The 55,397-nt window shown below is 65.6% G+C and carries 57 protein-coding genes, 1 tRNA gene and 1 rRNA gene (1 of these 59 running past the window's edge); 35 read left to right on the top strand and 24 right to left on the bottom strand.

Annotation, left to right across the window (positions count from 1 at the left end; all coding sequences use genetic code 11):
* The 4 genes in view from QUV18_RS14995 to QUV18_RS14980 are tightly spaced (each overlapping or abutting the next) and all read left to right on the top strand, a layout consistent with a single transcriptional unit that may run on beyond the window.
* On the top strand, positions 1–45 hold the 3' portion of the coding sequence (locus tag QUV18_RS14995; RefSeq protein WP_300894817.1) for an ATP-binding cassette domain-containing protein. The gene continues 633 nt to the left of window position 1, outside the view; the window shows 45 of its 678 coding nt (coding positions 634–678); its start codon lies off the left edge, out of view; it ends in the stop codon at positions 43–45.
* On the top strand, positions 42–947 hold the full coding sequence (locus tag QUV18_RS14990) for an FtsX-like permease family protein (protein WP_300894816.1): 906 nt from the start codon (positions 42–44) through the stop codon (positions 945–947). The genes QUV18_RS14995 and QUV18_RS14990 overlap by 4 nt, the downstream gene beginning before the upstream one ends.
* The gene (locus QUV18_RS14985) at positions 944–1,687 is read left to right on the top strand and encodes a lysophospholipid acyltransferase family protein (protein ID WP_300894815.1); all 744 of its coding nucleotides are present in this window, start codon (positions 944–946) and stop codon (positions 1,685–1,687) included. The genes QUV18_RS14990 and QUV18_RS14985 overlap by 4 nt, the downstream gene beginning before the upstream one ends.
* Positions 1,665–2,267, top strand: a complete 603-nt coding sequence (locus QUV18_RS14980; RefSeq protein ID WP_300894814.1) for a pyridoxamine 5'-phosphate oxidase family protein — start codon at positions 1,665–1,667, stop codon at positions 2,265–2,267. The genes QUV18_RS14985 and QUV18_RS14980 overlap by 23 nt, the downstream gene beginning before the upstream one ends.
* A gap of 184 nt (positions 2,268–2,451) precedes the next feature.
* Here QUV18_RS14980 and lpdA read toward each other — a convergent pair whose 3' ends face one another.
* The 10 genes from lpdA to sucC form a co-directional block, all read right to left on the bottom strand.
* Positions 2,452–3,846, bottom strand: a complete 1,395-nt coding sequence (lpdA, locus tag QUV18_RS14975; RefSeq protein ID WP_300894813.1) for a dihydrolipoyl dehydrogenase — start codon at positions 3,844–3,846, stop codon at positions 2,452–2,454.
* 141 nt (positions 3,847–3,987) lie between these two features.
* Positions 3,988–4,407 (bottom strand): hypothetical protein, encoded by a 420-nt coding sequence (locus QUV18_RS14970; protein WP_300894812.1) that lies wholly within the window; start codon positions 4,405–4,407, stop codon positions 3,988–3,990.
* Complete coding sequence (locus tag QUV18_RS14965; protein ID WP_300894811.1) at positions 4,404–4,814, bottom strand: MAPEG family protein; 411 nt, start codon at positions 4,812–4,814, stop codon at positions 4,404–4,406. The genes QUV18_RS14970 and QUV18_RS14965 overlap by 4 nt, the downstream gene beginning before the upstream one ends.
* 142 nt (positions 4,815–4,956) lie before the next feature.
* A complete protein-coding gene (locus QUV18_RS14960) occupies positions 4,957–5,190 on the bottom strand; it encodes a hypothetical protein (protein WP_300894810.1) in 234 nt (77 codons plus the stop codon).
* A 117-nt stretch (positions 5,191–5,307) separates the two neighbouring features.
* Positions 5,308–6,927 carry a 2-oxoglutarate dehydrogenase complex dihydrolipoyllysine-residue succinyltransferase gene (gene odhB / locus QUV18_RS14955; protein ID WP_300894809.1) on the bottom strand — a complete coding sequence of 540 codons (1,620 nt, stop codon included), beginning with the start codon at positions 6,925–6,927 and terminating at the stop codon, positions 5,308–5,310.
* 4 nt (positions 6,928–6,931) lie between these two features.
* The gene (locus QUV18_RS14950; RefSeq protein WP_300894808.1) at positions 6,932–9,892 is read right to left on the bottom strand and encodes a 2-oxoglutarate dehydrogenase E1 component; all 2,961 of its coding nucleotides are present in this window, start codon (positions 9,890–9,892) and stop codon (positions 6,932–6,934) included.
* A gap of 187 nt (positions 9,893–10,079) precedes the next feature.
* Entirely contained in the window at positions 10,080–10,520 is a 441-nt protein-coding gene (locus tag QUV18_RS14945) for a DUF805 domain-containing protein (protein WP_300894807.1), read from the bottom strand.
* 63 nt (positions 10,521–10,583) lie between these two features.
* Positions 10,584–11,468 carry a succinate--CoA ligase subunit alpha gene (gene sucD, locus QUV18_RS14940; protein ID WP_300894806.1) on the bottom strand — a complete coding sequence of 295 codons (885 nt, stop codon included), beginning with the start codon at positions 11,466–11,468 and terminating at the stop codon, positions 10,584–10,586.
* 166 nt (positions 11,469–11,634) lie between these two features.
* On the bottom strand, positions 11,635–12,018 hold the full coding sequence (locus tag QUV18_RS14935; protein WP_300894805.1) for a hypothetical protein: 384 nt from the start codon (positions 12,016–12,018) through the stop codon (positions 11,635–11,637).
* A 48-nt stretch (positions 12,019–12,066) separates the two neighbouring features.
* Positions 12,067–13,260 carry an ADP-forming succinate--CoA ligase subunit beta gene (gene sucC / locus QUV18_RS14930; RefSeq protein ID WP_300894804.1) on the bottom strand — a complete coding sequence of 398 codons (1,194 nt, stop codon included), beginning with the start codon at positions 13,258–13,260 and terminating at the stop codon, positions 12,067–12,069.
* A 289-nt stretch (positions 13,261–13,549) separates the two neighbouring features.
* On the opposite strand from sucC, the gene QUV18_RS14925 reads away from it, so the two are divergent.
* Positions 13,550–14,905: a hypothetical protein gene (locus tag QUV18_RS14925; RefSeq protein WP_300894803.1), complete on the top strand. Its 1,356-nt coding sequence runs from the start codon at positions 13,550–13,552 to the stop codon at positions 14,903–14,905.
* 80 nt (positions 14,906–14,985) lie between these two features.
* Here the strand turns inward: QUV18_RS14925 and mdh are convergent, their stop codons facing one another.
* Positions 14,986–15,948: a malate dehydrogenase gene (mdh, locus tag QUV18_RS14920; RefSeq protein WP_300894802.1), complete on the bottom strand. Its 963-nt coding sequence runs from the start codon at positions 15,946–15,948 to the stop codon at positions 14,986–14,988.
* 158 nt (positions 15,949–16,106) lie between these two features.
* On the opposite strand from mdh, the gene QUV18_RS14915 reads away from it, so the two are divergent.
* Complete coding sequence (locus tag QUV18_RS14915) at positions 16,107–16,862, top strand: sulfite exporter TauE/SafE family protein (protein WP_300894801.1); 756 nt, start codon at positions 16,107–16,109, stop codon at positions 16,860–16,862.
* A 6-nt stretch (positions 16,863–16,868) separates the two neighbouring features.
* On the opposite strand, the gene QUV18_RS14910 is transcribed toward QUV18_RS14915, so the two are convergent.
* Positions 16,869–17,153, bottom strand: coding sequence for a hypothetical protein (locus QUV18_RS14910; protein ID WP_300894999.1), 285 nt, complete (start codon positions 17,151–17,153; stop codon positions 16,869–16,871).
* A 214-nt stretch (positions 17,154–17,367) separates the two neighbouring features.
* On the opposite strand from QUV18_RS14910, the gene QUV18_RS14905 reads away from it, so the two are divergent.
* From QUV18_RS14905 to QUV18_RS14835, 15 genes are all read left to right on the top strand, one after another.
* The gene (locus QUV18_RS14905; protein ID WP_300894800.1) at positions 17,368–18,231 is read left to right on the top strand and encodes a CoA ester lyase; all 864 of its coding nucleotides are present in this window, start codon (positions 17,368–17,370) and stop codon (positions 18,229–18,231) included.
* 5 nt (positions 18,232–18,236) lie between these two features.
* A complete protein-coding gene (locus QUV18_RS14900; RefSeq protein WP_300894799.1) occupies positions 18,237–18,782 on the top strand; it encodes an NnrU family protein in 546 nt (181 codons plus the stop codon).
* 5 nt (positions 18,783–18,787) lie between these two features.
* Positions 18,788–18,991, top strand: a complete 204-nt coding sequence (locus QUV18_RS14895; RefSeq protein ID WP_300894798.1) for a DUF1737 domain-containing protein — start codon at positions 18,788–18,790, stop codon at positions 18,989–18,991.
* 2 nt (positions 18,992–18,993) lie between these two features.
* On the top strand, positions 18,994–20,025 hold the full coding sequence (locus QUV18_RS14890) for a MaoC family dehydratase (RefSeq protein ID WP_300894797.1): 1,032 nt from the start codon (positions 18,994–18,996) through the stop codon (positions 20,023–20,025).
* A 115-nt stretch (positions 20,026–20,140) separates the two neighbouring features.
* Entirely contained in the window at positions 20,141–20,830 is a 690-nt protein-coding gene (locus QUV18_RS14885; protein WP_300894796.1) for a DUF1194 domain-containing protein, read from the top strand.
* Between the two features lie 184 nt (positions 20,831–21,014).
* Positions 21,015–21,398 (top strand): succinate dehydrogenase, cytochrome b556 subunit, encoded by a 384-nt coding sequence (gene sdhC / locus QUV18_RS14880; RefSeq protein ID WP_300894795.1) that lies wholly within the window; start codon positions 21,015–21,017, stop codon positions 21,396–21,398.
* Positions 21,399–21,408: 10 nt separating this feature from the next.
* Positions 21,409–21,780, top strand: coding sequence for a succinate dehydrogenase, hydrophobic membrane anchor protein (gene sdhD, locus QUV18_RS14875; RefSeq protein WP_300894794.1), 372 nt, complete (start codon positions 21,409–21,411; stop codon positions 21,778–21,780).
* Positions 21,781–21,799: 19 nt separating this feature from the next.
* Positions 21,800–23,605, top strand: a complete 1,806-nt coding sequence (gene sdhA / locus QUV18_RS14870; RefSeq protein WP_300894793.1) for a succinate dehydrogenase flavoprotein subunit — start codon at positions 21,800–21,802, stop codon at positions 23,603–23,605.
* Positions 23,606–23,647: 42 nt separating this feature from the next.
* Entirely contained in the window at positions 23,648–24,568 is a 921-nt protein-coding gene (locus QUV18_RS14865; protein ID WP_300894792.1) for a hypothetical protein, read from the top strand.
* Position 24,569: 1 nt separating this feature from the next.
* A complete protein-coding gene (locus QUV18_RS14860) occupies positions 24,570–25,349 on the top strand; it encodes a succinate dehydrogenase iron-sulfur subunit (protein WP_300894791.1) in 780 nt (259 codons plus the stop codon).
* Positions 25,346–25,639 (top strand): hypothetical protein, encoded by a 294-nt coding sequence (locus QUV18_RS14855; RefSeq protein ID WP_300894790.1) that lies wholly within the window; start codon positions 25,346–25,348, stop codon positions 25,637–25,639. Before QUV18_RS14860 ends, QUV18_RS14855 begins: the two co-directional genes overlap by 4 nt.
* A gap of 46 nt (positions 25,640–25,685) precedes the next feature.
* The gene (locus QUV18_RS14850; RefSeq protein WP_300894789.1) at positions 25,686–26,828 is read left to right on the top strand and encodes a sialidase family protein; all 1,143 of its coding nucleotides are present in this window, start codon (positions 25,686–25,688) and stop codon (positions 26,826–26,828) included.
* Between the two features lie 63 nt (positions 26,829–26,891).
* On the top strand, positions 26,892–28,535 hold the full coding sequence (locus QUV18_RS14845; RefSeq protein WP_300894788.1) for an FAD-binding dehydrogenase: 1,644 nt from the start codon (positions 26,892–26,894) through the stop codon (positions 28,533–28,535).
* A gap of 69 nt (positions 28,536–28,604) precedes the next feature.
* Positions 28,605–28,817: a hypothetical protein gene (locus tag QUV18_RS14840; protein ID WP_300894787.1), complete on the top strand. Its 213-nt coding sequence runs from the start codon at positions 28,605–28,607 to the stop codon at positions 28,815–28,817.
* Positions 28,818–28,821: 4 nt separating this feature from the next.
* Positions 28,822–29,676, top strand: coding sequence for a DUF1989 domain-containing protein (locus tag QUV18_RS14835; RefSeq protein WP_300894786.1), 855 nt, complete (start codon positions 28,822–28,824; stop codon positions 29,674–29,676).
* Positions 29,677–29,746: 70 nt separating this feature from the next.
* Here the strand turns inward: QUV18_RS14835 and ykgO are convergent, their stop codons facing one another.
* A complete protein-coding gene (gene ykgO, locus QUV18_RS14830; RefSeq protein WP_008562923.1) occupies positions 29,747–29,872 on the bottom strand; it encodes a type B 50S ribosomal protein L36 in 126 nt (41 codons plus the stop codon).
* Positions 29,873–29,953: 81 nt separating this feature from the next.
* Positions 29,954–30,028: transfer RNA gene (locus QUV18_RS14825), tRNA-Val, on the bottom strand.
* Positions 30,029–30,175: 147 nt separating this feature from the next.
* Here QUV18_RS14825 and QUV18_RS14820 point away from each other — a divergent pair.
* Entirely contained in the window at positions 30,176–31,039 is an 864-nt protein-coding gene (locus QUV18_RS14820; RefSeq protein WP_300894785.1) for an N-formylglutamate amidohydrolase, read from the top strand.
* A 3-nt stretch (positions 31,040–31,042) separates the two neighbouring features.
* Here the strand turns inward: QUV18_RS14820 and QUV18_RS14815 are convergent, their stop codons facing one another.
* Positions 31,043–32,296: a DNA polymerase IV gene (locus QUV18_RS14815; protein ID WP_300894784.1), complete on the bottom strand. Its 1,254-nt coding sequence runs from the start codon at positions 32,294–32,296 to the stop codon at positions 31,043–31,045.
* 107 nt (positions 32,297–32,403) lie between these two features.
* On the opposite strand from QUV18_RS14815, the gene QUV18_RS14810 reads away from it, so the two are divergent.
* Complete coding sequence (locus tag QUV18_RS14810; RefSeq protein WP_300894783.1) at positions 32,404–32,826, top strand: NUDIX hydrolase; 423 nt, start codon at positions 32,404–32,406, stop codon at positions 32,824–32,826.
* 90 nt (positions 32,827–32,916) lie between these two features.
* Here the strand turns inward: QUV18_RS14810 and pyrF are convergent, their stop codons facing one another.
* Together pyrF and QUV18_RS14800 are read right to left on the bottom strand one after the other, a co-directional pair.
* Positions 32,917–33,606: an orotidine-5'-phosphate decarboxylase gene (gene pyrF, locus QUV18_RS14805; protein ID WP_300894782.1), complete on the bottom strand. Its 690-nt coding sequence runs from the start codon at positions 33,604–33,606 to the stop codon at positions 32,917–32,919.
* A 149-nt stretch (positions 33,607–33,755) separates the two neighbouring features.
* Complete coding sequence (locus tag QUV18_RS14800) at positions 33,756–34,070, bottom strand: hypothetical protein (protein WP_300894781.1); 315 nt, start codon at positions 34,068–34,070, stop codon at positions 33,756–33,758.
* 280 nt (positions 34,071–34,350) lie between these two features.
* On the opposite strand from QUV18_RS14800, the gene clpB reads away from it, so the two are divergent.
* The 5 genes from clpB (at position 34,351) to QUV18_RS14775 (ending at position 41,746) form a co-directional block, all read left to right on the top strand.
* Positions 34,351–36,969, top strand: a complete 2,619-nt coding sequence (gene clpB / locus QUV18_RS14795; protein WP_300894780.1) for an ATP-dependent chaperone ClpB — start codon at positions 34,351–34,353, stop codon at positions 36,967–36,969.
* Positions 36,970–37,281: 312 nt separating this feature from the next.
* Positions 37,282–38,034, top strand: coding sequence for a class I SAM-dependent methyltransferase (locus QUV18_RS14790; RefSeq protein ID WP_300894779.1), 753 nt, complete (start codon positions 37,282–37,284; stop codon positions 38,032–38,034).
* 14 nt (positions 38,035–38,048) lie between these two features.
* Positions 38,049–38,996 (top strand): hypothetical protein, encoded by a 948-nt coding sequence (locus QUV18_RS14785; protein WP_300894778.1) that lies wholly within the window; start codon positions 38,049–38,051, stop codon positions 38,994–38,996.
* Positions 38,996–41,020, top strand: coding sequence for a glycosyltransferase family 2 protein (locus tag QUV18_RS14780; protein ID WP_300894777.1), 2,025 nt, complete (start codon positions 38,996–38,998; stop codon positions 41,018–41,020). Before QUV18_RS14785 ends, QUV18_RS14780 begins: the two co-directional genes overlap by 1 nt.
* A 177-nt stretch (positions 41,021–41,197) precedes the next feature.
* Positions 41,198–41,746 carry a hypothetical protein gene (locus QUV18_RS14775; protein WP_300894776.1) on the top strand — a complete coding sequence of 183 codons (549 nt, stop codon included), beginning with the start codon at positions 41,198–41,200 and terminating at the stop codon, positions 41,744–41,746.
* A gap of 6 nt (positions 41,747–41,752) precedes the next feature.
* Here QUV18_RS14775 and QUV18_RS14770 read toward each other — a convergent pair whose 3' ends face one another.
* The 4 genes from QUV18_RS14770 to QUV18_RS14755 form a co-directional block, all read right to left on the bottom strand.
* Positions 41,753–42,715, bottom strand: a complete 963-nt coding sequence (locus QUV18_RS14770; protein ID WP_300894775.1) for a hypothetical protein — start codon at positions 42,713–42,715, stop codon at positions 41,753–41,755.
* 5 nt (positions 42,716–42,720) lie between these two features.
* The gene (locus tag QUV18_RS14765) at positions 42,721–43,500 is read right to left on the bottom strand and encodes a sulfotransferase family 2 domain-containing protein (protein ID WP_300894774.1); all 780 of its coding nucleotides are present in this window, start codon (positions 43,498–43,500) and stop codon (positions 42,721–42,723) included.
* Between the two features lie 4 nt (positions 43,501–43,504).
* The gene (locus tag QUV18_RS14760; protein WP_300894773.1) at positions 43,505–44,587 is read right to left on the bottom strand and encodes a glycosyltransferase family 2 protein; all 1,083 of its coding nucleotides are present in this window, start codon (positions 44,585–44,587) and stop codon (positions 43,505–43,507) included.
* A gap of 121 nt (positions 44,588–44,708) precedes the next feature.
* On the bottom strand, positions 44,709–45,728 hold the full coding sequence (locus QUV18_RS14755) for a glycosyltransferase family 2 protein (RefSeq protein ID WP_300894772.1): 1,020 nt from the start codon (positions 45,726–45,728) through the stop codon (positions 44,709–44,711).
* A 203-nt stretch (positions 45,729–45,931) separates the two neighbouring features.
* Here QUV18_RS14755 and QUV18_RS14750 point away from each other — a divergent pair, with 203 nt between their 5' ends.
* The 3 genes from QUV18_RS14750 to QUV18_RS14740 all read left to right on the top strand — a co-directional run bounded on the left by QUV18_RS14750 (position 45,932) and on the right by QUV18_RS14740 (position 48,180).
* Positions 45,932–46,795 (top strand): hypothetical protein, encoded by an 864-nt coding sequence (locus QUV18_RS14750; protein ID WP_300894771.1) that lies wholly within the window; start codon positions 45,932–45,934, stop codon positions 46,793–46,795.
* Entirely contained in the window at positions 46,796–47,533 is a 738-nt protein-coding gene (locus tag QUV18_RS14745; protein WP_300894770.1) for a hypothetical protein, read from the top strand.
* Between the two features lie 134 nt (positions 47,534–47,667).
* Positions 47,668–48,180 carry an MAPEG family protein gene (locus tag QUV18_RS14740; protein ID WP_300894769.1) on the top strand — a complete coding sequence of 171 codons (513 nt, stop codon included), beginning with the start codon at positions 47,668–47,670 and terminating at the stop codon, positions 48,178–48,180.
* Here QUV18_RS14740 and QUV18_RS14735 read toward each other — a convergent pair.
* From QUV18_RS14735 to QUV18_RS14725, 3 genes are all read right to left on the bottom strand, one after another.
* Complete coding sequence (locus QUV18_RS14735; RefSeq protein WP_300894768.1) at positions 48,177–48,893, bottom strand: hypothetical protein; 717 nt, start codon at positions 48,891–48,893, stop codon at positions 48,177–48,179. The two genes, QUV18_RS14740 and QUV18_RS14735, sit on opposite strands and share 4 nt — an antisense overlap.
* Entirely contained in the window at positions 48,890–49,918 is a 1,029-nt protein-coding gene (locus tag QUV18_RS14730; RefSeq protein WP_300894767.1) for a GSCFA domain-containing protein, read from the bottom strand. Before QUV18_RS14730 ends, QUV18_RS14735 begins: the two co-directional genes overlap by 4 nt.
* Before the next feature lie 369 nt (positions 49,919–50,287).
* Entirely contained in the window at positions 50,288–50,779 is a 492-nt protein-coding gene (locus tag QUV18_RS14725; protein ID WP_300894766.1) for a fasciclin domain-containing protein, read from the bottom strand.
* Between the two features lie 329 nt (positions 50,780–51,108).
* On the opposite strand from QUV18_RS14725, the gene QUV18_RS14720 reads away from it, so the two are divergent.
* The 4 genes from QUV18_RS14720 to QUV18_RS14705 form a co-directional block, all read left to right on the top strand.
* Positions 51,109–52,605 carry an FMN-binding glutamate synthase family protein gene (locus QUV18_RS14720; protein WP_300894998.1) on the top strand — a complete coding sequence of 499 codons (1,497 nt, stop codon included), beginning with the start codon at positions 51,109–51,111 and terminating at the stop codon, positions 52,603–52,605.
* A gap of 153 nt (positions 52,606–52,758) precedes the next feature.
* Complete coding sequence (msrP, locus tag QUV18_RS14715) at positions 52,759–53,661, top strand: protein-methionine-sulfoxide reductase catalytic subunit MsrP (RefSeq protein ID WP_300894765.1); 903 nt, start codon at positions 52,759–52,761, stop codon at positions 53,659–53,661.
* Entirely contained in the window at positions 53,661–54,296 is a 636-nt protein-coding gene (msrQ, locus tag QUV18_RS14710; protein ID WP_300894764.1) for a protein-methionine-sulfoxide reductase heme-binding subunit MsrQ, read from the top strand. Before msrP ends, msrQ begins: the two co-directional genes overlap by 1 nt.
* A gap of 782 nt (positions 54,297–55,078) precedes the next feature.
* A 16S ribosomal RNA gene (locus tag QUV18_RS14705) occupies positions 55,079–55,397 on the top strand; the annotation flags it as partial.

Here is a 55,397-nt window from a genome sequence, read left to right as displayed (position 1 = left end):
CGGATTTCCAACCGGCGCCTGCAGCTGGCGGGGGCGGACCTTTGAAGGCGGTGCTGAGCCAGGTGAGCGAGTTTCTCGTCGGGGACACGCAGGCCGACCGGGTGGTGCCGCCCACCGGGTTCACCGCGACGCTGACACTGTTCAGCGCGGCGGCGATGGCGTTCCTTGCGGTCTTCGCGCTGGCGCTTTCACTGGCCACAGGGCGGCTGGCCGAGCAGTGGGGATCGGAGCTGGCGCGGAGTTCGACCATCCGCATATCGGCCCCCGACGGCCAGCTTGCGGCCCAGACCGAGGCGGCGCTGAAGGTGCTGGAAACCACGAAGGGCGTCGACACGGCCCGCGCGCTGAGCTCGGAGGAGCAGCAGGCGCTGCTGGAGCCGTGGTTCGGGCCCGACCTGCCGGTCGACACGCTGCCCATTCCGCAGCTCATCGAGGTGATCGAAACCGAGGAGGGCTATGATGCCGAGGGGCTGCGCCTGCGGCTGGCGGCGGAGGCGCCGGGCGCGGTGCTGGACGACCACACCCGCTGGCGGCGGCCGCTGGTGAAGGCGGCGAGCCGGCTGCGGATGCTGGGCTGGGCCTCGATCCTGCTGATCGGGGCGGCGACGGCGGCGATGATCACGCTGGCCGCCAACGCGGCGCTGGCGGCCAACACGCAGGTGATCAGCGTGCTGCGGCTGGTGGGCGCGCGGGATTCCTACATTGCGCAGGCCTTCGAGCGGCGGTTCACCCTGCGGGCGCTGACCGGGGCGGGGATCGGCATGGTGCTGGGCATGGTCGCGATCGCGCTGCTTCCTTCGGCGCAGCCCGAGGGCGGGTTCCTGACCGGGCTGGGCTTCCAGGGGTGGCACTGGATCTGGCCGCTGACCATCCCGATCCTGGCCGGGCTGGTGGCTTTTGGCGCGACCCGCGCCGCCGCGCGGAAGACCTTGCGGGACATGCCATGAGAGAGGCGCTGCAATGGGTCCGGTCGCTGATCTTCGTCGTGAATATCTACGCGATGATGGGGATCATGGGGATCGTGTTCTTCCCCTGGGCGCTGGTCAGCCGGAAGGGCGCGCTGACCGCCTGTCATACATGGTGTCGCTGGGTGCGGTGGACGGCGCGCTGGATGGTGGGCATCCGCACCGAGGTGCGCGGCACGCCACCCACCGACGAGGTGCTGATCGCCGCGAAGCACCAGTCTTTCCTCGATATCATCCTGATTTTCGGCAGCGTGCCCGCCGGCAAGTTCATCATGAAGCGCGAACTGATGTGGGCGCCGGTGATCGGGCAGTACGCGCTCAAGATCGGCTGCGTGCCGGTCGACCGGGGCAAGCGCAGCCTTGCGATCAAGAAGATGGTGCGGGACGTGGCGAAGGGCCGCCAGCAGCCCGGTCAGCTTATCATCTATCCGCAGGGCACCCGGATCGCGCCGGGGGTGCAGGCGCCGTTCAAGATCGGCTCTGGCGTGCTCTACGAGGAACTGGGGCAGGATTGCGTACCGGCGGCTACCAACGTGGGGCTGTTCTGGCCGCGCATGGGCATCCTGCGCAAGCCGGGGCTGGCGGTGGTGGAGTTCCTGCCGCGGATCGAGGCGGGGCTCGACAAGGGCACGTTCATGGCGCGGCTGGCGGACGAGGTCGAGGAGGCCTCGAACCGGTTGATGACGGAGGCGGGGTTCGATGCGGACAATAGAGACGGTTGAGGCGCTGTCAGTGCTCTACGACGAGGCGGTGCCGGCGGCGATCGTGAAGGTGGCGACGCGTCTGACGCCGCTCTACCGGGAATGGATCGAGGGGGCGCGGTTCTGCATCCTGTCGACGGTCGGCCGGGAGGGCGTGCATGGCAGCCCGCGCGGCGATGACGGCCCGGTGGTGCGGGTCGAGGACGAACGCACGCTGATGATGCCCGACTGGCGCGGGAACAACCGTCTGGATTGCCTGAAGGATATCGTCGAGGACGGGCGGGTGGCGCTGCTGTTCCTGGTGCCTGGGTCGAACACGACGGTCCGGGTAAACGGACGGGCGGTGCTGACCGACGACGAGGGGTTGAGGCAGGGATTTGCGCACAAGTCGATCCTGCCTGCGACGGTGATCGTGATCGAGGTGGCCGAGGTCTACACCCAGTGCGCCAAGGCTCTGCTGCGCTCGGGCCTGTGGACGCGAGACGATCGCGACACGGTGCCGACGGTGGGGCAGATCCTGGCGGACATGTCCGATGGCGAGATGGGCGGCGCGGCCTATGACCGGGATTACGAGAAGAACGCCAAGCCGCGCATGTGGTAGGCCGCTCGTCGGGCCCTCGCAGGCCCGCCTCGCAATTTTCCGCGACGGAAGTGTCGGGCCGTCGCGTAACAGTCTTGCAGTGTCCGCATCCGTCCCCCTGGTGTAAAGGAGACTGCCATTCACATCGTAGAGTGCCTGTGGCGGATGCACGGCCGGTGAGAGCAGCTTCTCACCGGCCGTTCCGTTACGAGTGGATCGGCCCCAGGCCGCAGGCCAGCGCCGCCTCGCGCACCGCTTCCGAGAAGGTCGGGTGGGCGTGGCAGGTCAGCGCCACGTCCTCGGCCGAGGCGCCGAATTCCATCGCCACGCAGATCTCGTGGATCAGGTCGCCGGCCGAGGGGCCGATGATGTGGGCGCCGAGGATGCGGTCGGTTTCCTTGTCGGCGATCAGCTTGACGAAGCCCTCGCCGGCGAAGACGGCCTTGGCGCGGGCGTTGCCCATGAAGGTGAACTTGCCGACCTTGTAGGCACGGCCCTCGTCCTTGAGTTGTTCCTCGGTCTTGCCGACGGCGGCGACCTCGGGGTGGGTGTAGATGACGCTGGGGATGACGTTGTAATTGACGTGGCCATGCTTGCCGGCGATCACGTCGGCGGCGGCCATCCCCTCGTCCTCGGCCTTGTGGGCGAGCATCGGGCCGGTGATGGCGTCACCGATGGCGTAGATGCCCTTGACGTTGGTCTGCCAGTGCTCGTCGGTCTTGATCTGACCGGTCTTGGTGAGCTCGATGCCGAGCGCGTCGAGGCCGAGGCCGTCGGTATAGGGTTTGCGGCCGGTGGCGACGAGGACGACGTCGGCGTCGAGCTGGTGCTCGCTGTCGTCCTTGCGCAGCTTGTAGTTCACCTTGGCCTTGGTCTTGAGCGTCTCGACCGAGGTGACGGCGCTGCCCATGACGAATTCAAGCCCCTGTTTCTTCAGCATTTTCTGGAAGTTCTTCTGAACCTCGCCATCCATGCCGGGGGTGATGTTGTCGAGGTATTCGACGACCGTCACCTGCGTGCCCAGCCGGGCATAGACGCTGCCCATCTCGAGGCCGATGACGCCGGCGCCGATGACGACCATCTTCTTGGGGATCTTGGGCAGTTCAAGGGCGCCGGTGGAGGTGACGACGATCTTCTCGTCGATGGTCACCTCGGCGCCGGGGACGTTGGCCGCCTCGGAGCCCGAGGCGATGATGATGTTCTTGGCCTCGTGTGTGTCGTCGCCCACCTTGACCTTGCCCGCCTCGGGGATCGAGCCCCAGCCCTTGAGCCAGTCTATCTTGTTCTTCTTGAACAGGAATTCGATGCCCTTGGTGTTCTGGCCGATGGTGTCTTCCTTGTAGGAGAGCATCTCTTTCCAGTCGACGGAGGGCGCCTTGCCCTTCAGCCCCATCTTGGCGAAATTGTGCTCGGCCTCGTGCAGCATGTGGGAGGCGTGGAGCAGCGCCTTGGAGGGGATGCAGCCCACGTTGAGGCAGGTGCCGCCGAGGGTCTCGCGGCCTTCGACACAGGCCGTTTTCAGGCCCAGCTGGGCGCAGCGGATGGCGGCGACATAGCCGCCGGGGCCTGAGCCGATTACGATGACGTCATAGCTTGCCATGAGCGGGTTCTCCTTGGATTTGGGACGTCGGTATCACGTCGGTATCTTGTCGGTATTGCGTCGGTGTTTGCGTCGGGGAGGGGCGCTGCCCCTCTTGGCCTTCGGCCAATTCACCCCGGGATATTTGTAGCCAGAAGAAGCTCATGTCAGGACGCCTTTTCGGGCCGAGTGAACGAGGTAGAGGAAGGCGGCCAGCCAGAGCACGGACCAGAGCAGGACATATTGCAAGCGTATGACCGCATAGTAGGTGTCGGCATACGGATCGGAGCCGGATTGAGCCTGGGTCTGGAGGAAGAGAAACAGTGCGAACGGAAAGACCATCGCGGCGAGGAGGGCCAGCATGGCCCAGATGGTGTGCCGGCTTCTGCGAATACTGAGCCAGGTGACGATGGTGGCGGCGATCAGCAGCGGGATGGAGGCCCAGACCTGAAAGGTGCCGGGGAGACCTGCGAATTGCTCCGGGGGGCCCTCGCGGAAGGTCGGGATCAGGTTGAACGCGGTGTTCAGCGCGATAGCCGCGCAGGCCGCCGCAACAAGGGTTATGCCGAGAGGTCGCTTCACAGGAGCGCCGCCAGCAGCATGAGGGTGGTGGCGAGAAAGCCCACGGCCCAGATGAGGGAGCGCCACGGGACCCAGCCGAAATAGTAGGCGGGGATGTAGAGGACGCGGGCGGCGAGGTAGGTGAAGGCGCAGGCGGCGGTGAGGGGGGTGGACTGGTCGGCCAGCGTGACGATGACGCAGGCGATGGTGAAGAGGATCAGCCCCTCGAAATGGTTGTTGAGCGCGCGGAAGAGGCGGCCGGTGCCGGGGCTGACCTGGTCGATCAACGGCTGGCCGAGGCGGCCGGGGTCGCGCGGGGAGAGCGTCTTGCCCGGGCCGAGCTCGAGATTCGCCGGGACCGCCATCAGGACGTATTGCACGACCTGAAGCAGGGCGGCGAGAGTGAGGGCGGTGAGCTCGGGGGTCATTGGGCGGTCACGTCCCGGGCTTGACCCGGGACCTCTTGGAGAGGGGCGCTCGGTGATGGCGCGAGGCCCCGGGTCGAGCCCGGGGCAGGGGGTGTTTGTGGCGCGAGGCCCCGGGTCGGGCCCGGGGCGGGGGATGGCGGGGTCATGCGGTCTCCAGCAGGTGGTGGGCGGAGGGGCCGTGGCCGAGGGCGGATTCCTTTTCCACCCAGGCCTTGGCGCGGTCGGCGTCGTTGACATCGAAGAGGGCCCAGTGGGCGCCGGTGCCCTCGCGCCAGAGCTGGAGCTGGGTGAGGCCGGCATTGGCGCGGTCCTCGGCATGGGCGTCGTGGGTGTCGTGGTCGAAGCTGTCGTAGCGGAGGAGGAGTTGGGTGGTCATGGGGGTGTCCGGTTGATGGGGGCGGGCAGGTGGGTTGGCACCCACCCTACGGGGTGCCGGACGGATTGTCGCCCGCCCGGCGAATCTTCGTAGGGTGGGTGAAACCCACCATGGCGATCACAAGTCCATCAACAGGCGGCGCGGATCTTCCAGAGCGTCCTTCACCCGGACGAGGAAGGTGACCGCGCCCTTGCCGTCGACGATGCGGTGGTCGTAGCTCAAGGCGAGGTACATCATCGGGCGGGCGACGATTTCGCCGTTCACGACCATCGGCCGTTCCTGGATCTTGTGCATGCCGAGGATGCCCGATTGCGGGGGGTTGAGGATCGGCGAAGACATCAGCGAGCCGTAGACGCCGCCGTTGGAGATGGTGAAGGTGCCGCCCTGCATTTCCGCCATCGAGAGCTTGCCGTCGCGGGCGCGGGTGCCTTTCTCGGCGATGGCCTTCTCGATCTCGGCGAAGGAGAGCGCGTCGGCGTCGCGGATCACCGGGACGACGAGGCCGGTGGGCGTGCCCGTGGCGATGCCCATGTGGACAAAGTTCTTGTAGACGATGTCGGTGCCGTCGATCTCGGCGTTGACTTCCGGCACCTCCTTCAGCGCGTGGCAGCAGGCCTTGGTGAAGAAGGACATGAAGCCGAGCTTGACGCCGTGCTTCTTCTGGAACTCGTCCTTGTAGGCGTTGCGCAGCTCCATCACGCCGGTCATGTCCACCTCGTTGTAGGTGGTGAGCATGGCGGCGGTGTTCTGGCTGTCCTTCAGGCGCTTTGCGATGGTCTGGCGCAGGCGGGTCATCTTGACCCGTTCCTCGCGCTCGGCATCCTCGGCGGAGACCGGGGCGCGGGGGGCCTGGGCGGGGGCCTTGGCCTCGGGGGCGCTTTCGGACTTGGCGGCGCCGGAGCCGGCCTTGGCCACGTCTTCCTTCATCACGCGGCCGTCGCGGCCGGAGCCTTCGACCTGGTCGCGGGAGAGGCCCTTTTCGGCCATCGCCTTCTTGGCCGAGGGGGCATCCTCGATATCGCGGCCGGCGGGCGGGGCGGTGTATTGCGTGCCGCCCGCGTCGGCCTTGGAGCCGGCGAGGTCGTCCTGACCGGCGGCGGGGCGCTCGGCGGGTTCGACCGTGCCGTCGGCGGCGCCGGAGAGCACGGCCAGTTTGGCGTTGGCCTGCACCGTCTCGCCTTCCTGGGCGAGGATCTCGGTGATGGTGCCGGCGGCGGGAGAGGGGACCTCGACCGAGACCTTGTCGGTTTCGAGCTCGCAGAGCATCTCGTCCTGGCTGACATTGTCGCCCACCTTCTTGAACCAGGTGGAGACGGTGGCCTCGGACACGGATTCGCCCAGCGTGGGGACCATCACGTCGACGTTGCCGCCGCCATTGCCGCCGCTGCCGCCGGTGGAGCCGCCGCTGCCGCGGCCGGATTCGGGCTTCTTCTCTTCCGTCTTCCCGGATGTCTCGTCGGAGGCGGATTTCTTCGGCGCGTCGTCGTCGCCCGCGCCTTCCCCTTCGGAGATGGTGGCGAGGAGGGCGTCGACGCCGACGGTCTCGCCCTCCTTGGCGACGATCTCGGCCATCTTGCCGGCGGCGGGGGCCGGTACCTCTACGGTGACCTTGTCGGTTTCCAGTTCGCAGAGCATCTCGTCGGCCGCGACCGCGTCGCCGGGCTGCTTGAACCAGGTGGCGACGGTGGCCTCGGTGACGGATTCGCCCAGCGTGGGCACTCGTACTTCGATGGTCATCGGATCACTTTCCTTCGATGCTGAGCGCGGCGTCGACCAGCGCTTCCTGTTGGGCTTTGTGTTGCGAGGCGAGGCCCGTGGCGGGCGAGGCGGCGGCCGGGCGGCCGGCGTAGACGGGGCGGGAGTGCTTGGACTTGATGCGGGTGAGGACCCATTCGATGTTGGGTTCGATGAAGCTCCAGGCGCCCTGGTTCTTGGGCTCTTCCTGGCACCAGACGACCTCGGCCTTCTTGAAGCGCTCCATCTCCTTCACGAGCGAGATGGCGGGGAACGGGTAGAACTGTTCGATCCGCATCAGGTAGACGTCGTCGATGCCGCGCTTGTCGCGTTCTTCCAGCAGGTCGAAATAGACCTTGCCCGAGCAGAGCACGACGCGCTTGATCTTGTCGTCGGAGACCAGCTTGGTGTCGGAGTTGCCGTATTGCGCGTCGTCCCACAACACGCGGTGGAAGGACGAGCCGGTGGTGAATTCCTCGGCCTTGGAGATCGCCAGCTTGTGCCGCAGGAGAGACTTGGGCGTCATCAGGATGAGCGGCTTGCGGAAGGTGCGGTGGAGCTGCCGACGCAGGATGTGGAAGTAGTTGGCCGGGGTCGTGCAGTTGGCGACGATCCAGTTGTCCTGGCCGCACATGGTGAGGAAGCGTTCGAGCCGGGCGGAGGAGTGTTCCGGGCCCTGCCCCTCGTAGCCGTGGGGCAGGAGGCAGACGAGGCCGGACATGCGGAGCCACTTGGATTCGCCCGAGGAGATGAACTGGTCGAACATGATCTGGGCGCCGTTGGCGAAATCGCCGAACTGGGCTTCCCAGAGGACGAGCGCGTTGGGCTCGGCGAGCGAGAAGCCGTATTCGAAGCCGAGCACCGCGTATTCCGACAGCATCGAGTCGATGACCTCGTACTGGGCCTGGCCGGAGCGGATGTTGTTGAGCGGGTAGTAACGCTCCTCGGTCTCCTGGTTGATGAAGCCGGAGTGGCGCTGGGAGAAGGTGCCGCGGGTGCTGTCCTGGCCCGCGAGGCGGACCGGGTAGCCTTCGGTCAGGAGCGAGCCGAAGGCGATCGACTCGGCGGTGGCCCAGTCGAAGCCTTCGCCGGTTTCGAACATCTTCGACTTGGCGTCGAGCAGGCGGGAGACGGTCTTGTGAAGGGGGAAACCGTCGGGCGCGGTGGTGAGCGCCTTGCCGATCTCTTCCAGCGTCTCGGGTTTGATCGAGGTTTCGCCGCGCTGGTAATCCTCGTCCTGGCGGTCGAGGTGGGACCATTTGCCGTCGAGCCAGTCGGCCTTGTTCGGGCGGTATTCCTTGCCCGCCTCGAACTCGTCGGCGAGGTAGGACTGGAAGGCGGCCTTCATGTCCTCGATCTCGCCCTCGGGGATCAGCCCGTCGGCGACGAGCCGGTCGGTGTAGAGCGCCAGCGTGGTCTTCTGCTTCTTGATCTTGTTGTACATGATGGGGTTGGTGAACATCGGTTCATCCCCCTCGTTATGGCCGAAGCGGCGATAACAGAAGATGTCGATCACCACGTCCTTGTGGAACTTCTGGCGGAATTCCGTGGCGACCTTGGCGGCGTGCACGACCGCCTCGGGGTCGTCGCCGTTGACGTGGAAGATGGGCGCCTCGACCATCAGGGCGATGTCGGTCGGGTAGGGGGAGGAGCGCGAGAAGTGGGGCGCGGTGGTGAAGCCGATCTGGTTGTTCACGACGATATGCATGGTGCCGCCGGTCTTGTGGCCGCGCAGCCCGGAGAGGCCGAAGCATTCGGCCACGACGCCCTGGCCCGCGAAGGCCGCGTCGCCGTGCAGCAGGATCGGCAGGATCGAGGTGCGGTCGGTGTCGTGGTACTGGTCCTGCTTGGCGCGGACCTTGCCGAGCACCACCGGGTTCACGGCCTCGAGGTGCGAGGGGTTGGCGGTGAGCGAGAGGTGGACGGAATTGCCGTCGAATTCCCGGTCGGAGGAGGCGCCGAGGTGGTACTTCACGTCACCGGAGCCGTCGACATCCTCGGGTTTGAAGGAGCCGCCCTGGAACTCGTTGAAGATGGCACGGTAGGGCTTGCCCATCACGTTGGCGAGCACCGAGAGGCGGCCGCGGTGGGGCATGCCGATGACGATCTCCTTGATGCCGAGATTGCCGCCGCGCTTGATGATCTGCTCCATCGCCGGGATCAGGCTTTCGCCGCCGTCGAGGCCGAAGCGCTTGGTGCCCATGTACTTGACGTGGAGGTATTTCTCGAAGCCCTCGGCCTCGACCAGCTTGTTCAGGATCGCCTTGCGCCCTTCGCGGGTGAAGCGGATTTCCTTGTCGTAGCCCTCGATCCGTTCCTTGAGCCAGGCGGATTGCTCGGGGTCGGAGATGTGCATGTATTGCAGGGCGAAGGTGCCGCAATAGGTGCGCTTCACGATATCGACGATCTCGCGGATCGAGGCGACCTGGAGGCCGAGCACGTTGTCGATGAAGATCGGCCGGTCCATGTCGGATTCGGTGAAGCCGTATGAGCGGGGGTCGAGCTCGGGGCGGAAGCCGTGGTCGCGCAGGCCGAGCGGGTCGAGCGTGGCGGCGAGGTGGCCGCGGATGCGGTAGGCGCGGATCAGCATCAGGGCGCGGACCGAGTCGAGCACGGCGCGCTTGACCGCGTCGTCGGAGACCTCGACGCCTTTCTCGTCGGCCTTGGCCTTGATCTTGTCGCCGGCCTTCTTGGCCTCGATCTCGGGCGGCCATTCGCCGGTGAGCGCGCCGGTCAGGTCGTCATTGGGGTGCGGCGGCCAGTCGGCACGGGCCCAGGACGGGCCGGCGGCCTCTTTCTTGACGTCGGTCTCTACATCGCCGAGCTGCGAGAAGAAGTTCGCCCAGGCCTCGTCGACCGCGGACGGGTCATTGGCGTAGCGGGCGTAGAGCTGTTCGAGATACTCGGCATTGTGCCCCTGCATGAAGGAGGAGGCGTGAAACTGGTCGTTGGGGGATTGGTCGGTCATTGTCGGTCTCCCGTATGTGCCTTGCGCCCGGCCCGGGCGACGGGCGGGCGGGCCAAGGCATGGACTGCCGTGAAGGTGGGGGCGGGTCGCGGCGATGCTGCCCGGAGGCCGGCGAGGCGGCCTTTCGGGCGGTTCGGCTTGTGCTCTGTCTGGCTCTTGGCCATTGGAACGCCTTGTGAGTTGCGGGTCAGGCCTGCGGCGGGGGGCCGTAGGTGTTGGTTTCCGGCTCGGACGGGCGGGTGAGCCAGTAGATGTAGAGAATGGCGAGGATCAGCTGGACGACGCCGAGGATGGCGAGCAGCCCCATGCTGCCCATGCCGCCGGGGGCCATCGGGTCGGCCATGGGGGCGGGGGAGAGCAGCATGGAGAGAAGGCTGAACCCGACGGGGATGAGAATGTACCATCCCGGCCGCCCGGTATCCTGCAGGCGCCGCCAGCCCGCCGACGTGGCCGGGACGATCAGCGCCAGGATGTAGAGCGTGTAGATGATCCAGCCGAGAAGGGAAGCTATCAGCGCACCGATGATGTAGGCCAGCATGAACCACCAGTATTCCGAGCGCGAGGCGCGGCCGGCAAAGGTGGCGTATTTCTGTGTCAGGCATGTCTTGACCGATGTCTGAAAGTCCATTGTGTTTACCTTCCCGTGTTGTTGGCGGGCCCGTTGGGCCGGGCCCTTTCTGATGATATTTCCTTATTTTCCGATGGCTTCGAGCACCGCTTCGCCGAGGCCCGCGGGGCTTTCGGAGACGGTGATGCCGGCCGAGCGCATGGCCTCGATCTTGTCGTCGGCGCCGCCCTTGCCGCCCGCCACGATGGCGCCGGCGTGGCCCATGCGGCGGCCCGGAGGCGCGGTGCGGCCGGCGATGAAGCCCGCGACCGGTTTCTTGCGGCCCTTCTTGGCCTCGTCTTTCAGGAACTGGGCCGCGTCTTCCTCGGCCGAGCCGCCGATCTCGCCGATCATGATAATCGACTCGGTCTCGTCGTCGGCGAGGAACCATTCGAGCACGTCGATATGCTCGGTGCCCTTGATCGGGTCGCCGCCGATGCCGACGCAGGTGGACTGGCCGAGGCCCACATCGGTGGTCTGCTTGACCGCTTCGTAGGTGAGCGTGCCGGAGCGGGAGACGACGCCACAGGAGCCGCGCTTGTGGATGTGGCCGGGCATGATGCCGATCTTGCAGGCGTCGGGGGTGATGATGCCGGGGCAGTTGGGGCCGATGAGGGTGGATTTCGAGGTTTCCAAGGCCCGCTTGACGCGCATCATGTCGAGCACCGGGATGCCCTCGGTGATGCAGACGATGAGGGGCATTTCGGCGTCGATCGCCTCGAGGATCGAGTCGGCGGCGAAGGGCGGGGGCACGTAGATCACCGAGGCGTTGGCGCCGGTTTCGTGGATCGCTTCGTGAACCGAGTTGTAGACCGGCAGGTCGAGATGGGTCTGGCCCCCTTTGCCGGGGGTGACGCCGCCGACCATTTTCGTGCCGTAGGCGATGGCCTGTTCGGTGTGGAAGGTGCCCTGCGAGCCGGTGAGGCCCTGACAGATCACTTTGGTGTTTTCGTCTACGAGGACTGCCATCTTGGCGTTCTCCCTTGATCATGCCGCGCCGAGCGCGGATTTCTGGTTCCTGTTTTGACTGTCGGGCCGGTATGCGGCGACCGGACAAGAGGCTGGAATCCCTTCCGGGCCTTCGTGCCCGCCCCGGGTTCGAGCCCTGAACGATATGTCGACCGGGCAAACATCATCACGGCTGCGACGCACCTTTGCCGACGGTGATCGTCCCGTTGGGGTAAACCCGCCAGTAGGTTCCGGACACGGCGATCGTGCATCCGGCCAGTTCGGTCCGCGAGACGGATACGACGCCCGTGTACCGGGGGTCATTCTTTCCCTTGTAGGTGATGAGCCGTGAAAACGAAGTCCTCAGCGCGCTCGTCCGGACGTAGCGGCCCGACGTGTCGAAGGCTGCCTCTGCCGCGTTGGGGTCGTTGTAGTGGGGAAGGCAGATCCGCTTGAAATCCGCAGGCATCTCGTTGCGCGAGACGACCCTGTCGGTGCCCTCCACGCGGAACCGGGCGGCATCGGCAGGATACCCCGTCGGGGAGTAGGCAGAATCTACGCATCCGGCCATGATGCCCAAGCCGGCAAGCAAGATGGAGCCCTTCAAAACTCTCATCCCTTACCCCTTCACCGCCTTCACGATCTTCTCGGCGCCGTCCTTGAGGTCGTCGGCGGCGATGACGTTGAGGCCGGAGGATTCGATGATCTCCTTGCCCTTCTCGACATTGGTGCCTTCGAGGCGGACGACCAGCGGCACCTTGAGGCCCACGTCCTTGACCGCGGCGACCACGCCCTCGGCGATGACGTCGCAGCGCATGATGCCGCCGAAGATGTTGACGAGGATGCCCTTCACGTTCGGGTCGGAGGTGATGATCTTGAACGCCTCGGTCACCTTGTCCTTGGTGGCGCCGCCGCCCACGTCGAGGAAGTTGGCGGGTTCGGAGCCATAGAGCTTGATGATGTCCATGGTGGCCATCGCGAGGCCCGCGCCGTTGACCATGCAGCCGATCTCGCCGTCGAGGGCGATGTAGTTGAGGTCGTACTTGGAGGCTTCGAGTTCCTTGGGGTCTTCCTCGGTCGTGTCGCGCAGCTCGGCGATGTCGGAATGGCGGTAGATGGCGTTCGAGTCGAAGCCCATCTTGGCGTCGAGGCACTTGAGGTCACCGCCGTCGGTGACGATCAGCGGGTTGATCTCGAGCATCTCCATGTCCTTCTCGAGGAACATCTGGTAGAGCGTGCCCATCAGCGCGACGCATTGCTTGATCTGCTTGCCCTCGAGTTCGAGCATGAAGGCGATGCGGCGGCCGTGGAACGGCTGATAGCCGGTGGCCGGATCGACCGAGAAGCTGAGGATCTTGTCGGGGGTCTTCTCGGCGACTTCCTCGATATCCATGCCGCCCTCGGTGGAGCAGACGAAGCTGACACGGGAGGTGACGCGGTCGACGAGGAGGGCGAGGTACATCTCCTTCTCGATGCCCGAGCCATCCTCGATGTAGATGCGGTTCACCTGTTTGCCGGCGGGACCGGTCTGCTTGGTCACGAGTGTCCGGCCGAGCATCCGCTTGGCTTCGTCGACTGCTTCCTCGACCGACTTGGCCAGGCGCACGCCGCCCGCTTCGCCGGCGCCGGCCTCCTTGAAGGTGCCCTTGCCGCGGCCGCCCGCGTGGATCTGGGCCTTGACGACCCAGAGCGGCCCGTCAAGCGCGCCGGCGGCTGTCTTGGCTTCCTCGGCCCGCAGGACGATGCGGCCATCCGACACGGGGGCGCCGTAGGAGCGAAGCAGAGCCTTCGCCTGATACTCATGGATATTCATGAAACTGTCCCGTTTTGCTACGTTCAGGGACAGTTATTCACACAAGTGTGGCAACAAGATAAACGGGTTTCTGCCCCGGCCCCCCGAATAGCGGCGGTTTTTCGCCCTTTGTGATCACAGGGGTAAATCGTGTGATCACAAGGGGGCCGATTCAGGTCGATTCGTCACGGTCGAGGTTTTTATGGTACGGCAGGGAACATTACACGGCGCAACGCGGTTGACCCACGAGGGCGTCTTGTGCGCCACGCGGGACAGATCATCACGATCAGCACAGGAGAGGATTTGATTTATGGCAGACAATGGCAATGGATGGTTGAGCGGCAAGGTACTGGCCGTGGCGTGTGTCGCGCTGGTGGGCTGGGGGATCGGGATCTACTCCCTGACCGCGAAATCGCAGTTGCAGAACGAGTACAACGCGCAGGAGGAAGTGGTGGGGTCGCTTCAGCAGGCGCGGACGGAGTTGAGCGAGCTTGAGCCACGGGTGGGCGAACTGCGCGAGTCGGAGACGACGCTGAGCGAGCAGGTCGGCACGCTGGAAGAGGAAGTGGCGCAGAGGACCGAGCGCAGTGAAGCGCTGGCGGGCGAGATTTCCTCGCAGGAGGAGCAGCTTGCGGAGCTCAAGAGCGAGGCGGAGCCGCTGCAGAAAGTGCTGGAGGATTACGAGGCCCGCAGCACCGAGCTCAGCCAGAAGATCAGCGAACAGAGCGACCAACTGGCCGAGGTCGGCGAGCGGCTGGAATCGGCACGCAGCGAAGAGGCCGAGCTGCGGGAGACGCAGGCGGGGCTGACCGAAGAGGTGGCCAAGCTGTCGGAAGAGGCCGCCACGGCGGAAGAGGATCTTCAGGCGACGGTCGAGCAGGAAGCGACCTTGCGCAAGGAAATGCAGAGCCTGCAGGCCGAGGTGTCGGGGCTTCAGGACGAGCGGATCAAGCTGGACGACGCGGTTGACCGGCTGACCGCACAGCAGACCGGGCTGCAGGAGGACGTGGCCGCCGCCGAGGCGCAGCGGGCCGAGTTGCAGGAGGTGGTGACGACGCTGACCGAGCAGGTCGAGGAGCGGTCGAACCGGCTTCTGGAGATCGAGAAGCGGATGAGCGAGTTGAACAGCCAGTCGGAAAGCCGGATGATGGAGATCGGGCCGGCGAGCGAAGAGACCGCTTCGGCCGAGAGCGGTTCGGGCCAGCCCGAGAGCGCGTCGGACGAGAGCGGGGCCGCGGCGCAGGACGAGCCGGAAGACGGCGCGGCCTCGGGTGAGGAAAGCGGCACGGCGACCGGGTCGGAGAGCGGTTCGGAAAGCGGCAATGCACAGGGCGCTCAGGCCGAAGAGGGCTCCGACGGCGAGTCCGCGACAGAGGACGGCAGCGCGCCGACTTCGGACAGCGAAGAGGATGCCGCCGAGGGCGATGCTGGGAGTGACTCCTCAGGTGACGGGCAGACCGCGGAAAGCGACAGCGTGACAGAGATCGGCAGTGCCGACAGCGAAGGGGCCGAAGAGGGCGCCGACGCGGGGTCGGAGAGCGACGCCCAGGGTGAAAGCGCCGAGGAGGGCGACAGTGCCGATGGCGAGGCGGCCGAGGAGAGCCAGCCCGCCGAGGAAGAGCCCGCCGAAGAAGAGGTCGAGGAAGAGGAAAGCGGGTCGAACTGATCCGAGCCACCTTCCGGACATGAAAAAACGCGCCCGGGGTGATCCGGGCGCGTTTTCTTCTGGTCAGGTCAGTCGAAAGCTCAGGCCAGCGAGCTGTCGATTTCCTTGCAGGCATCGACGAGGCCCTTCACGGCCTTCACGGAGGTGTCGAACATCTTCTGCTCTTCCGAGTTCAGCTTGATGTTCATGATCCGCTCGATCCCGCCGGCGCCGATGACGGTGGGCACGCCCACGTACATCTGCTTGACGCCAAGGTCGCCGTCGCAATAGGCGGCGCAGGGCAGGACGCGCTTCTGGTCTTTCAGGTAGGCTTCGGCCATCTCGATGGCCGAGGTGGCGGGCGCGTAGAAGGCGGAGCCGGTTTTCAGGAGGCCCACGATCTCGGCGCCGCCGTCACGGGTGCGCTGGACGATCGAGTCGAGCTTGTCCTGCGTCGTCCAGCCCATTTCCACGAGGTCCGGCAGGGGAACGCCGGCGACGGTAGAGTAGCGGACGCAAGGGACCATGGTGTCGCCGTGGCCGCCGAGGACGAAGGCGGTGACGTCTTTCATGGAGACGCCGAATTCGAGGCTGAGGAAGTGGCGGAAGCGGGCGCTGTCGAGGACGCCGGCCATGCCGCAGACCTTCTCGGCCGGGAGGCCCGAGAATTTCTGCAGGGCCCAGACCATCGCGTCGAGCGGGTTGGTGATGCAGATGACGAAGGCGTCGGGGGCGTTGGCCTTGATGCCTTCGCCGACGGATTTCATGACCTTGAGGTTGATGCCGAGGAGATCGTCGCGGCTCATCCCCGGCTTGCGCGGGACACCGGCGGTGACGATGCAGACGTCGGCGCCGGCGATGTCGGCGTAATCCTGCGTGCCCTTGAGCGCCGCGTCGAAGCCTTCGGACGGGCCGGATTCGGCGATGTCGAGCGCCTTGCCCTCGGGGGTCCCTTCGGCGATGTCGAAGAGGACGACATCGCCCAGTTCCTTGAGGGCTGCGAGATGGGCGAGCGTGCCGCCGATCTGTCCGGCGCCGATGAGGGCGATCTTGGGTCTGGCCATTGGAAAACTCTCCGGTGGTTTGAATTTTGCAATGGCCTAGTCCCAAAGCGACAGCCACGCAAGGGCGCTGCGATGCGGCGGGGGGCGGTGGCGGGGCTGTTGCTTTCCGTCGCGGTGGGATATTCCCTTGGAAATCTGGTGATTTAGGGGCGGAGCGCATGGGCGGGTTCGGCTGGGAAGTTTACGCGATCGGGGCGTTTGCGGCCTGTTTCGCGGGCATATCGAAGGGCGGGTTCGGGTCGGGTGCGGCCTTTGCCGGCGCCACGATTCTGGCGCTGGTGATGCCGCCGGGGCTGGCGCTTGGGATCATGCTGCCGCTGCTGATGCTGATCGATGCCTCGACGCTCAGGCCCTACTGGCGGCAGTGGAGCTGGCCCGATGCGCGGCTTCTGGTGCTGGGCGGCCTGCCGGGGGTGGCGCTGGGTGCGGCGCTTTACACGGTGGCGGAGCCGGATGTCTTCCGGCTGCTGATCGGGGTGGTGGCGCTGGTGTTCGTGGGGTGGCAATTGTGCGGGCGGCTGGGGCTGTTGCAGATCGGCAAGCGGGAGTTGCCGCCCTGGGGCGGGGCGCTGGCGGGCGTGGTGGCCGGGTTCACCAGTTTCGTCAGCCACGCGGGCGGGCCGCCGGTGGCGGTCTACCTCCTGTCGAGGAAGGTGGGAAAGACGACGTTCCAGGCGACGACGGTGCTGGTGTTCGGGCTGCTCAACCTGGCGAAGGTGGTGCCTTACGCGTTCCTGGGGATCTTCACGCGGGAGACGCTTGCCTTCGACCTCGGCATGGCGCCTTTCGCGTTGCTGGGCGCCTATATCGGGGTGAAGGCGCACCGGCTGGTGCCGGAGGGCCTGTTCTTTTCGATCACTTACGTGCTGTTGACGGTGACCGGCAGCAAGCTGATCTGGGACGCGCTGACCTGATTGCGATCAGGCGTCGGTGCCGGGGGCGGGCGGGGCTTCGGCCAATGTCTCGAACGCCTGGCCGCTGGCGATCATGCAGGTGAGCCCCTGCGCGGTGGTGACGATGATCGTCCAGGTGCCGGTTTCGGGCGAGGCGAACACCTCGACCATGGCATTGTTGGCGCCGAGGCCGATCGACTGGCGGGATTCGCCGTAGCGGGCGGCCAGCCGGTCGACCACGACATCCCGCGGGGCGCAGTTGGAGGCGGCCGCGCTGGTGCCCGGCGTGGCGGTGGCGAGGGCGACGCCCATGACAAGCGACTTCATCATCTTCCATATCCTTTCCGGAACGGGCCCCGAGAGGGCGTGTGCCGAAAGCGTGTCGCCACGTTTGCGAAAAGAAGGTTAATGGACCGTGCGTGCCCGGCTTGCTGCGGCGCGGCGGGAAATCGCTTGAACTTTTCGGGCGAAAAGTGGCAGGACTGCGCAAGAAAATTTCCGTCACCTGCCAGACGAGGACCAGCAGATGGACCTGACGACGCATCCCTATCGTTCCGTGCTCTATATCCCCGGCTCGAAGGAGCGGGCGTTGGAGAAGGCGATGACCCTGCCGACCGATGCCATCATCTTCGACCTCGAGGACGCGGTGGCCCCGGATGCCAAGGCCGAGGCGCGGGAGACGCTGGCAAAGGCGCTGAAGGAGAACGATTTCGGCAAGCGGGCCAAGATCGTGCGGATCAACGCGCTGACCACGGAATGGGGCAACGAGGATGTGCGGGTGCTGAAGGATGCGGGCGCCGATATCTTCCTGCTGCCCAAGGTGAACACGCCGACGGACGTGGATGCGCTGGCCGACATGCTGGCGCCGGACATGCCGATCTGGGTGATGATGGAGACGCCGGTGAGCGTGTTCAACGCGCGCGAGATCGCGGCGCATCACCGGGTGACGGGGCTGGTGACGGGGACGAACGACCTGACCAAGGACCTGGGCTGCCGGACGCGGACCGACCGGTTGCCGCTGATGACGGCGCTGCAGATGATCGTGATGGCGGCACGGGCGGCGCGGGGCGTCGTTGCCATTGACGGGGTGTATAACCGGTTCCGCGATGGCGACGGGCTGAAGGCGGAGTGCGAACAGGGGCGCGACCTTGGTTTCGACGGCAAGACGCTGATCCACCCGGCGCAGATCGAGGTGACGAACACGGCCTTCGCGCCGACGCAATCGGAGATCGACCTGGCCGAGCGGCAGATCGCGGCCTATGAAGAGAGCATGAAATCGGGGCAGGGCGTGGCCGTTGTCGACGGGCAGATCGTCGAGAACCTGCACGTGGTGGCGGCGCAGCGCATCCTTGCGAAAGCCCGGGCGATTTCGGAACTGGCAGCGGAGTAGGGCGCATGATCTGGCTTATCCTCGGGGTTCTGCTGTGGAGCCTGTCGCATCTGTTCAAACGGCTTGCGCCGGGGCCGCGGGCCTCGATGGGCGATGGCGGCAAGGGCGCGGTGGCGGTGAGCCTGCTTGTCGCGATCGTGCTGATGGTGATCGGCTACCGGATGGCAGAGGGCGCGTTCTTCTGGGGGCGGACGCCGATGACGGCGGGGATCAACAACCTGCTGATGCTGGTGGCCGTTTACCTGTTCGCCGCGTCGGGCATGAAGACGGCGGTGGCGCGGAAGATGCGGCACCCGATGCTGGCGGGCGTGAAGACCTGGGCGCTGGCGCACCTGCTGGTGAATGGTGACGTGCCGTCCTTCGTGCTGTTCGGCGGGCTGCTGGCCTGGGCGGTGATCGAGGTGATCGTGATCAACCGGTCGGAGCCGGAGTGGGTGCCGCCCGCGCCGGTGCCCGCGCGCAAGGAGATCATGGCCGTGGTGGGCACGGTGGTGGTGTTCGGGGTGATTGCCATGATCCATGGCTGGCTGGGCTATCCTGTCTTCGGGTGAGAGAGATGAAACTTTACAGATTCCTGAGCGCCGACGACACGTCGGCTTTTTGCCACAAGGTGACCGAGGCGCTGAACAAGGGCTGGGCGCTGCATGGCTCGCCCACCTATGCCTATGACGCCGCCAATGGGGTGATGCGGTGCGGGCAGGCGGTGGTGAAAGAGGCCGAGGGCGAATATTCGCCGGATATCAAGCTGGGAGAGCAGTGAGCATGGCGAAGACCAACCCGGGGCGGTTTTTCGAGGACTATTCGGTGGGCGAGACGATCCACCACGCGGTGCCGCGGACGGTGTCGGGGGGCGAGCGGGCTTTGTACCACGCGCTCTACCCGGCAAGGCATGCGCTTTATTCGTCGGATGAGTTCGCGAAGGGGTGCGGGCTGCCCGCGGCGCCGATCGACGATTGGGCGGCGTTTCACGTGGTGTTCGGGAAGACGGTGCCGGATATCTCGCTGAACGCGTTGGCGAACCTGGGCTATGCCGAGGGGCGGTGGCTTCGGCCCGTGTGGCCCGGCGATACGCTGCGCTCGACCTCGGACGTGATCGGGGTGAAGCAGAATTCGAATGGCAAGTCGGGTGTCGTCTGGGTGCGCACGAAGGGGGTGAACCAGCGGGACGAGGTGGTGCTCGAGTACGTGCGCTGGGCGATGGTGCGGAAATTCGATCTGGACGCGCCGGCGCCGGAGACGGTGATCCCGGAGCTGAAGCCGGTGCTGGAGGCGTCGGACCTTGTTGTTCCGGAAGGGCTGGACTTCACCGGGTATGATTTCACGCTGGCGGGGGAGCCGCACCGCTGGGGCGATTACGAGGTGGGCGAGGTGATCGACCATGTCGACGGGGTGACCGTCGAGGAGGCCGAGCACATGATGGCGACGCGGCTTTGGCAGAACACCGCGAAGGTGCATTTCGACGCGAGCCTGCGTGAGGATGGCAAGCGGCTGATCTATGGCGGGCACGTGATTTCGATGGCGCGGGCGTTGAGCTTCAACGGGCTGGCGAATGCGCAGATCGTGGCCGGGCTGAACGGGGGCGCGCATGCGAACCCGTGTTTTGCCGGTGACACGATCAAGGCGTGGTCGGAGGTTCTGGACAAGGCCGAGACGGGCGTTCCGGGGGTGGGTGCGATCCGGCTGCGGCTGGTGGCAACGAAGGGCGGGGAGCCGTTCACGCTGAAGGGCGAGGACGGGAAATACCTGCCGCACGTGATGCTGGACCTGGATTACTGGGCGCTCATGCCGATGTGACGGTGCCCTGGGGCGGCTGTCGGGATTTCGAGTATTTGGGCCAAGAAGAAGCCCGGGGTGCGCCTCGGGCTTTTCCGTGCTGGGCAGGGGGCGCGGGATTGGTCATTCTGGGCGCATGGTCTTGCGTGGTCTTTTTCACCTGATGCTGTTGGGCGCGGCGGTGCCGGCGGCGGCGTGCGAGATCGCGCTGGTGCTGGCGGTGGATGTCTCGGGCTCGGTCGACCGGCATGAATACGCCATCCAGATGCAGGGGCTGGCCGAGGGGTTGCGCGACGGGGCAGTGAGCGAGGCGCTGGTGGCGGGCGAGGCGGCGGTAATGGTGATGCACTGGACCGGTTCGTCGCGGCAGGAGGTGGTGGTGCCGTGGACGCGGATCACCGGGTTCGACGTGCTGGAGCGATTCGCGGACGAGGTGGAGCGGGCGCCGCGGCAGTGGCGGAATTTCTCGACCGCGATCGGGGAGGCGCTTTTGTTCGCGCGGGACAGGCTGGCGGAGGGGCCGGAGTGTGGGCGGCGGGTGATCGACATATCGGGTGACGGGTCGTCGAACGAGGGGATCGAGCCCGTCGCGGTGCGGGCGGCGTTGCAGGCCGAGGGGATCGTGGTGAACGCGCTGGTGATCGAGGGGGCGGAGCCGTTGATGACCGAGTATTTCTGGGAGAACGTGATCCTTGGATCCGGGGCGTTTGTGATCACAGCGAACAGCTATGCCGAATATCCCGCGCGTATGCGGCGGAAATTGCTGCGGGAAGTGGCGAAGCAGATATCGGTGCGGGAGGGCGCCGAGGGGGCGGGGCGTTTGTGATCACACGCCAGCGCTTGTGATCACGTATGGGGTAAATGCGACGAAATGCCTGCAAGAACCGGGATTTCGCTCTTTGCATGCGTGACACACAAGTTAAAACGTAGGAGAAGGAAGCCGAGTGACCGGCCAGGCGCCGGGCAGGCTTTTGTCTTGCGCCCGCCGCAAACACGAAAGGGACCGATCCATGGCAGATGTGAACCGCGGCAACCGCCCGCTGTCACCCCACCTGACAATCTATCGCCCGCAGCTGACCTCCATCACCTCGATCCTGACGCGGATCACCGGCAATGCGCTTCTCCTCGGAGCGATCCTGATGGTGTGGTGGTTCCTGGCGGCCGCGACCTCGGCGGAGTATTTCGCCACCGTCGACGGGCTGGTGACCAGTTTCATCGGCGACGTGATCCTGTTCCTGTCGCTCTGGGCGCTGTGGTATCACACGCTGGCGGGGATCCGGCACCTGATCTGGGACAGCGGCGCGATGCTGGACATCCCGAGCGCCGAGAGGCTGGGCTGGGCCGCGATCGGGGGATCGGTGATCCTGACCATCGTCACCGCCATCATCATCTGAGGAGGACGCGATGCGTTATCTGACCGACCGCAAGCGCGCCGTCGGCCTTGGCTCGGCCAAGACCGGGGTGCATCACTTCTGGGCGATGAAGCTGTCCTCGGTGGCGCTGCTCATCCTGATCCCGCTGTTCGTGTTCACCTTCGGGCCGATGCTGGGCGAGCCGCACGAGGCCGTGGTGGCCTATTTCGCGCGGCCCTTCCCGGCGATCGTCGCGGCGCTGACCATGATCGTGGGCTTCAAGCATTTCAGCGACGGTGTGCGCGTGATGATCGAGGATTACGTGCAGGGCGGAAAGCGGAAATACGCGATCATCCTGATGACCTGTGTGAGCTACGGGCTGATGGTGACGGGCCTTTTCGCCATCGCCAAGATCGCCCTTTGAGACCGGAGACCTGAGAGACATGGCTGCATACGAATACGAGACGCATGATTATGACGTCGTTGTCGTGGGCGCCGGCGGCGCCGGGCTGAGGGCGACGCTGGGGATGGCCGAGCAGGGCTTGCGCACCGCCTGCATCACCAAGGTGTTCCCGACCCGGTCGCACACCGTGGCCGCGCAGGGCGGGATTGCCGCGAGCCTTGGCAACATGGGCCCCGACAGCTGGCAATGGCACATGTACGACACGGTGAAGGGGTCGGACTGGCTGGGCGATACGGACGCGATGGAGTACCTCGCGCGGGAGGCGCCGAAGGCGGTTTACGAGCTGGAGCACTATGGCGTGCCGTTCTCGCGCACCGAGGAGGGCAAGATCTACCAGCGCCCCTTCGGCGGGCACACGACCGAGTTCGGGGAAGGCCCGCCGGTGCAGCGCACCTGTGCCGCCGCCGACCGGACGGGGCACGCGATCCTGCATACGCTTTATGGCCAGAGCCTGAAGCAGAAGGCGGAGTTCTATATCGAGTATTTCGCCATCGACCTGATCATGAGCGATGACGGCCAGTGCACCGGCGTGGTGTGCTGGAAGCTCGATGACGGGACGATGCATGTCTTCAACGCCAAGATGGTGGTGCTGGCCACCGGCGGCTATGGCCGGGCGTATTTCAGCGCGACCTCGGCGCATACCTGCACCGGCGATGGCGGGGGCATGGTGGCGCGCGCCGGTCTGCCGCTTCAGGACATGGAGTTCGTGCAGTTCCACCCGACGGGGATTTACGGCTCGGGCTGCCTGATCACGGAAGGGGCCCGCGGCGAGGGCGGCTACCTGACGAACAGCGAGGGCGAGCGGTTCATGGAGCGCTATGCGCCCAACTACAAGGACCTTGCGCCGCGCGACTATGTCAGCCGGTCGATGACCATGGAGATCCGGGAAGGCCGGGGCGTGGGCGAGAATGGGGATCATATTCACCTGAACCTGTCCCACCTGCCCGCCGAGGCGCTGAACCTGCGGCTTCCGGGGATCTCGGAGTCGGCGAGGATTTTCGCCGGGGTGGACGTGACCAAGGAGCCGATCCCGGTGCTGCCGACCGTGCATTACAACATGGGCGGTATCCCGACGAATTACTGGGGCGAGGTTCTGAACCCGACGGAGAGCGACCCGCATGCCGTGGTGCCGGGCCTGATGGCCGTGGGCGAGGCGGGCTGTGCGAGCGTGCACGGGGCGAACCGGCTGGGGTCGAATTCGCTGATCGACCTCGTGGTCTTCGGCCGGGCCGCGGCCATTCGCGCGGGCAAGGTGGTGAACCCCGAGAGCGCCGTGCCGGCGACGAACACCGGCCAGGTGGAGAAGGCGTTCGAGCGGTTCGACGGGCTGCGCAACGCCGATGGCGGCACGCCCACGGCGGAGCTTCGGCTGGAGATGCAGCGGACGATGCAGGAAGACGCGGCCGTGTTCCGGACGTCGAAGACGCTGGCCGAAGGCGTCAAGAAGATGGACGCCATCGCCGCCAAGCTGGGCGACATCAAGGTCACCGACCGGAGCCTTGTGTGGAACAGCGACCTGATGGAGACGCTGGAGCTGACCAACCTGATGCCCAACGCGCTGGCCACGATCAGCGGCGCCGAGGCGCGGCAGGAAAGCCGGGGTGCCCATGCGCACGAGGATTTCACCAAGCGCGACGACGAGAAATGGCGGGTGCACACCATCGCGCGGGTCGAGGGCAAGGACGTCAAGCTGAGCTATCGGCCGATCATCGAGGACCCGCTGACCACCGAGAAGGAAGGCGGCATCGCGCTGAAGAAGATCGCGCCGAAGGAACGGACGTTCTGACGCGGCGATGGCTGGCGCGACTGGCATAGAACGGAAGGTCGGATGGGTACCGCACCGGATATCGCTACGATGAGCGCGTGGCCGCAGCTTGGGATCACCCCCGGGCCCGTGCTGCGCATCTTCGGCATGCGGCGGTCGGGGAACCATGCGGTGATCAACTGGCTGGCGCGGAATGCGCCGGGGGGCCGGTCGTTGTTCTTCAACGACTGTACGCCCGGGCGGAAGCCGTTCGAGACCTATCGCGCCGTCGAGATCGACGGGGAGCGCGTGGCGGGGAATGGCGGCGACCCGGTGAAGCTTGCCGCGAGGGCGGGCGACGGGACGGCGCTGATGTTCTCGTACGAGGATGCGATGCCGAACGAGCGGCGGAGACGGCCGGTGTCGGTTGGCGTGGACGAGGCGCTGATCAGCCACGAGGTGGTGATCTGCCGGGGGATCCTGAACTGGGCCGCGTCGCTGCTGAAGAAGGTGCAGGGGAACGATGCCTACAGCGCCGCCGAGCGGGTGGCGATCGTTCTGAAGGCGCTGGGCGGGTATGCGCGGATGCTGGAGCTGGCTATGGCCGAGGACGAGCTGGGCGTCGTGGTGATCCGGTACGAGCCGTGGATGACCGATGCCGGGTATCGCGCCGGTCTGCTGGAGCGGCTTGGGTTCGAGGCGCGTGACGATAGCCTTGGCGAGGTGCAGCGCTATGGCAACGGGTCTTCCTTCCAGGCGGACGCGGGGGCGGTGGACGAGCTGAACACGCTCGACCGCTGGAAGGAAATGAGGGATGATCCGGAATACCGGATCATCATGTGGCTTGCGGCGCAGGACGAGGCCTTGTGCGGCAAGCTCGAGACGGTTTACCCCGATGATGCCCGGCAGCTTGTGAAGCTGCGGCAGAGCGGGCAGGCGGGCAGGGCCCCGCAGCAGAATTCGGCGCAGGACACTGCGCAAGCGCAAATCCTCAGGAGGAATTGACATGGTCGAACTGGCACTGCCGAAGAACTCGCGCATGAAGACGGGCAAGACATGGCCCAAGCCCGAGGGTGCCACGAACGTGCGCAAGTTCCAGATCTACCGCTGGAACCCGGATGACGGGCAGAACCCGCGCGTGGACACCTATTTCATCGACATGGATACGTGCGGGCCGATGGTTCTGGACGCGCTCATCAAGATCAAGAACGAGATCGACCCGACGCTGACCTTCCGGCGGTCGTGCCGCGAGGGGATCTGCGGGTCGTGCGCGATGAATATCGACGGGATCAACACGCTGGCCTGCATCTACGGGATGGACGAGATCAAGGGCGACGTGAAGATCTATCCGCTGCCGCATATGCCGGTGGTGAAGGACCTGATCCCGGACCTGACGCATTTCTATGCCCAGCATGCGAGCATCATGCCGTGGCTGGAGACCAAGACGAACCGCCCGGCGAAGGAGTGGAAGCAGTCGATCGAGGACCGCGAGAAGCTGGATGGTTTGTATGAATGCGTGATGTGCGCCTCGTGCTCGGCCGCGTGCCCGAGTTATTGGTGGAACGGGGACAAGTACCTCGGGCCGGCGGCGCTGTTGCATGCGTATCGGTGGATCATCGACAGTCGCGACGAGGCCACGGGCGAGCGGCTGGATGACCTTGAAGATCCGTTCAAGCTGTATCGCTGCCACACGATCATGAACTGTGCCAAGACCTGTCCGAAGGGTCTGAACCCCGCGAAGGCGATTGCCGAGATCAAGAAGATGATGCTGGAGCGCACGGTGTGAGGGACACGCCGGAGCGCCCTTCGCTCGACTTCAAGTCGAAGGAGGAGTTCCGGGCGGTCTGTCACCAGTTGGCGATGCGGATGCATTACCTGAACCGCGTGGCGATGGGGGAGCAGAAGTTCTCGTCGGAGGTGGCGGAGCTTCTGTCCCGGCTGGGGCGGGTTTTCGACGAGCATTACGATGACGAGGAAACCCGCCGCGCCTTTGGTGACGGGTGGGAGAAAGGCGTGCTGAACGAAGAGCAGCGGCGCGCCTATCTTTACGGGCTGCTCTACGACGAGGCGACCTGAACGCGATTCGGTGGTAGGCTCCGCCCGGGAAAGGGAGGGCGTGGCCATGTCTGTGACGTTGCTTCTGGGAACGACCAAGGGAGGCTTCCTGCTTCGGCCGGAGGGGGACGGCTGGGCCGTCAGCGGGCCGCATTGCGGGGGCTGGCCGATCAACCACATGGCGGGCGATCCGGAGAGCGGGGTGATCTGGGCCGCGGGTGGCGGTGAGTTTCACGGCGCCGGGGTGTGGCGGTCGGAGGATGGCGGCGAGAGCTGGGTGCTGTCGCGGTTTGCCAACGGGCAGATGAACGAGTTTCTGAAGGCCGAACCGGAGATGGCCAAGGCGTTCGGCATGGAGCCGGAGCCGCCGGCGCCGTTCGACGGGGAGGTTGTGGCGCTGTGGTCGATCAGGCGGGCCGGAGGGCGGCTTTATGCCGGGGCGAAGCCGGCGGCCTTGTTCGAGAGCCGGGACGGCGGGGAGAGCTGGGCGAAGGTCGAGGGGCTGACGGAGCATCCGTCGGCGCACCAGTGGGAGCCGGGGGCGGCCGGGCTGGTGCTGCACACGATCCTGGATGATCCGGAGGATGCCGGGAAGCTTTGGGTGGGGATATCCGCCGCCGGTGTATTCGCGACCGAGGATGGCGGGGCGACGTGGGAGCGGCGCAATCGGCTGTCGAATGCCGAGGCGTGCGAAGGGCATGCCCATCCGGCGGCGGGGAGTGATGGCAACACCGGCATGTGCGTGCACAACATGGCGCGGGCGGCGGGTGACGTGATCTACCAGCAGAACCATCACGGGGTGTTCCGTAGTGGCGATGGCGGGCGGAGCTGGGACGATATCACCGAAGGCCTGCCCTCGCATTTCGGGTTTCCGATCGGGTTGCATCCGCGGGAGGCGGGTACGGTCTGGACCGTGCCGCTGAACGGCGACACGGAAGGGCGGTATCCGCCGGGGGCGGCGGCCGCTGTCTGGAAGTCGGTGGATGGCGGGGCGACATGGGCCGCCAAGCGCGAGGGGCTGCCGCAGGCGGCGTGTTTCTTCACGGTATTGCGGCAGGGGATGGCGGTGGATAGCAGCGATCCGGCGGGGGTGTATTTCGGGACGAACACCGGCTCTGTCTTTGCCAGCGCGGACGAGGGCGAGAGCTGGTCCGAGATTGCGCGGCATCTGCCGACGGTGCTGTCGGTGGATGTGCTGGAACGGGGCTGACGCGTCGTTCCTGTGGACGCCGGGGGGCGCTTCTCCCTAACCTGAGGGCAAAGGGAGGGGCGCATGGCGGAGACGGATGTCATCATCATCGGAGGCGGGCTGGCCGGGCTGGTCGCGGCGTATGAAGCGACGCGGCGGGGCCGGAAGGTTGTGCTGCTGGACCAGGAAGGGCCGCAATCGCTGGGCGGGCAGGCGTTCTGGAGCCTCGGCGGGCTGTTCATGATCGACACGCCCGAGCAGCGGCGGATGGGGATCCGCGACAGCTGGGCGCTGGCGACGCAGGACTGGATGGGCAGCGCGGGGTTCGACCGGGACGAGGATGCGATGCCGCGGGCCTGGGCGGAGGCGTACCTGGATTTCGCGGCCGGAGAGATGCGGGGGTATCTGCACGATATCGGCCTGCGGTGGTTCCCGGTGGTGGGCTGGGCCGAGCGGGGCGGTGGCAGGGCGGACGGGCATGGCAACTCGGTGCCGCGGTTTCATATCACCTGGGGGACGGGCGAGGGGATCGTGGCGCCCTTCGTGCGGGAGGTGGAGGCGGCGGCCGAGAGAGGCTTGCTGGAGTTTCGCTTTCGGCATCGGGTGACGGCGTTGGATGTCGAGGCGGGCCGGGTGTCCGGGGTGAGCGGCGATGTGCTGGCCCATGACGAAGCAAGGCGGGGGAGGTCGACCAGCCGGGAGATCGTGGGGGATTTCGCGATCAGCGCCGAGAGCGTGATCGTGGCGAGCGGCGGGATCGGCGGGGATCATGCGAAGGTGCGTCGGCTGTGGCCGGAGGAACGTCTGGGGAAGGCGCCGGAGGTGATGGTTTCTGGCGTGCCGGATTATGTCGACGGCGCGATGCAGGAGGTGGCCAAGGGGGCCGGGGCGGCGGCAATCAATGAGGACCGGATGTGGCATTACACCGAGGGGCTGACGAACTGGGATCCGATCTGGCCCAATCACGGGATTCGCATCCTGCCGGGGCCGTCGTCGATGTGGTTCGATGCGCTGGGCGAGCGGATGGAGGCGCCGTGCCTGCCGGGGTTCGATACGCTGGCGACGTTGAAGCGGATCCTGGCGACGGGGCACGGGCATAGCTGGTTCATCCTGACGCAGAGCATCATCGAGAAGGAGTTCGCCCTGTCGGGGAGCGAGCAGAACCCCGACCTGACGAGCGGCAAGTGGCGAGCGGTTCTGAAGGAGCGGCTCGGCAAGGGGGCGACAAGGGCGGTGGAGGCGTTCAAGGAGAAGGGTGCGGATTTCGTCGTGGCGGACGGGTTTGACGAGCTGGTGGAGGGGATGAACCGGATCACGCCGGAGGTGCCGCTGGAGGCGGCGAAGCTGCGGCGGCAGGTCGAGGCAAGGGATGCGCAGTTGGAGAACCCCTTTGCCAAGGATGCGCAGATCATCGCGATCCGGCAGGCGCGGGCGTATCGGGGTGACCGGCTGATAAGGACGGCGAAGCCGCATGCGATACTGGACCCCGAGAAGGGGCCGCTGATTGCCGTGCGGCTGAACATCCTGACGCGGAAGTCGCTGGGGGGCCTGCATACCGGGCTGGATGGCCGGGTGTTGCGGGCGGATGGCTCGGTGTTCGAGGGGCTTTACGCGGCGGGCGAGGTCGCGGGCTTCGGCGGGGGCGGGTACCACAGGTACAACGCGCTGGAGGGCACGTTCCTTGGCGGGTGCATCTTCTCGGGGCGCGTGGCCGGACGGGAGGCGTGAGGCTGCCCCCTCCAACCCCGTGTGCCGGGCTGATAGGGTGGCGGGCGTAACCGCCAGGGAGCTGTCAAAGTGATCATCGTCGCCGGGCTGATCATCGCCTTCGTGCTTGTGCTCGTCTTCTCGAACCGGGCGACGCGGAACTGCCGCTGGCGGGCCGTGCGGTCGGGCGACAGGGAGGGTGAGGCGATGTATCGGTGCGCGGCCTGCGGCGCGGTGGTCTTTACATCGACCGGCAAAGAGCCTTTGCATTGCCGGGTGACCCAGCCGGACAAGAAGGAGTGACGGGATGCAGGAACCGAAGGATGCCGAGGCGCGGCGGGCGGTGACGCCGGTGATCTGCTATCCGAACGACACGCTGCCGGTGCCGGATCTTGAGTCATTTGCCCGGGCGCGGGACGGGGCGGAGAAGATCGCCGAGGTCAGGGTCGAGCCGCGGGAGGCCGCGACGTTCCGGGCGGAGGCCGGGCAGTTCTTCCGGATCAGCAGCATCGAAGGGCCGCAGGTGGGCGATTTGAACCTGTGGAACGCGCATGATTTGTCGGAGCGGTTCTATTCGGGCAAATCGCGGGCGCTGCATGGCACGCACCTGACGGAAGGGGAGCGGATGTGGTCTTCGTTCCCGTATTTGCGGCCGATGGCGACGATCACGGGCGATACGCTGGGCTGGTACGGGATCGACGGGTTCGGCGGTTCGGTGCATGACGTGATCGGGACGCGGTGCGATCCGTATACGGGCAACCTGTTGGCGGGGTCGCAGTATCACCATTGCTGCCATTCCAACCTGACGCGGGCTTTGGCGGATGAACTGGGGGTGTCGTTGGAAGAGGCGGAGCCGCATGTGCATGACGTGCTCAATGTCTTCATGTGCACCGGGTTCACGCGGGACACGGGCCAGTATTTCATGAAGGCGAGCCCGGTTCGCCCCGGTGACTACCTCGAGTTCTTTGCCGAGATCGACGTGCTGGGGGCGTTGTCGGCCTGTCCGGGCGGGGATTGCTCGGCGGAGCATTCGAGCGATACGGCGGCCTGTCACCCGCTTTTGGTGGAGGTGTTCGCGCCTCAGGCCGGGGCGCTTGATGGGTGGGAGAGCCCGGCGGTGAACGGGTATGACCGGAGCCACGGGCGCAGGGCGCCGTCCTGACCGGGCGCATTCACGACGAAAAACCCCGCCCGGAGGCGGGGTTTTCCTGAAAATCCGTTGCCGGAAAGGCTCAGCCCTGGCGGGCTTTGAACCGCCGCTGGGTCTTGTTGATCACGTAGACGCGGCCTTTGCGGCGCACGACGCGGCAATCGCGGTGCCGGTTCTTGAGCGAACGGAGCGAGTTCTTGACCTTCATCGGTCCTCTCCTCTTTGGTCGCGGCGCGGGCCAGCGCCTTGGTTTCGCGGGCGTTCCGCAGGGTGCGGAACAGTGAATTCATGGTGGGCGATACTAGGTTCGAACTAGTGACCCCTTCGATGTCAACGAAGTGCTCTACCACTGAGCTAATCGCCCATGAATACCGAAACGAACCAGCACCCCAATAAATTGGGGCGCGGAAATCCGCGCCGGTGAGGGAGGTCTATAAAAGGAGTCGGAAACGGGATCAAGGGCTTTTAGAAGTGCAATTTCGGTCTATGATGCGGTCGAGCAGGAGGTTCGATGCACAGGCTTGCGTTCCAGATCACCCACCCCGAGCGGCGCACCACGTCGGTTGTATTCGCGTCGCCGCATAGCGGGCGGGATTATCCGCGCAGTTTCCTGAGGCAGTCGGCCCTGAACGAACACGCGATCCGCAGTTCGGAAGATGCTTTCGTCGATGACCTGTTCGAAAGCGCGCCCGCGCATGGCGCGCCGTTGCTGTGCGCCTCCGTGCCGCGGGCCTATGTCGACCTGAACCGCAGCGCGGACGAGCTTGACCCGGCGCTGATCGAGGGGGTCCGCAAGGCGGGGCACAATCCGCGCGTGGCCTCGGGGCTGGGCGTGGTGCCGCGCGTGGTGGCGAACGGGCAGGTGATCTATACCGGCAAGATCAGCCGGGCCGAGGCGGACCGGCGGATCGAGACCTACTGGCGCCCGTATCATGCCGCGCTGCGCCTGCAACTGACCGAGGCGCAGCGGCAGTTCGGGCAGGCGATCCTGATCGACTGCCATTCGATGCCGCACGAGGCGATGGATTCGGTGGCGCGTTCCGGCGTGCGCCGGCCCGACGTGGTGCTGGGCGACCGGTTCGGCGCGGCGGCGGGCGAGCAGATCGTCGACCGGATCGAGGAGGCGTTCTATGACGCCGGGCTGGTGGTGACGCGGAACACGCCCTTTGCCGGGGCTTATATCACCCAGCATTATGGCCGGCCGTCGAACGGCCATCACGCGGTGCAGATCGAGATCGACCGGTCGCTCTACATGGACGAACAATCGATTCGGCCGAATTCGCGGTTCCGGACGTTCAAGCGGTTGCTGGACGGCGTGATCGCCGAGATTGCCGCGATCGGGCGGCCGGTGGAACAGCCGCTGGCGGCGGAATAACCCTTAGCGCAATGCACGGCCCTTGATGATGGCGTCGCTGCCGAAGCGGCGGCGGATCTCGTCGCTGGCGCGTTCGGCGAGGCCGCGGGCGCGGGCTTCCGGATCCAGAAGGTCGCCGGAGAGGTCGGCGCTGTCCTCGACCACGAGGTGCGAGATGCCGACGCCGATCAGCCGGTAGGGGGCCTTGTGATCGACCTGCTCCATCAGGTGGGTGGCGGTGCGGTAGATCGTGTCGGCCATCTGGGTGGCGTCGCGCAGGGCGAGGCGGCGGGTGAGGGTGGAGAAGTCGGCGCGCTTGAGCTTCAGCGTGACGACGCGGCCGGCGAGGCGCTTGGCCTTGGCCCGGTCGGAGACGTTCTCGGAGAGCCGCCAGATATGGCCGTCGAGGATGTCGCGGCTGGCGGTATCCTCGGAGAAGGTGGTTTCGTTGGAGATGGATTTCACCGGCGCATTGGCCGAGACGCGGCGGGCATCCTGTCCCCGGGCGAGGTGCCAGAGGCGTTCGCCCATCGAGCCGAAGCGCGCAGTAAGGTCTTCGCGGTCCCAGCGCAGCAGGTCGGAGAAGGTGCGGATGCCGGCGCTTTCCAGGGCGGTGCGGGTGGCGTAGCCCACGCCCCAGATCAGGCTGACCGGCCGGTCGCGCAGGAAATCGGCCGTTTCGGCCTTTCCGATGATGGAAAAGCCGCGCGGCTTGTCGAGGTCGGAGGCGACCTTGGCGAGGAACTTGTTGTGGCTGAGCCCGATCGAGCCGGTGAGGCCCAGCTCGTCCTGCATGCGCTTGACGAGGCGGGCGAGCATCACGGCGGGCGGCGCGCCGTGCAGGCGCTCGGTGCCGGTGAGGTCGAGGAAGGCTTCGTCGAGGGAAAGGGGTTCGACGTCGGGGGTCAGCTCCTCCATCATCGCGCGGATCTCGCGGGAGATGCGGGCGTAGACCTCCATCCTCGGTTTGAGGACGACGGCGTCGGGGCAGAGCTTGAGCGCCTGGAACATCGGCATGGCCGAGCGGACGCCGCGGATGCGGGCGATATAGCAGGCGGTGGAGACCACGCCGCGCCGGCCGCCGCCGATGATCAGGGGCTTGTCGCGCAGCTCGGGATTGTCGCGCTTCTCGACGCTGGCATAGAAGGCATCGCAATCCATGTGGGCGATGGAGAGGGAATAAAGCTCGTCATGCGCCAGCACCCGCGGGCTGCGGCAGGCGGGACAGCGGGCGCCGGTGTCGAACCGGGTCAGGCAGGTGCGGCATAGAGACGGCATGTGTCAGGCGCTTGTGTCGGGTCGGGGCGAGCTTACATGTTTTCGGACCAGAGTTCACCGGGGCACGTGAGGGCACCGGTCAGAAAACGTCAGCGGCGGGGCGGGCCATGACAGGCGATCCGGAACGTGACTTCGACGGGGCGAAGACCATCCTTCTGCTGGGTGGGCAACTGGCGGTAATCCGGCGCGACGATATCGACGGGATTGCCTATCCGGGGCAGCTCGACTTGCCCGGCGGCGGGCGCGAGGGGGTGGAGGGCCCGGAAGACTGTGCCTTGCGGGAGTTGCGCGAGGAGCTGGGGTTGCGGCTGTCCCCCACGGAGATTTCGTGGCGACGGTTCTACACGATTCCGATCCGGGCGTGGTTCTTTGCCGCCGCCCTGCCTGCCGAGCGGGCGGCCGAAGTGCGGTTCGGCAATGAGGGGCAGGGCTGGTTCCTGATGCCGCCCGAGGACTTCGCCGCCTCGGCGGAGGCGGTGCCGCATTTCCGGCCGCGGGTGCTGGAGGGGGTGGCGGCGTTGCGGATTTGAGTATTTGGGCCAAGAAGAAGCGCGGTGTGTGCTTCTTCTTGGGGCAAGTATCCCGGGGAATGGGGGCTGGCCCCCATTCCGACGGCAGGGTCAGGCGATTTCGCTCAAGATGGCGCGGGCCGCTGCGGCAGGGTCTTCGGCGGCCCAGACCGGGCGGCCGACGACGATGTGGTCGGCGCCGTCCTTCAGGGCCTGTGCTGGTGTGGCGACGCGCTTCTGGTCGCCCAGGGCAGCGCCGACGGGGCGGACGCCGGGGGTGACGATCAGGCGGCCTTCGGATTGCGGCAGGGCGCGGATCATCGCCGCTTCCTGCGGCGAGGCGATCACCCCGTCGGCGCCGGCCTCGAAGGCGCGGGCGGCGCGTTCGCCCACGAGGTCGGGCACGTCGCCCGCCTTCATCAGACCGGCATCGAGATCGGCGCGGTCGAGCGAGGTGAGGATGGTGACGGCGAGGATCTTCATGTCCTTGCCCGAAGCCCCTTCCTTGGCCGCGCGAACCACGTGCGGGTCGCCATGGACGGTGAGGAAGTCGAGTTCGAACTGGGCCAGGCCGCGCACGGCGTTCTCGACCGTGGCGCCGATGTCGAAGAGTTTCATGTCGAGGAAGATGCGCTTGCCGTGCTCCTGCTTGAGCTCGTTGGCGAGAGCCAGCCCGCCGCCGGTGAGCATGCCAAGCCCGATCTTGTAGAAGGAGACGTCATTGCCCAGCGCCTCGGTCAGTTGAAGCCCTTCGAGGGCGTTGGGCAGGTCTATTGCGACGATGAGGCGGTCATCGGACATGGCGGGCGCTCCTGTGCGATCGGGGTCGGAACCTTCTCGCGGGGGAGCGGGGCCAGGTCAACCCCCCGCGGGAGCGGGGACGCGGGGGGTCGGGTTGCGGCGGAAGGGTCGGGCGTCAGCGGGCTGGGACAAGCCCCTGTGACGCGCCTTCAGGCCGCAAGCGAAGCGCCGGGGCGACGCAACGGGGGTGTTTCGACGCCGTTCGGCACGAGTTGCAGCGCGGCCTCGCCCGGGACGGGGGCACGGCGCAGGCGCATCGAGCGCTCAGGCGCGTGGCGATGCGCGCGCAGGGCCTTATCGGTGAGGCCCCTGGTGATTACGTTGAAATCCGCGTGCAGAGGCGCGAGGATATGGACGGGATAGGAATAAACCTCCCCCTCTTCCCTGATCTGTACCAGCGCTTCGAAGGCCGACAGTTCCGGATTGTAGCGGACATCGTCAAAGCCGAGTTTCTCGATAAGCATTGCACTAATCCTTGTGTTGCGGCCGCGTGGAGCGGCATACATGTGGTATAAACGTAAAGTATTACGGAAAAGTTCCACCTTTCCGTCGGCGCGGGCCGGCATTGGCACGAAATTGCCGGAACAAGCGGTTGAGTTCGGTGGATTTTTGCGCTTTTTCCGGTGCCCTGCTGCTTGAATACCGCGCGTCCGCCCCCCATTTCGGAATTCGAGGTTCCTCAAAGACGCATGCCTAATGCTGGGTGCGCCAAGAGGGGTAACGCTTGTGAAAAGGAGAAATGGGATGGACTTGTCCAAGTTCACCGAGCGGTCGCGTGGCTTTCTTCAGGCGGCGCAAACGATCGCGATGCGGGAGAGCCATCAGAAACTGGCGCCCGAACATGTTCTGAAAGCATTGATGGATGACGACCAGGGGCTTGCGAGCAACCTGATCAAGCGCGCGGGCGGTCAGCCGCAACGCGTGGTGCAGGCGCTTGAGCTGTCGCTGGGCAAGATCCCCAAGGTGACGGGCGATGCCGGCCAGGTCTACATGGACAGCCAGACCGGCAAGGTTCTGGACGAGGCCGAGAAGCTGGCGAAGAAGGCCGGTGACAGCTTCGTTCCCGTCGAACGTCTGCTGACGGCACTGGCCGTGGTGAAGAGCCCGGCCAAGGACGCGCTGGACCAGGGCGGGGTGAGTGCGCAGAACCTCAACGAGGCCGTGAACGACATCCGCAAGGGCCGCACCGCCGACAGCGCGAGTGCCGAGGATACCTATGAGGCGCTTGAGAAATACGCGCGCGACCTGACCAAGGCCGCCGAGGATGGCAAGATCGACCCGATCATCGGCCGCGACGACGAGATCCGCCGGGCGATGCAGGTGTTGAGCCGCCGGACCAAGAACAACCCCGTTCTGATCGGTGAGCCGGGCGTCGGCAAAACGGCGATTGCCGAGGGGCTTGCCCTGCGGATCGTCAATGGCGACGTGCCGGAGAGCCTTCAGAACAAGCGGCTGTTGTCGCTCGACATGGGCGCGTTGATTGCCGGGGCGAAGTATCGCGGTGAGTTCGAGGAGCGGCTGAAGGCGGTTCTGAACGAAATCACCAATGCCGCGGGCGAGATCATCCTGTTCATCGACGAGATGCACACGCTGGTGGGCGCGGGCAAGACGGATGGCGCGATGGATGCTGCCAACCTGATCAAGCCGGCGCTGGCACGGGGTGAGTTGCACTGTATCGGTGCGACGACGCTCGACGAGTATCGCAAGCACGTGGAGAAAGATGCGGCGTTGGCCCGCCGGTTCCAGCCGCTGGTGGTGTCGGAGCCGACGGTGGAGGATACGATCAGTATCCTGCGGGGCATCAAGGAGAAATACGAGCTGCACCATGGCGTGCGCATCTCGGACAGTGCCCTTGTGTCCGCAGCGACGCTTTCGAACCGCTATATCACCGACCGTTTCCTGCCGGACAAGGCGATCGACCTTGTGGATGAGGCCGCCAGCCGCTTGCGGATGGAGGTGGACAGCAAGCCCGAGGAGCTTGACGCGCTCGACCGCGATATCCTGCAGAAGCAGATCGAGGCCGAGGCGCTGCGCAAGGAGGATGATGCCGCCAGCAAGGACCGGCTCGAGAAGCTCGAGAAGGAACTGGCCGAGTTGCAGGAGAAATCCGCCGAGATGACCGCGCAGTGGCAGGCCGAGCGGGACAAGCTGGCCAGCGCGCGCGACCTGAAGGAGCAGCTTGACCGCGCGCGGATCGAGCTGGACCACGCCAAGCGCGAGGGCAACCTCGCCAAGGCGGGGGAGCTGTCCTATGGCGTCATTCCGCAGCTTGAGAAGCAGTTGACCGAGGCCGAGCAGGCCGAGGAAGACGGCATGATGGTGGAAGAGGCCGTGCGGCCGGAGCAGATCGCGCAGGTGGTCGAGCGCTGGACGGGTATTCCCACTGCCAAGATGCTGGAAGGCGAGCGCGAGAAGCTGCTGGGCATGGAAGACAACCTGCACAAGCGGGTGATCGGCCAGGATAGCGCCGTGCGGGCCGTGGCCAACGCGGTGCGCCGGGCAAGGGCGGGTCTCAACGACGAGAACCGGCCGCTGGGCAGTTTCCTGTTTCTCGGGCCGACGGGTGTCGGGAAAACCGAGCTGACCAAGGCCGTCGCCGAGTTCCTGTTCGACGATGACAGCGCGATGGTGCGGATCGACATGAGCGAGTTCATGGAGAAGCACGCTGTCGCCCGTCTGATCGGGGCCCCGCCGGGTTACGTGGGTTACGAGGAGGGTGGCGTTCTGACCGAGGCCGTCCGCCGCCGGCCCTACCAGGTGGTGCTGTTCGACGAGGTCGAGAAGGCGCACCCGGAGGTGTTCAACGTGCTGTTGCAGGTGCTGGACGACGGTGTTCTGACCGATGGTCAGGGTCACCGGGTCGACTTCAAGCAGACGCTGATCATCATGACGTCGAACCTTGGGTCGCAGGCGCTGAGCCAGTTGCCCGAGGGCGCGGACGCCGCTTCGGCCAAGCGTGACGTGATGGATGCGGTCCGGTCGCATTTCCGGCCCGAGTTCCTGAACCGGCTGGACGAGATCGTTGTCTTCGACCGGTTGTCGCGTGACCAGATGGACGGGATCGTCGATATCCAGATGGGTCGCCTGACCAAGCGTCTGGCAAGCCGGAAGATCCGGCTGGAGCTGGATGCGGATGCCAAGAAGTGGCTGGCCGACGAGGGGTACGACCCGGTCTATGGCGCGCGCCCGCTGAAGCGGGTGATCCAGAAGGCGCTGCAGGACCCGCTGGCCGAAGCGCTGCTGGCCGGGGATATCCTCGACGGCGGCACGGTGCCGGTGAGTGCCGGGGCCGACGGGCTGATCATCGGCGACCGGGTGGGGAGTTCCAACCGGGAACGACCTGACGACGCGGTCGTGCATTGAGCTCGGGAACCCCCGCCGGAGACGGCGGGGGTTTTTCGTTGCCGGGGCGGGTTTCACGGGCAAAAGGGCAACGACGCGAACGCCACGTAAGCCGTTGAGTGCGAGGCGTATTGACCGGTCAGGCGCCTCTGCCGTATCCAAACCGCGAGAGCAGTGCGCCCCGAAGACACGGCAAGAACGGGCGGGGCGGTCAACACATGTGCGGGGGCCGGTGTGACGGGCCGGCGGTTGTTGACGCGAGGCATGTCGCGCTGCGTAATGGTTTTGACGGGCCCCCGAGGGGCGCCACCGGACGGAGCGGTAGAGGTCGCCATGGGAATTGACGCACAGCTTGCCAGCCAGCTGATCGCCGCGCGCGGACTGGTCGAGGGCAAGGAAAACTGCGTGATGCTGGGCCGGCAGAAGTTCCACATCAAGGGCAAGTTCCGGCGCTACGTGCGGCAAAAGCTGCGGCAGGCGGGGCTGAGCCCGGATATTCCCGAGTACGAGCAGGAGGACGGGTTCAGCGAAACCTTCCTGAAGAAGATCGGGTTTCCCGAGCCGATGTCGCTGGATGCGTCGCCTTACGAGAAATGCGACCTGACGCATGATCTTAACGAGCCGTTGCCGGACGAGTTGCGCGGGCGGTTCGACGTGATCATCGATGGCGGCACGCTGGAGCATGTCTACAACACGCCGCAGGCGCTGGATAACGTGTTTCACATGTTGCGGCCGGGCGGGATATTCCTGTCGATCAACGGGATCACCGGTTGGGCCGGGCACGGGTTCTACCAGTTCAGCCCGGAGCTGGTGTGGCGCTACTGGAAGGATGCGCGGCGGTGCGTGCTGCATGAATGCGCCGCCGTTCCGCATGACGTGACCGATGCCAAGCCGCGCCCGGCGCCCGACACGGGGCAGGACGGGCGGCGGTTTCGCGGCGCCGGGATGCAGGGGCGGTGGTACCTGTTCTACATCATCGAGCGGGGGCCGGAGGCGGTGACGGACGAGCGAATCCGCAATATCTCGCAAGGCGACTATTCGGTGCGCTGGGATGCGGGCGAGCCGCAGGCCGCGGCGGGCGAATAGGCGGGCCAAGGCGGATGAGCGAGGAAGAGGACGTATCGGTGGCCGAAACGGCCGGGCAGGTCGACAAGGCCGAGCAGATCGACAAGCCGATGTGGTTCGACGAGATCGGGCCGTGCGGATCGGCCAGCGGGTTCCTGCATTCCGACCCGCGCCATCCGATGCTGTTCGTCAAGCGGCGGCGGCCGATCCTGATGGTGACCTTCGACAACCTGTCGAACGTCAACGACCGCTCGCCGGGGCGGTTGCCATGGGCCTACAAGTTCGCGCGGGACAACCAGGTGAGCCATCTGGGTATCTACGCGCATCTGCCGAACTGGTACCGCGATGCCGGGCTGATCGGCACGATGCAGAAGATGGCCGGCGAGGGGTTCTTCGAGGGGTACGAGCGGTGCATCTTCACCGGCTCGTCGATGGGGGCCTTCGGGGCGCTGACCTTCGGACGGCTGGCGCCGGGGGCGCATGTGCTGGCTTTCAATCCGCAATCGACGCTGAACGAGGCGCTGGTGCCGTGGGAAACACGATACCAGGTGGGACGGCGGCAGGACTGGTCGCTGCCATTGGGCGATGCGGCGGAGGCGGTGGCCGAGCTGGGGCGCGCGTACGTGTTCTATGATCCGTATTTCGAGCTGGACCAGTTCCATACCGACCGTCTGATGGCGGCGGAGGGGGCCGGGGGCACCGTGGTGCCGATGAAATGCTGGTTCTCGAACCACAAGTCGGCGGTGTTCCTGCGCAAGATCGAGGCGCTGAAGCCGATCATGACAGAGGCGCTGTTCGGGGATTTGACGGAGCAGCGGTTCTACGAGCTTTACCGCGAGCGGCGGCGGCTGCCGTGGTATCGCGGGTCGCTGGCCAATTACTTCGAGAAGGACGGGCGCACCGCGATGGCGGAGCGGGCGACGGTGGCGTTTCGTCAGAACCTGCGCAAGCTGGGGCGGCTTGACGGGAACCGGGGCGTGTGATGGCCGAACAGGCGTGGATCGTCGCGGCGCCGGTGAACGAGGCGCCTTACCTGCTGGAATGGATCGCGCATTACCGGGCCTTGGGGTTCACGGGGGCCGTGCTGTTTACCAGCGGGTCCGAGGATGGCACCGACCGGATGGCCGCGCGGCTGGCGGAGCTGGGATATGTGCATCACGTGCCGCTTGACCTGAAACCGGGGCGCGACCCGTTGCGGTATGGTCTTCGGGACGTGCTGCCTGTGCTGGAAAAGCTTGGGGCCGACTGGGCGCTGGCGGTGGATGTGGACGAGTACCTTTCGGTTCGCACCGGGGCCGGCGACCTGAAGAGCTTCCTGGCGGCGGTCGGGGCGGCGGATGCGGTTTCGGTCTGCCGCAAGCCGTTCGGATCTGGGTGGCGCCGGGGGCTGCCGGAGGGGTCGGTGCGGGAGAATTATACGCTCTGCGCGGATGAGGATGACCGGGGGCAGATGATCAGCCGGGGAATCAAGACGCTGTTCCGGCCCGGCAAGGTCAGCCGCCTCGCGCCGCACCGCCCCTATTTCGACGATGGCCCGGGCAAGGTGACATGGATCGATGCCGGTGGGCAGGCGATGCCGGGGAAGTATTTCGAGGGGAAGTGGGCGGCACATGACGGTTTCTCGCACCGGTTTGCGCGGTTGCATTACTACGCCGTGGCCAGCCCCGAAGCCTTCATACTTCGGCGCGGGCTGCCGGAGAAGAAGAACCACCGGAAGGTGCTGCTGGACGACTGGGCAAAGCTGGACGTGAACACCGCCGAGGATACGGCGATGGAGGCCGATATCGCGCGGTCGGCGCCGGTGCTGGAGGCGTTGCGAGGGGATGCGGCGCTGGCGGACCTGGAGCAGGCGGGGCGGGCCTGGCACGAGGCGCGGATGGCGGAGATGTTGCAGGACGGCAAGATCGCCGAGCTGTGCGCCGAGATGACCAACACGACCCGGGCCGAGACGAAGAAGGCGGAGCGGAAGGAAAAGAAGAAGGACACGGTGCGCACCGCGCCGAGGGGGGGCGGGGGCACCTACATGCCGCCGCCTGTGCGCCCGGTGCGATTCGACGTACAGGCAGCGGCCGAGGGTGAGAGCCGGGCGGTGCTGCATGGCGGGTTTCACAAGACGGCGACGACGTACATCCAGAAGCTTTTGGAGGATAACGAAGCGTGGCTGGGTGGGCAGAGCGTTTACGTGGTGCCGCACCAGAAGCTGCGCAAGCACGTGACCTTTCCCTCGCAGCTCGATGCGTTCCGGCGGTTGAAGATCAGCCGGCGGACGAAGTTCTCGGAAGAGGAGTTGCAGGGGTTCGCGGATGCGTTCTTTGCCGAGCCGTTGGCGCTTCGGCCGAAGCGGATGATCCTGTCGGACGAGAACCTTCCGGGGCTGCCGGGGCATTGCGTGACATCGGGCGCGCTTTACCAGTATCGCAAGACGTTCTTCCAGTGTTTCGCCAAGCGCATCCCGCTTCCGGTGACGGATGCGTTCTTTGCCGTCAGGAACTATGCCGATTTCTTCGCGTCGTCCTATGTGGAGTATCTACGGGCGGCGACGGCGACGACATCGGGCAAGATGATCACGCCCGAGGAGATGCGGCGGAACGTGCTGGCGAGCCTGCCGTCATGGCAGGCGGTGCTGGGGGATTTCGCGGAGGTGTTTCCGGAGACGCGCGTTCATGTCTGGCGGTTCGAGGATTTCCGCGCCTTGCGGAACGAGGTGCTGGGCCGGTTCTGTGGCGAGGGGGTGGACGTGCGGCGGCTGAAGGACATGGAGGATGCCAAGCCCCGGCCGACCGCGTCGCGGCGTGCAGTGGAGGAGCTGGTGCTGATTTCCGAGCTGGAGGGGGCCGGCGCCATGTCGGAACGGGCGAAGGCGGTGCAGGAGCAGTTCCCGCTCAACGACGAGAACGGCAAGTTCGACCCGTGGAGCGCGGCGGAGCGAGCGCATCTGAACGGGCTTTACGAGCGCGACTGGGAGGCCATTCGCGGCGATGCGCGGCTGAGCGTGCTGGAACCCTGAGCACATTTGCGCGGGGTTCGACCGATCGGGTCGGGCGGCTGCCGAATGGAGTTGCCCGAAGCGCTTGCCGGGGTGTATGCAGGGGCTGCGCCATCCGGGGAATGTCGTTTTCAGCTGCGGGAGCACCACGTGCGTATCCCATGTGTTTCCTGTCGTTCCTTCGTGGCGGCACTCGGTTTGATCGTGGCATCGGTGGCCTCTGCGGAGGGGGATCGCGCCGGGGAGGGCCGGCTGTCGCTGAGCCTTCAGGGCGGGCAGATGACGACCAACGGCATCGACGATGTTTTCAATCCCACGAAGACGGATTTCACGAACGCCTATTTCGGCGGCCTGATCCTTGGCTACGAAGTGCCGCTCGACGATCCGCGCTGGGCGTTGGGCGCGGAGGTTCAACTGAACCACCATTTCGGGCAGGACACGTTCCAGGAGCTGGTTCTGCCGGTGACGATCCGGTACAGCCCGGCGCGGCCATGGCCCGCGGTGATCGACAGTTTCGCCTTTGGGCTGGGCATTTCACATGCCAGCGAGACGCCTCTGCTGGAAGTCGTCAAGCGGGGCGAGTCGCAGCGGACGCTGGTGTATTTCAGCCTCGAGACGGCGTTTTCGGTGGGGGATGGCAACGACGATATCTTCGTGCGGCTGCATCACCGGTCGGATGCCTACGGGCTGTTCGCGACGGATTCGGGCTCGAACGCGTTCGCGATTGGCTGGCGGCACGGGTTCTGAGGGGCGTCAGGCGCGGGAGCGCGTGGTCTGCTCGGTGACGGCCTGAAGCAGGGCGCGGATCATGGTGCGCTGGTCGTCGGAGAAGCCGGGCAACGCGATGGCGGGGTCGGGGCCGGAGAGGTCATCCATCGGGAAGAGCGCGGGATCGTCGGGGAAGAACCGCTGGCGCAGGGCTTCGTTGTCGTCTTCGAACTGTTGCAGCAGTCCCAGGGCGGTGGCGTTGTCCATCGCGCGCCCCTCGAAGCGGGGGAGGGCGCCCACCGGCATGGAGCGGAATACCTTGCGGGCGTCGAGGCCGGGCATGTCGGCCACGAGCTGCATGAGGTCGAGCAGGTCGATCGAGGGGGTGGGATTGGCCACCTCTTCGGCGGGCGGTTTGTCGTCGGCGTCGATGTCGAGCCCGAGCAGGGACATGAAATCGTAGACGACATCGCCCTTGGGGAAGGCGGCCGGCTCGAAGCGGCGGAAGATGAATTCGGCGTCGGGCCAAGCGGCATCCCAGGCGGAGATGATACGGCGGTATTCGCCCCCCTTGATGCCGAACTTGTCGACGTAGTTCTGGAAGCCCGGCTTGACCTTGCCGGTCTTCATCTTCTGCTTGTAGGCGCTTTCGAGGTAGCGGTCCTGCCGGCGGAAATAGCCGACGATGCGGGTCTCGAACGGTTCTTCCAGCGCCAGCACCTCGCGCAAGAAGGCGGGATCGCTTCCGGTGAACATCTCGGAAGTGAGCACGAGGGTTTCGGCGGGGCTTTCGGCGATCTTGCGGCGGATCTCGGCGCCGGTCTTTTCGGCCTCGGCCCGCTGGCCGCCGCGGAGGTGAACGCCGAGATCGTTATAGGAGCCGCGCCGGCCGCGGATCAGGAAATCGACGGATTTCGAGGCGAGGTAGGGCTGGCGCGCGCGGGCGTAGCGCTGGATCGCGGTGGAGCCTGTCTTGGGCGTGCCGATATGGATCCAGAGCTTGCGCATGGGGTCTAGGCGGCCTCCATCCCGGCGACTTCCTCGTACATCTCGAAGTCGCGGGCGAAGGCGCGGTCGACATTGCGGCGGTCGGCGGCGGTGAGGCTGTCGCGGTGCTGCTGGCTGGCGGTGCGGTGGCCGAGATGCTTGCGGGTGTCGATGGCCTCGACCGCCTCGCCTTTCGTGCCGAAGAGGGCGCGGATGATGGCGCGGCGGGCGTCGTCCATCGCCTCGACCCGGCCGATCAGGTCGTAAGGGACGAGACCGTAGCTGATTTCCTTGTATTGCGGGCGCCAGTGGCGGTCGAGGTCGCGGGCGCCATCATCCTGGGCCAGCAGGTCGAGGAAGGCGGGCAGGTTGATCTCTGTATCCGCGGGGCGGCCGAGATACGTGTTCAGGTCGCGCAGGTGGCGCGGGTTCGAGCCGGGTTGCAGCTTGTCGGACCATGCCGAGACCGTGCGGGAGAGCGGGTCGCGGACCATGGTGAAGCGGAACCAGCCCGGGCCGGTGAGGGCGTCTTGTGCCGTTTCCCATGTCAGGCCGCGGGCGCCGGCGCGCAGGTAGTCGGTGGGCAGGTTATGGACGCCGTCCATGCTGATCTCGGGCGCGGCATCGCCGCCGATGGCGTTGTGCATCTGGGTGATGAGCAGGGTCAGGATGTTGGTGCAGGCCGCCTTGTGGTTCTTCATGTAGAGGAATTCGGGCCCGCCATAGGGCTTCGCCGGCAGGTGCATGGTTTGCAGCAGGTGCCGGCGATTGCGGTAGTTCGACAGGATGTCGTTGATCGGGCTCATGCGCTCAGTCGTCGGCAAATTCTTCTTCCGGTTCCGGTTCGGGCTGGCTGGCCGCCCTGGGGTCGGGGCGCTTGATGCCGGGATGGGTATAGACCATCTCGATGAAGTCGCGCCAGTCGGGGCGGGACTTGATGTCTGCGATCTTTTCCCGGTGCCACGCGACGGCCTGCATGTGCAGCTCGTTGAGCACCGGGTCAGAGCGAAGCTTGACCAGTTCCCGCAACATGCCCGGCACGTGGCGCAGGACGGAATAGTCGCGGGTGTGATTGGTGTTCATGGCGTCGAAATATTCGCGGCCCTGGTCGACATGCACGTGATTGGTGCGGCCGCGGTCGCGCTTGACGAGGAAGCTGTCGGCGGAGCGGATGGCGTAGTGGTGCAGCCGGGCGTGGGTGTGGGAGAAGCCCGCCCATGTGCGCCAGGTGATCGTGTCGGCATCGACCTGCTGGCCGCCCGCGTCGCGCCAGGTGACGTGGGCGTAGGGTTTTTCCGGGTCGGGGGCGCGGGGGGCGTTGACCTTGGGCCGGTGCACGCCCATCCGGTGAAAGGCGCCGTTGTTGCGGAAAAGCGTCTTGATGCCGGCGCCGCGGAAATTGGTGAAGCCGTCTTCGGGCGCGCAGGAGAAGAACTGTTCGGTGAGGGGGATGTCTTCGTAATGCCGGTGCAGACCGTTGCCGAAGAGCTTCCAGCAGACCGAGATGGCATCGGCCGGGCCGCAGGCGGCGACGAGGTCGGACAGGGTGCTGCCCGAGCGGACATTCATGAACTCGTCGGCATCCGAGCAGATGACCCAGTCGGCGGCCTTGTAGCGCGGGTGGTCGGTCGCGAGCCGGAGGGCGGCGCGTTGCGGCGACAGCTCTGCCCCCTTGCGGCCGATCTGGCGGTTGTTGTTGTCGATATGGGCGGCGAGGCCCATTTCCTCGAGCCGCTTCGCGATGGCGTCGGTGCCGTCGGTGCAGTCGTTGGTGTAGATGAGGAAATCGTCGTACCCGATGGCACGGTTATACGCGATCCATTCCAGCATGAAGGGCGCTTCGTTCTTCATCGTGGTGACGATCAGGAAGCGTTCTTTTCGATCGGAGGCCATGATACCTGTTCTTTCGTCTGCCTCGGGCAGGAGTGTCCCACCTCTCGCTAAAGCAGGCAACAAGCATTTATAAGGCGATTCTTGGGCGTGTCTTTTGCAAAACGCCGACTTTGTGGGAGCTTCAGGCGGTAAGGCCAAGCCTTGCCGCGATATCCGGGCGGCTGGCGGTAAGTTCCTGCCGCGCGGTTTCGAGCTTGGCCCGGTGGTAGGCAAGGCTCTGGTCGTGGAGCAGGGCAAGGTGCGGGTGGTCGGCCTTGAGCCGCGCGATGGCGGACTTCAGCGCCGGGACGTGGCGGGTGATGGTGGTGTCCTCGACATCGTTGGCATTGAAGGTCTCGAAATAGCGGAAATTAATGCGCTCGTCGTCGTTGCTGTTGGCGGTGCCGCGGTAGCGTTTCATCAGGAAGGCTTCTGACGACTTGATCATGTAGTGGTTCATGGTGACCAGCGCGTCGCCATAGCTGTCCTCGAAGGAGCGCCAGCCCTGTTGAAGGAAGCGCTCCGGCATTTCGTCGCCCGAGCCGTTGACCCATGTGAGCGATACGCGCCCTTCCTGGTAGCGGGGCGAGAGGCGGGGGCGGTGGATGCCGAGCTTGCGCACTGGGTGGGGGCGGAACATGGACTTGAAGGCGGTGTAACGCTGGACCTTGTTCGTGCCCGGAGGGGCGGAGCGGGTGAACTGTGCGATGACCGGTTCATCCTCGAAGGGCACGATGCCGGCATTGCCGAACACGCGCCAGGTGGCCGAGATGATGTCGACCCGCTTGCCGGCGCGGGCCTCGACGGCCTCGATCAGGGCATCGAGGGTGCCGTCGCCCGCGTGGATATTGAGGAATTCGTCGGCATCGGCCACCAGGACCCATTCGGACGTCTTGATGGTCTCGTCGGTCCAGAACCTGTCATAGGCGCGGTTCTGGGGGTCGGCATGTTCGCCGTCGCGCTGGCCGCTGTTCTCGAGGTGGGTGATTTCGCCCACGGTGTCGAGGTAGTCGAGCATCTGGCGGGTGCCGTCCTCGCAATCGTTGGAGGCGACGACGATGCGGTCGAAGCCGATTAGCTTGTAGTAACAGATCCATTCCAGCAGGTAGGGGCCTTCGTCCTTGACCGTTCCGAGCAGGGTTCTCGGCTGGCGATCTGTCATGCGGCGGCTCCTTGCTTGGCGGGGCGGTTGCCCATGATCCCTAGAAGTACCAGAGCGGGCGCGCGGCGCAATGCGGCAATGGCTGCGCCGGTGCTGTGGATTTGAGGAAACTTGGCGTGACGACGCGTCAGGCCGCGCTTGATGCGATTCGGGGGGTGGGGTAGAAGTTGGGGCAACCAATAAAGATAACCCGAGGCAATGGAATGGCAGAACTTCCCCCGGTGGGCGCGTTGTGGATTGGCGGGTCGCTGACGTGGCTCGAGCAACTGTGCCTGAAGTCTTTCTTCGATCAGGGGCACCGGACGATCCTTTACACATATGGCGAGGTTGGCGGCGTCCCCGAGGGCGTCGAGGTGCGCGACGGGCGGGAGGTTCTGGACACGGACGATTTCCACATCCATGCCCGCACCGGCAGCGTGGCGCTGTTCTCGGACCTGTTCCGCTTTCACATGATCGCGAAGGATCCGGAGATCATATATATCGACACCGATGTCTATTCGGTGAAGCCGTTGCCGGGCGGGGAAAGCCATGTCTACGGCTACGAGTTCTGGTCGGAGGAGAAGCAGAAGGGCCAGATCAACGGTGCCATCCTGCGGCTACCGCAGGATTCGCCGGCGCTGAACGGGCTGCTGGAGTTTACCAAGGACGAGTACCCGGTGCCGGAATGGCTTCCGCCGCGGTTCCTGAACGAGATCAAGGCAAGGGCCGAGGCGGGCGACCCGATGCACGTGTCGGAGATGCCGTGGGGCGTGTGGGGGCCGCTGGGCGTGACCGCGTTCCTGCAGGAGACGGGCGAGGACAAGCACGCGCGGCCGACCGACTATTACTACCCGGTGCATTTCGCCAATCGCCGGGCCTTTGCCAAGCGGCCCATGGCGGTGAAGCGTAAGCTGACGGACAACACGCGCTGCATCCATATCTGGGCGCCGATCAAGCGGTTCTGCGCGCGCCGCCATGACGGGGTGCCGCCCGAGGGCAGTTACCTGGCGTCGCTGCTGGAAAAGCACGGGATCGAGGCCGGCGCGGCGCCGGTGGCCGATCAGAAGGACAGGTCGGTGGTCGAGTAGATGACCGGCTTGGCGACCGCACCGCTTGCGGTGTTCCACCAGTCCGACCGGGTGAAGGCCACGAGCCTGGCGGGGCGAGAGCCGCGGCTGGTGGTGTCGTTCACCGGGGTCGGCAAGCCCGAGGCGCGACACCAGACCGAGGAATTCGTGAAGAGCAGCCGGCAGGACGGGCGCAACCACGTGCTGTTCGTGTCGGACACCTTGCGGAGCTGGTATAACGACCCGGGGATCTTCGAGGAGATCCTCGACGTGGTCGTCCGGTACCGGGAGGATCACGGGATCACCGAGACGGTGACCTTCGGCAATTCGATGGGCGGCTATGGTGCGGTGATCTTTGCAGGGGCACTGCGGGCGAAGAGCTGCCTTGCGATCTCGGCGCAGTATTCGGCGGACCCGGCTGTGGTACCGGAAGAGGTGCGGTGGGCGACCTATCGCGAGCGGATCGGGCGGTTCACCCGACCGCCATTGTCGGACACGCTGGAGCCGGGTTGCACCTATTTCGTGCTGCATGGCGGTGGCAAGGTGGAGCGGCCGCACTGGTCGCGCTTTCCGGTGTGTCCGAACCTGCATCATTACATCATCGGCAAGGTCGGGCATGGCGTGGGCAAGCGGCTGAAATCGGCGGGGCTGATCAACCGGGTGACGGAATGCGCCATCGGGGTGAGGCCCGTCGCGCTGCGCCGGGCGTTGGGCGGAGAGCTGGAGTTTCGCCGGCGGTCGAGCCGAGAACTGGTTTAGCGTCACGGACTCTTCACGGGCTGAAGGGGAAAAACGGTAGATGCCGGGCGCGCGGACGGCCACACTCGGGCCGGCCTGGCTGGCCGAATCAACCGCCGGTTGGCCCGCGGGCTCCACGCAAGACGGATAGGCCGATGACGGGAGATCAGAAGGTTGTTGCAGTCGGAGCGGCGAGCGGCGTTCTCACGATGCTGGGGGCCCTTGTCGCGCTGTCGCTCTTGCTGACGGGGCTGCCGCCCGAGGCGTTGCCGGGCGAACGGCTTGCCTATGCTGCGGGATGGATCGCGATTGCGGCATTGCCGTTGTTCCTGGTGCTTCTGTTCGTGGGAAACGCGCGCTTTACCAGCGACGCGATCGACCCGACCCTGGGAAAGGAAACCGATGCGATCAAGATCAACGGCCGCGTCGCCGAGAATACCCTTCAGCAATACGTGCTTTTCGTGGTCGCCTCGCTGGCGGTGGCGGCCTGTGCGACCGGTGAAAAGGTGAGCGTCGTCGCGGCGGCGGCGATCATCTTCGTGGTGATGCGGTTCGCGTTCTGGATCGGGTATCGCATCCATCCGCTCTATCGCGCCTTCGGCATGGCGGGGACGTCCTACCTTAACGTGGTCCTGTTCGGTTACGCCATCTGGCTGTCGATGGCCTAGGCGGCGACGGCCACGCGCTGGCTTTCCAGCACCTTCTTCAACATCAGACGGCCATAGCGCGGGTTGCCGTGGTAGTGGTCGTCGCCGCCCTTGGCAAAGCGGGGGCGGAGGAAGCCCTGTTCGTCGGCGGCTTCTTTCGGGGGCAGGATCAGGTCGATGCGCCGCTCGGCCAGCCATGCGGCGAAGAGGGCACGGGCCTTGACGTCGATCGCCTTGATGATCTCGGGGCGGACGCCCGTTTCGGTCATGATCGGGTGGCTGCGCACGGGCCACGGCGCCGAGATGACGAAGGGGCGGACGCCGGTTTGCAGAAGCTGGTCGAAGAACGCGCGGATGTGGCGCTGATCGGCGGCGACCATCTGGGCGAAGGCGGCTTCGGGCACCGGCTGCATGCCGGGGATGCCGAGCCACGCCGGGGCGGCGCGGAGCCATGCCTCGGAGCGCATCAGGCGGTAGTTGTGGGTGCCGAGACAGATGCCCCAGCGGTCGGCCGGGCCGAAGCTGGAGAAGCCGAAATTCTTCTGCAGCTTGGTGCGGAAGCGGTCGTTGGTCAGGACGACGCGGCCGTTCTCGATGGTGCTGAAAGGCTCGGCCTCGTTGTCGGCGGTGCCGAGGGGGAAGACCACGACCTCTTCGGCGACGCTGTCTTCGAGGATCTGCATTCCGGCGCGAAGGGCACGGGTGTGGGAGTTGCCGCAGATGTTCAGGGTCATGTCTCGAAGAACTCCAGGATTTCCTCGTCGCAGGCCGGGTCGGAGGTGGGCACGGCAGGTGTCTCGCTTTGCTGCGGCTCGGGGGTGCCGGTGTCGCCGTGGGCGGCGAAGAAGATGTCCATCACCCGGGCCACGCCCTGGGCTGCGACGTTGCGCATGTTGGGGCGGTAATAGATGCCGCGCATGGGGTGCGATGCGACCAGTTCGTAGGAGGGGAAATAATCGACAAAGTTATGCGCCATGGCCAGTTCGCCGCAGACCGCGCGGAGGACCGACTTGGAATAGGTCGTGGCGGCCAGCACGTGCTGATCGGTGGCGGTGGCCGTCAGGGGCACGGGCGAAACGGTGAAGAGGAAGCGCATGTCCGGGTTGTGCTGGCGGGCGAGGGCTATGAAGGCCTCGGCATCCTGCAGCACCTCGTTGAAGCGGAAGTTGCGGAAGGCGTAGGTCTCCGGGTCGAACGTGCCGGCATGGGTGCCGGGGCAGGAGGGCAGCACCGCGCCGTCGCGCTTGTTCACCCAGGCCTCGGTCAGGCCAAAAGTGAAGACGAACAGGTCGGTTTGGCCCAGAAGGGTCTGGACCTGGTCGAGGTGGTATTCGCGGTCGGCCTCCATCTCGGCCAGCGAGGCGAAGCCGTCGGGCTGGATGGTGGGGCGGAACGGGTCATAGGCGCGGCCGTCTTTCAGCCAGACGTGATCGTCCGGGTCCATCGCGCCTTCGGCGCGGGCGAAGAGCTGGAGCAGCTGGCGGATCGAGTAGACGTTGCCGTAGCGGGCGGAGTACTGGCCGTAGCCGAAATCCTCGGCGGTTTCGGCGTCGAGGAAGGGCGGGGCGGGCTCGACATCGGTGAAGCGGTAGTTGCGTGCCTTGAACTGTCGCGCGATGTGCTGGGCGAAGCAGCTTCCGGCGGCGGAGATGCGTGTCTCGCGCGAGATCGGGAAGCGGGGCTCGTAGATGCCATCCATCTCGATGGGGGACAGGTCGGAGACGGCCGAGCGCCAGAAGGCGCGGCTGGGCTGTTTCACGTATGGATTCGCGCCGGCGCCCGAATTGGAGATGTCACCGGACGACGGAGATAATACGGGAGATGACTTCATGGCAGCACTCACAAACCTAATACCTGCGCCCCCACGCAGGGCCCGGCCTGACGACCGGAACCACGTTTTTTCTGTGGTCCGAGTATGTCAGAAACAAGGCGAGATGTGGTGATAATATGTCGGGAGGCGGCGATTTGCGGCCGGTTCGGGCGACAATGATTGCGAATTGGCCATGGCGTTGCCGATTCCGGGATAAAACGGGGGGACACCGAAGCTTGGGGCCATGGGCGCGCGAATCGTGGAACGAGGACGGGGCGGCAATGCCGCCCCGTCTGGGAAGCCGTCACGAAGACAGGCTTACATGTCGGGCATGATCACCTTGTCGATGACGTGGATGACGCCGTTCGACGCCTCGATATCGGGCTGCACGACAGAGGCGTCATTCACCATGACGCCACCCTCGGTCATGATGGTGACATCGCTGCCCTCGACGGTGGCCGCGGTCATGCCGTCGGTCAGGTCGCCGGACATCACCTTGCCGGGCACCACGTGGTAGGTGAGGATCGCGGTCAGCTGATCCTTGTTCTCGGGCAGGAGCAGGTCTTCGACGGTGCCCTCGGGCAGGGCGGCAAACGCCTCGTCGGTGGGGGCGAAGACGGTGAAGGGGCCTTCACCCTTCAGCGTTTCGACCAGGCCTGCGGCCTCGACCGCGGCGACGAGGGTTTCGAAGCCTTCGGCGTTGACCGCCGTGTCGACGATGTCCATCGAATGATTGTCCGCGAGTGCCGGCGCGGCTGTGGCCGACAGAAGGGTGGCGGCGGTGAGGGCGAGGTAGGTTCTGCGAAGCATGTGAGTCTTCTCCTTTGTTTGCGTGTTTGAGTGTGAGAATGCCCAGTGAGCATTCGACGAGGATTACGGGGGGAGGGGCGAAGCGGTTCACCGGGAAATCGTGCCGGGACGACTGGACTTTCGCGGCCTGCCGGCTAAGCCCGGGGGGGTCGCGTGATCAAGTCAAAGATTTGTCAGGAAAGGTCAGCACGGTGTGAGCACAAAGTGGTGCGACACGGGTGATCCGGGGCACATTTCGAGGCTTGAAGTCTTGGGCGTCGCGCAGAAGTCTGTAGGGGCGGCGGCCGTTCGGGCCGGTGCGGGCAAGGAGGGTGACGATGGAACTGGACATGGGATTTGCGCTGAGGGCCGTCGAGATCCTGGCGATCGCCTTCATCGCGGTGCTGGGTCTGCTGGCATTGGCGGGGGTGATCCTGTTCGTGATCGACCGGTCTCAGCGGGGCGATGCGATCCGGCGGAATTACCCGGTGATCGGGCGGTTCCGGCACCTGTTCTCGGAACTGGGAGAGTTCTTCCGGCAGTATTTCTTCGCGATGGACCGGGAGGAGCTGCCGTTCAACCGGGCGCAGCGCGACTGGGTCGGGCGGGCGTCGAAGGGCGTGGGGAACACGGTGGCCTTCGGGTCGACCCGGAATATCAGCGTGCCGGGCACGCCGATCTTCGCGAACTCGGCCTTTCCGCCGCTGAATGACATGTATGCCAGGACCGAGCCGCTGGAGATCGGGCCGCATGCGCGGAAGCCCTTCGCGGCGCCGTCGATTTTCAACATCTCGGGGATGAGTTACGGGGCGATTTCCAAGCCTGCCGTCAGGGCGCTGAGCAAGGGGGCGAAAGCGGCGGGGATCTGGATGAATACCGGGGAGGGGGGGCTTTCGCCCTATCACCTCGAGGGCGGGTGCGACCTGGTCTTCCAGATCGGCACGGCCAAGTACGGGGTGCGGACCGAGACGGGCGGGCTGAGCGACGAGAAGCTGAAGGAGATCGCCGCGCACGAGACGGTGCGGATGTTCGAGTTGAAGCTGAGCCAGGGGGCGAAGCCCGGCAAGGGCGGCATCCTTCCGGGGGCGAAGGTGACGCCGGAGATTTCGATGATCCGTGGCATTCCGGTGGGGCAGGACAGCATTTCGCCCAACCGGCACCCGGAGGCCGGCACCTATGACGAGTTGCTCGACATGATCGGACATATCCGCGAGGTGACCGGCAAGCCCGTGGGGATCAAGACGGCGGTGGGCTCGGTCGACGGGATGGAGCCGCTGTTCGAGGCAATCGACGCGCGCGGGGCCGAGCACGCGCCCGACTTCATCGCCATCGACGGGGGAGAAGGCGGTACGGGGGCCGCGCCGATGCCGCTGATCGACCTTGTCGGCATGCCGGTGCGCGAGGCGCTGCCGCGGGTGGTGGACATGCGCGACCGGCACGGGCTGAAGGACCGGATCCGCATCATTGCCAGCGGCAAGCTGGTGAACCCGGGCGACGTGGCCTGGGCGATCTGTGCCGGGGCGGATTTCGTGACCTCGGCGCGGGGGTTCATGTTCTCGCTCGGCTGTATCCAGGCGCTGAAGTGCAACCGCAACACCTGCCCCACCGGTATCACCACGCACAACCCGAGGTATCAGAAGGGGCTGGTGGTGGAGACCAAGATCGACAAGGTGGCGCATTATGCGCAGGCGGTAATCAAGGAGGTCGAGACCATCGCCCACTCGGTCGGCGTGGCCGAACCGCGGCAGATGCGGCGACGGCATGTGCGGATCGTGCAGGCGGACGGGACGAGCGTTCCGTTCAACCGGATCCTGCCGAGCTATGATCCTGCAAAGGCAGCGGAGTAGGCGGGCCTTAGTACTACGCGCGCGCGTGCGCGCGCGAGGGCTGCCGAATGTTACGGTAGGGCAACGTGTTTGTGAGTCGGCTTGTTTTGCCGGGCAGGCCGTGGCCCTCTACATCTGTGGCGCAGATGTAGCGCAATACCGGAGACCTGACGCATGGCCTTTCGCTGGAAGAACACCCTGACCGACAATGACGTGACACCGGAGCACCTGTTCCTGAACCGGCGGCAGGTGATCGGGGCGGCGGCCGCCGGGCTGGCGCTGACCGGCATTGGCGCCTCGGCGCGGGCCGAGACGCTGGAGCCCAACGAGTGGGACGACATCACCAGCTACAACAACTTCTACGAATTCGGCACCGGCAAGGGCGATCCGGCGAAACATGCCCACATGCTGACCACCGAGCCGTGGAGCGTGAAGATTGACGGGATGGTCGACCGCCCCGGCGACTATGCCTTCGAGGACATCATGAAGAAGATGACAGTCGAGGAGCGGATCTATCGCTTCCGCTGTGTCGAACGCTGGGCGATGGTCGTGCCGTGGAACGGGTTCGAGCTGGCCGACCTGCTGGAGATGGCGGGGGTGCAGTCTTCGGCGAAGTTCGTGGCGTTCGAGACCGCGCTGCGCCCCGACGAGATGCCGGGGGTCAGCCGGCCGGTGATCGAGTGGCCCTATGTCGAGGGGCTGCGGCTGGACGAGGCGATGCATCCGCTGACGATGATCGCGACCGGAATCTATGGCCGGGACATTCCGAACCAGAACGGCGCGCCGCTGCGTTTGGTCGTGCCGTGGAAGTATGGCTACAAGTCGATCAAGTCGATCGTGCGGATCACCCTGACCGACACGCAGCCGCCGACAGCCTGGAACAAGTACAGTGCGAACGAATACGGCTTCTATAGCAACGTGAACCCGCAGGTGGATCACCCCCGCTGGAGCCAGGAATATGAACAGCTGATCGGGCAGGGGCTTTTCGCCAAGAAAACCCCGACCCGGATGTTCAACGGCTACGAGGAAGAGGTGGCCGGCCTTTACGAAGGCATGGACCTGGTGAAGTACCACTGATGGCATTTGTCGATCGCTTCAATTCGGCCGTGCGCCGCCTGCCGGCCTGGACGGTTTACGTGGGCAGCGTGGCTTATGCCGGCTGGGTATTCTTCCAGGGCGCGACCGGCGCGCTGGGCCCGAACCCGGTGGAGGCGATCGAGCATGCCTATGGCGAGGCGGCGCTTTACCTGCTCATTGCCGGACTGGCGGTGACGCCGCTGCGCCGGTTCGCCAAGGTGAACCTGCTGAAGTTCCGACGCGCGATCGGGCTGGCGTGCTTTTTCTTCGTGACGGCTCATCTGCTCACCTGGGCGGTGCTCGATGTTCAGGCACTCGACCGGGTCTGGGCCGATATCGTGAAGCGCCCCTATATAACTGTCGGCATGGCGGCCTTCGTTTTGCTGCTTCCGCTGGCGGTGACGTCGAACAATGTGTCGGTTCGGCGGCTGGGGCCGAAATGGCGGCAGCTGCACAGGCTGGCCTATCCGGCGGCCGTGCTGGGCGCTGTTCATTACGTGATGCTGGTGAAGGGATGGCAGGTGAAGCCGCTGGTGATGCTGGGGATCATCCTGGTCCTTCTTGCCCTTCGTCTTCCCGGGATCGCAAAGCCGCGCCGGGCACGGGCAGCGGGCGGTGCGCAGAGCCGGGCCTGACCGAGCCGCAAAGCGATTCCTGCGGAATCGCTCTCCGAACTCCTCGCGATGCCCGGATTCGAGGCCGATTCAGAGATTCTTTCCAGAAAAAAGGCGACTCGCGGACGAATGCGCGATTCATTTGGGAGTGAATCGGGCGCGATTCACGAGTCGCCTGGCTGACTCGGCGCCGATTCCGGGGGAATCCGGGGGCGAGTCCGGCCAATTCGCGCGGGATTCCCTGTGGATAACCCGAAATCCCCGGCATTTGTGCGCTGAGAGGTCGAAAAAATCTTGCGCCAATGCGGGCGTGCGCGAAATTTCAGGAACAGAACCCTTTGTTTTTATTAGAAAATCGAGTTTTTTGAAAAAAACATGACGTTTCCGGAAAAAAGGGCTTGCGAGTGTGAGCCGCAATCCGTAAATACCCCCTCACCGGCGGCGCTGAGGCGCACAACGGAACGCCAGACGGGCCACACGGCAACGAGGCGGACAACAAAACGAGAGATCGATGAGGCGGGGCGCGCCAAGGAAGTTAGGGCGCATCCAGTCGATTTTGTCTCTCACGCTCTTTGAAATCGATGGTATCTGAAGAGATATGCGGGCGGTTTGGTCCTAGACGACGGAACACTCTTGCATATCAACTACCTAGGGCTTCGGCCCGATGATGGATAGTCAGCTTCACTGTTTGTTCGGCATCGTCCGCAAGGACCATGCACAACAGACAGAGACGGGTCTCACCCTGCCGGGTGAGACACGATGTGCAAGGGTCGAACGTTAAGGATAGGCTGGCAACAGCCTTTCAACTTGAGAGTTTGATTCTGGCTCAGAACGAACGCTGGCGGCAGGCTTAACACATGCAAGTCGAACGAGATCTTCGGATCTAGTGGCGGACGGGTGAGTAACGCGTGGGAACATGCCCTTCACTACGGAATAGTCCCGGGAAACTGGGTTTAATACCGTATACGCCCTTCGGGGGAAAGAATTTCGGTGAAGGATTGGCCCGCGTTAGATTAGGTAGTTGGTGGGGTAATGGCCTACCAAGCCTACGATCTATAGCTGGTTTTAGAGGATGATCAGCCACACTGGGACTGAGACACGGCCCAGACTCCTACGGGAGGC

This window comes from Roseovarius sp., from assembly GCF_030373445.1.
Taxonomy (GTDB): Bacteria; Pseudomonadota; Alphaproteobacteria; order Rhodobacterales; family Rhodobacteraceae; genus Roseovarius.
The sequence above is the reverse complement of the archived record's forward strand: the minus strand, read 5'-3'. Positions and strand labels throughout refer to the sequence as shown.

Coding starts and splice junctions, on each gene's coding strand:
- QUV18_RS14985 (WP_300894815.1), top strand. CDS start 944: ATGAGAGAGGCGCTGCAATGGGTCCGGTCGCTGATCTTCGTCGTGAAT.
- QUV18_RS14980 (WP_300894814.1), top strand. CDS start 1,665: ATGCGGACAATAGAGACGGTTGAGGCGCTGTCAGTGCTCTACGACGAG.
- lpdA (WP_300894813.1), bottom strand. CDS start 3,846: ATGGCAAGCTATGACGTCATCGTAATCGGCTCAGGCCCCGGCGGCTAT.
- QUV18_RS14965 (WP_300894811.1), bottom strand. CDS start 4,814: ATGACCCCCGAGCTCACCGCCCTCACTCTCGCCGCCCTGCTTCAGGTC.
- QUV18_RS14960 (WP_300894810.1), bottom strand. CDS start 5,190: ATGACCACCCAACTCCTCCTCCGCTACGACAGCTTCGACCACGACACC.
- odhB (WP_300894809.1), bottom strand. CDS start 6,927: ATGACCATCGAAGTACGAGTGCCCACGCTGGGCGAATCCGTCACCGAG.
- QUV18_RS14950 (WP_300894808.1), bottom strand. CDS start 9,892: ATGACCGACCAATCCCCCAACGACCAGTTTCACGCCTCCTCCTTCATG.
- QUV18_RS14945 (WP_300894807.1), bottom strand. CDS start 10,520: ATGGACTTTCAGACATCGGTCAAGACATGCCTGACACAGAAATACGCC.
- sucD (WP_300894806.1), bottom strand. CDS start 11,468: ATGGCAGTCCTCGTAGACGAAAACACCAAAGTGATCTGTCAGGGCCTC.
- QUV18_RS14935 (WP_300894805.1), bottom strand. CDS start 12,018: ATGGCCGGATGCGTAGATTCTGCCTACTCCCCGACGGGGTATCCTGCC.
- sucC (WP_300894804.1), bottom strand. CDS start 13,260: ATGAATATCCATGAGTATCAGGCGAAGGCTCTGCTTCGCTCCTACGGC.
- QUV18_RS14925 (WP_300894803.1), top strand. CDS start 13,550: ATGGCAGACAATGGCAATGGATGGTTGAGCGGCAAGGTACTGGCCGTG.
- mdh (WP_300894802.1), bottom strand. CDS start 15,948: ATGGCCAGACCCAAGATCGCCCTCATCGGCGCCGGACAGATCGGCGGC.
- QUV18_RS14915 (WP_300894801.1), top strand. CDS start 16,107: ATGGGCGGGTTCGGCTGGGAAGTTTACGCGATCGGGGCGTTTGCGGCC.
- QUV18_RS14910 (WP_300894999.1), bottom strand. CDS start 17,153: ATGGGCGTCGCCCTCGCCACCGCCACGCCGGGCACCAGCGCGGCCGCC.
- QUV18_RS14905 (WP_300894800.1), top strand. CDS start 17,368: ATGGACCTGACGACGCATCCCTATCGTTCCGTGCTCTATATCCCCGGC.
- QUV18_RS14900 (WP_300894799.1), top strand. CDS start 18,237: ATGATCTGGCTTATCCTCGGGGTTCTGCTGTGGAGCCTGTCGCATCTG.
- QUV18_RS14895 (WP_300894798.1), top strand. CDS start 18,788: ATGAAACTTTACAGATTCCTGAGCGCCGACGACACGTCGGCTTTTTGC.
- QUV18_RS14890 (WP_300894797.1), top strand. CDS start 18,994: ATGGCGAAGACCAACCCGGGGCGGTTTTTCGAGGACTATTCGGTGGGC.
- QUV18_RS14885 (WP_300894796.1), top strand. CDS start 20,141: ATGGTCTTGCGTGGTCTTTTTCACCTGATGCTGTTGGGCGCGGCGGTG.
- sdhC (WP_300894795.1), top strand. CDS start 21,015: ATGGCAGATGTGAACCGCGGCAACCGCCCGCTGTCACCCCACCTGACA.
- sdhD (WP_300894794.1), top strand. CDS start 21,409: ATGCGTTATCTGACCGACCGCAAGCGCGCCGTCGGCCTTGGCTCGGCC.
- sdhA (WP_300894793.1), top strand. CDS start 21,800: ATGGCTGCATACGAATACGAGACGCATGATTATGACGTCGTTGTCGTG.
- QUV18_RS14865 (WP_300894792.1), top strand. CDS start 23,648: ATGGGTACCGCACCGGATATCGCTACGATGAGCGCGTGGCCGCAGCTT.
- QUV18_RS14860 (WP_300894791.1), top strand. CDS start 24,570: ATGGTCGAACTGGCACTGCCGAAGAACTCGCGCATGAAGACGGGCAAG.
- QUV18_RS14850 (WP_300894789.1), top strand. CDS start 25,686: ATGTCTGTGACGTTGCTTCTGGGAACGACCAAGGGAGGCTTCCTGCTT.
- QUV18_RS14845 (WP_300894788.1), top strand. CDS start 26,892: ATGGCGGAGACGGATGTCATCATCATCGGAGGCGGGCTGGCCGGGCTG.
- QUV18_RS14835 (WP_300894786.1), top strand. CDS start 28,822: ATGCAGGAACCGAAGGATGCCGAGGCGCGGCGGGCGGTGACGCCGGTG.
- ykgO (WP_008562923.1), bottom strand. CDS start 29,872: ATGAAGGTCAAGAACTCGCTCCGTTCGCTCAAGAACCGGCACCGCGAT.
- QUV18_RS14820 (WP_300894785.1), top strand. CDS start 30,176: ATGCACAGGCTTGCGTTCCAGATCACCCACCCCGAGCGGCGCACCACG.
- QUV18_RS14815 (WP_300894784.1), bottom strand. CDS start 32,296: ATGCCGTCTCTATGCCGCACCTGCCTGACCCGGTTCGACACCGGCGCC.
- QUV18_RS14810 (WP_300894783.1), top strand. CDS start 32,404: ATGACAGGCGATCCGGAACGTGACTTCGACGGGGCGAAGACCATCCTT.
- pyrF (WP_300894782.1), bottom strand. CDS start 33,606: ATGTCCGATGACCGCCTCATCGTCGCAATAGACCTGCCCAACGCCCTC.
- QUV18_RS14800 (WP_300894781.1), bottom strand. CDS start 34,070: ATGCTTATCGAGAAACTCGGCTTTGACGATGTCCGCTACAATCCGGAA.
- clpB (WP_300894780.1), top strand. CDS start 34,351: ATGGACTTGTCCAAGTTCACCGAGCGGTCGCGTGGCTTTCTTCAGGCG.
- QUV18_RS14790 (WP_300894779.1), top strand. CDS start 37,282: ATGGGAATTGACGCACAGCTTGCCAGCCAGCTGATCGCCGCGCGCGGA.
- QUV18_RS14785 (WP_300894778.1), top strand. CDS start 38,049: ATGAGCGAGGAAGAGGACGTATCGGTGGCCGAAACGGCCGGGCAGGTC.
- QUV18_RS14780 (WP_300894777.1), top strand. CDS start 38,996: ATGGCCGAACAGGCGTGGATCGTCGCGGCGCCGGTGAACGAGGCGCCT.
- QUV18_RS14770 (WP_300894775.1), bottom strand. CDS start 42,715: ATGCGCAAGCTCTGGATCCATATCGGCACGCCCAAGACAGGCTCCACC.
- QUV18_RS14765 (WP_300894774.1), bottom strand. CDS start 43,500: ATGAGCCCGATCAACGACATCCTGTCGAACTACCGCAATCGCCGGCAC.
- QUV18_RS14760 (WP_300894773.1), bottom strand. CDS start 44,587: ATGGCCTCCGATCGAAAAGAACGCTTCCTGATCGTCACCACGATGAAG.
- QUV18_RS14755 (WP_300894772.1), bottom strand. CDS start 45,728: ATGACAGATCGCCAGCCGAGAACCCTGCTCGGAACGGTCAAGGACGAA.
- QUV18_RS14750 (WP_300894771.1), top strand. CDS start 45,932: ATGGCAGAACTTCCCCCGGTGGGCGCGTTGTGGATTGGCGGGTCGCTG.
- QUV18_RS14745 (WP_300894770.1), top strand. CDS start 46,796: ATGACCGGCTTGGCGACCGCACCGCTTGCGGTGTTCCACCAGTCCGAC.
- QUV18_RS14740 (WP_300894769.1), top strand. CDS start 47,668: ATGACGGGAGATCAGAAGGTTGTTGCAGTCGGAGCGGCGAGCGGCGTT.
- QUV18_RS14735 (WP_300894768.1), bottom strand. CDS start 48,893: ATGACCCTGAACATCTGCGGCAACTCCCACACCCGTGCCCTTCGCGCC.
- QUV18_RS14725 (WP_300894766.1), bottom strand. CDS start 50,779: ATGCTTCGCAGAACCTACCTCGCCCTCACCGCCGCCACCCTTCTGTCG.
- QUV18_RS14720 (WP_300894998.1), top strand. CDS start 51,109: ATGGGATTTGCGCTGAGGGCCGTCGAGATCCTGGCGATCGCCTTCATC.
- msrP (WP_300894765.1), top strand. CDS start 52,759: ATGGCCTTTCGCTGGAAGAACACCCTGACCGACAATGACGTGACACCG.
- msrQ (WP_300894764.1), top strand. CDS start 53,661: ATGGCATTTGTCGATCGCTTCAATTCGGCCGTGCGCCGCCTGCCGGCC.